Source organism: Paenibacillus sp. 01T442 (assembly GCF_056398345.1).
Genome location: NZ_JBFTPF010000001.1, coordinates 115,343 through 173,013 on the forward strand (window position 1 = coordinate 115,343; position 57,671 = coordinate 173,013).

Annotated in this window: 51 protein-coding genes and 1 pseudogene (2 of these 52 running past the window's edge); 40 read left to right on the top strand and 12 right to left on the bottom strand. The window is 44.0% G+C overall.

Going from position 1 to position 57,671, the window contains the following annotated elements; genetic code table 11:
• The 8 genes from AC1DLM_RS00540 to AC1DLM_RS00575 form a co-directional block, all read left to right on the top strand.
• Window positions 1–261 carry the 3' end of a carbohydrate ABC transporter permease gene (locus AC1DLM_RS00540; protein WP_441987564.1) on the top strand. The gene continues 621 nt to the left of window position 1, outside the view, so 261 of the gene's 882 nt are visible here — the last part of the coding sequence; its start codon lies off the left edge, out of view; its stop codon occupies window positions 259–261.
• A 59-nt stretch (window positions 262–320) separates the two neighbouring features.
• Window positions 321–1,838 (top strand): extracellular solute-binding protein, encoded by a 1,518-nt coding sequence (locus AC1DLM_RS00545; RefSeq protein WP_477568747.1) that lies wholly within the window; start codon window positions 321–323, stop codon window positions 1,836–1,838.
• Window positions 1,839–1,879: 41 nt separating this feature from the next.
• The gene (locus AC1DLM_RS00550) at window positions 1,880–3,346 is read left to right on the top strand and encodes an aldehyde dehydrogenase family protein (protein WP_477568748.1); all 1,467 of its coding nucleotides are present in this window, start codon (window positions 1,880–1,882) and stop codon (window positions 3,344–3,346) included.
• Window positions 3,347–3,379: 33 nt separating this feature from the next.
• Entirely contained in the window at window positions 3,380–4,291 is a 912-nt protein-coding gene (locus AC1DLM_RS00555; RefSeq protein ID WP_441987567.1) for a dihydrodipicolinate synthase family protein, read from the top strand.
• On the top strand, window positions 4,288–5,457 hold the full coding sequence (locus AC1DLM_RS00560; RefSeq protein WP_441987568.1) for a mandelate racemase/muconate lactonizing enzyme family protein: 1,170 nt from the start codon (window positions 4,288–4,290) through the stop codon (window positions 5,455–5,457). The genes AC1DLM_RS00555 and AC1DLM_RS00560 overlap by 4 nt, the downstream gene beginning before the upstream one ends.
• Window positions 5,458–5,546: 89 nt before the next feature.
• Window positions 5,547–7,766, top strand: coding sequence for a helix-turn-helix domain-containing protein (locus tag AC1DLM_RS00565; protein WP_477568749.1), 2,220 nt, complete (start codon window positions 5,547–5,549; stop codon window positions 7,764–7,766).
• Between the two features lie 33 nt (window positions 7,767–7,799).
• On the top strand, window positions 7,800–8,906 hold the full coding sequence (locus tag AC1DLM_RS00570; protein WP_441987570.1) for a glycoside hydrolase family 88/105 protein: 1,107 nt from the start codon (window positions 7,800–7,802) through the stop codon (window positions 8,904–8,906).
• Window positions 8,907–8,928: 22 nt separating this feature from the next.
• Window positions 8,929–9,900: a bile acid:sodium symporter family protein gene (locus AC1DLM_RS00575; protein WP_441987571.1), complete on the top strand. Its 972-nt coding sequence runs from the start codon at window positions 8,929–8,931 to the stop codon at window positions 9,898–9,900.
• Window positions 9,901–10,005: 105 nt separating this feature from the next.
• Here the strand turns inward: AC1DLM_RS00575 and AC1DLM_RS00580 are convergent, their stop codons facing one another.
• Both AC1DLM_RS00580 and AC1DLM_RS00585 read right to left on the bottom strand, forming a co-directional pair.
• On the bottom strand, window positions 10,006–10,722 hold the full coding sequence (locus AC1DLM_RS00580) for a response regulator (protein WP_441987834.1): 717 nt from the start codon (window positions 10,720–10,722) through the stop codon (window positions 10,006–10,008).
• Window positions 10,694–12,328, bottom strand: a complete 1,635-nt coding sequence (locus AC1DLM_RS00585; protein ID WP_441987572.1) for an ATP-binding protein — start codon at window positions 12,326–12,328, stop codon at window positions 10,694–10,696. The genes AC1DLM_RS00580 and AC1DLM_RS00585 overlap by 29 nt, the downstream gene beginning before the upstream one ends.
• Before the next feature lie 251 nt (window positions 12,329–12,579).
• Here AC1DLM_RS00585 and AC1DLM_RS00590 point away from each other — a divergent pair, with 251 nt between their 5' ends.
• The 5 genes from AC1DLM_RS00590 (at window position 12,580) to AC1DLM_RS00610 (ending at window position 17,383) form a co-directional block, all read left to right on the top strand.
• Window positions 12,580–13,602 carry a Bug family tripartite tricarboxylate transporter substrate binding protein gene (locus tag AC1DLM_RS00590; RefSeq protein WP_441987573.1) on the top strand — a complete coding sequence of 341 codons (1,023 nt, stop codon included), beginning with the start codon at window positions 12,580–12,582 and terminating at the stop codon, window positions 13,600–13,602.
• A 67-nt stretch (window positions 13,603–13,669) separates the two neighbouring features.
• Complete coding sequence (locus AC1DLM_RS00595) at window positions 13,670–14,131, top strand: tripartite tricarboxylate transporter TctB family protein (protein ID WP_171628560.1); 462 nt, start codon at window positions 13,670–13,672, stop codon at window positions 14,129–14,131.
• A gap of 1 nt (window position 14,132) precedes the next feature.
• Window positions 14,133–15,659 (top strand): tripartite tricarboxylate transporter permease, encoded by a 1,527-nt coding sequence (locus tag AC1DLM_RS00600; protein WP_441987574.1) that lies wholly within the window; start codon window positions 14,133–14,135, stop codon window positions 15,657–15,659.
• Window positions 15,660–15,664: 5 nt separating this feature from the next.
• The gene (locus tag AC1DLM_RS00605) at window positions 15,665–17,092 is read left to right on the top strand and encodes an NAD-dependent malic enzyme (protein ID WP_477568750.1); all 1,428 of its coding nucleotides are present in this window, start codon (window positions 15,665–15,667) and stop codon (window positions 17,090–17,092) included.
• 48 nt (window positions 17,093–17,140) lie between these two features.
• The gene (locus AC1DLM_RS00610) at window positions 17,141–17,383 is read left to right on the top strand and encodes an HPr family phosphocarrier protein (RefSeq protein ID WP_477568751.1); all 243 of its coding nucleotides are present in this window, start codon (window positions 17,141–17,143) and stop codon (window positions 17,381–17,383) included.
• 79 nt (window positions 17,384–17,462) lie between these two features.
• Here AC1DLM_RS00610 and AC1DLM_RS00615 read toward each other — a convergent pair whose 3' ends face one another.
• On the bottom strand, window positions 17,463–18,677 hold the full coding sequence (locus tag AC1DLM_RS00615; protein ID WP_477568752.1) for a COG4705 family protein: 1,215 nt from the start codon (window positions 18,675–18,677) through the stop codon (window positions 17,463–17,465).
• Window positions 18,678–18,843: 166 nt separating this feature from the next.
• Between AC1DLM_RS00615 and AC1DLM_RS00620 the strand changes: the two are divergent.
• Window positions 18,844–19,035, top strand: a pseudogene (locus AC1DLM_RS00620) (undecaprenyl-diphosphatase); the annotation flags it as partial.
• Between the two features lie 145 nt (window positions 19,036–19,180).
• Here AC1DLM_RS00620 and AC1DLM_RS00625 read toward each other — a convergent pair.
• A complete protein-coding gene (locus tag AC1DLM_RS00625; protein WP_441987578.1) occupies window positions 19,181–20,521 on the bottom strand; it encodes a sugar phosphate nucleotidyltransferase in 1,341 nt (446 codons plus the stop codon).
• A gap of 39 nt (window positions 20,522–20,560) precedes the next feature.
• On the bottom strand, window positions 20,561–21,397 hold the full coding sequence (locus AC1DLM_RS00630) for a glycosyltransferase (RefSeq protein WP_477568753.1): 837 nt from the start codon (window positions 21,395–21,397) through the stop codon (window positions 20,561–20,563).
• 1,003 nt (window positions 21,398–22,400) lie between these two features.
• Here AC1DLM_RS00630 and AC1DLM_RS00635 point away from each other — a divergent pair.
• From AC1DLM_RS00635 to AC1DLM_RS00650, 4 genes are all read left to right on the top strand, one after another.
• A complete protein-coding gene (locus AC1DLM_RS00635) occupies window positions 22,401–23,093 on the top strand; it encodes a response regulator transcription factor (RefSeq protein WP_441987580.1) in 693 nt (230 codons plus the stop codon).
• Window positions 23,071–24,378: a sensor histidine kinase gene (locus tag AC1DLM_RS00640; protein WP_441987835.1), complete on the top strand. Its 1,308-nt coding sequence runs from the start codon at window positions 23,071–23,073 to the stop codon at window positions 24,376–24,378. The genes AC1DLM_RS00635 and AC1DLM_RS00640 overlap by 23 nt, the downstream gene beginning before the upstream one ends.
• A gap of 138 nt (window positions 24,379–24,516) precedes the next feature.
• Window positions 24,517–24,939, top strand: coding sequence for an LPXTG cell wall anchor domain-containing protein (locus AC1DLM_RS00645; RefSeq protein ID WP_441987581.1), 423 nt, complete (start codon window positions 24,517–24,519; stop codon window positions 24,937–24,939).
• 1 nt (window position 24,940) lies between these two features.
• A complete protein-coding gene (locus tag AC1DLM_RS00650; protein ID WP_441987582.1) occupies window positions 24,941–25,606 on the top strand; it encodes a PspA/IM30 family protein in 666 nt (221 codons plus the stop codon).
• 539 nt (window positions 25,607–26,145) lie between these two features.
• Here the strand turns inward: AC1DLM_RS00650 and AC1DLM_RS00655 are convergent.
• Window positions 26,146–26,403, bottom strand: coding sequence for a YheC/YheD family protein (locus tag AC1DLM_RS00655; protein ID WP_441987836.1), 258 nt, complete (start codon window positions 26,401–26,403; stop codon window positions 26,146–26,148).
• A gap of 52 nt (window positions 26,404–26,455) precedes the next feature.
• On the opposite strand from AC1DLM_RS00655, the gene AC1DLM_RS00660 reads away from it, so the two are divergent.
• On the top strand, window positions 26,456–27,766 hold the full coding sequence (locus tag AC1DLM_RS00660) for a bifunctional DedA family/phosphatase PAP2 family protein (RefSeq protein WP_477568754.1): 1,311 nt from the start codon (window positions 26,456–26,458) through the stop codon (window positions 27,764–27,766).
• Between the two features lie 417 nt (window positions 27,767–28,183).
• Complete coding sequence (locus tag AC1DLM_RS00665; RefSeq protein WP_477568755.1) at window positions 28,184–28,951, top strand: YheC/YheD family protein; 768 nt, start codon at window positions 28,184–28,186, stop codon at window positions 28,949–28,951.
• A 94-nt stretch (window positions 28,952–29,045) separates the two neighbouring features.
• On the opposite strand, the gene AC1DLM_RS00670 is transcribed toward AC1DLM_RS00665, so the two are convergent.
• Window positions 29,046–29,807: a YheC/YheD family protein gene (locus AC1DLM_RS00670; protein WP_477568756.1), complete on the bottom strand. Its 762-nt coding sequence runs from the start codon at window positions 29,805–29,807 to the stop codon at window positions 29,046–29,048.
• A gap of 220 nt (window positions 29,808–30,027) precedes the next feature.
• On the opposite strand from AC1DLM_RS00670, the gene AC1DLM_RS00675 reads away from it, so the two are divergent.
• The 5 genes from AC1DLM_RS00675 (at window position 30,028) to AC1DLM_RS00695 (ending at window position 34,691) form a co-directional block, all read left to right on the top strand.
• Window positions 30,028–30,951, top strand: a complete 924-nt coding sequence (locus tag AC1DLM_RS00675; protein ID WP_441987586.1) for a hypothetical protein — start codon at window positions 30,028–30,030, stop codon at window positions 30,949–30,951.
• A 79-nt stretch (window positions 30,952–31,030) separates the two neighbouring features.
• Entirely contained in the window at window positions 31,031–31,774 is a 744-nt protein-coding gene (locus AC1DLM_RS00680) for an ABC transporter ATP-binding protein (protein ID WP_441987587.1), read from the top strand.
• Window positions 31,767–32,513 carry an ABC transporter permease gene (locus AC1DLM_RS00685; RefSeq protein WP_441987588.1) on the top strand — a complete coding sequence of 249 codons (747 nt, stop codon included), beginning with the start codon at window positions 31,767–31,769 and terminating at the stop codon, window positions 32,511–32,513. The genes AC1DLM_RS00680 and AC1DLM_RS00685 overlap by 8 nt, the downstream gene beginning before the upstream one ends.
• Window positions 32,514–32,529: 16 nt before the next feature.
• Window positions 32,530–34,008: a sensor histidine kinase gene (locus AC1DLM_RS00690; protein WP_477568757.1), complete on the top strand. Its 1,479-nt coding sequence runs from the start codon at window positions 32,530–32,532 to the stop codon at window positions 34,006–34,008.
• Entirely contained in the window at window positions 34,005–34,691 is a 687-nt protein-coding gene (locus AC1DLM_RS00695) for a response regulator transcription factor (protein ID WP_477568758.1), read from the top strand. The genes AC1DLM_RS00690 and AC1DLM_RS00695 overlap by 4 nt, the downstream gene beginning before the upstream one ends.
• 131 nt (window positions 34,692–34,822) lie before the next feature.
• Here AC1DLM_RS00695 and AC1DLM_RS00700 read toward each other — a convergent pair whose 3' ends face one another.
• Window positions 34,823–35,341: a C40 family peptidase gene (locus AC1DLM_RS00700; RefSeq protein WP_441987591.1), complete on the bottom strand. Its 519-nt coding sequence runs from the start codon at window positions 35,339–35,341 to the stop codon at window positions 34,823–34,825.
• A 317-nt stretch (window positions 35,342–35,658) separates the two neighbouring features.
• Here AC1DLM_RS00700 and AC1DLM_RS00705 point away from each other — a divergent pair, with 317 nt between their 5' ends.
• Window positions 35,659–36,732, top strand: a complete 1,074-nt coding sequence (locus AC1DLM_RS00705) for a YheC/YheD family endospore coat-associated protein (RefSeq protein ID WP_477568759.1) — start codon at window positions 35,659–35,661, stop codon at window positions 36,730–36,732.
• A 9-nt stretch (window positions 36,733–36,741) separates the two neighbouring features.
• Here the strand turns inward: AC1DLM_RS00705 and AC1DLM_RS00710 are convergent, their stop codons facing one another.
• Window positions 36,742–38,085 (bottom strand): sensor histidine kinase, encoded by a 1,344-nt coding sequence (locus AC1DLM_RS00710; protein WP_477568760.1) that lies wholly within the window; start codon window positions 38,083–38,085, stop codon window positions 36,742–36,744.
• 3 nt (window positions 38,086–38,088) lie between these two features.
• Window positions 38,089–38,787, bottom strand: coding sequence for a response regulator transcription factor (locus AC1DLM_RS00715; RefSeq protein WP_477568761.1), 699 nt, complete (start codon window positions 38,785–38,787; stop codon window positions 38,089–38,091).
• 166 nt (window positions 38,788–38,953) lie between these two features.
• Here AC1DLM_RS00715 and AC1DLM_RS00720 point away from each other — a divergent pair, with 166 nt between their 5' ends.
• Together AC1DLM_RS00720 and AC1DLM_RS00725 are read left to right on the top strand one after the other, a co-directional pair.
• A complete protein-coding gene (locus tag AC1DLM_RS00720; RefSeq protein ID WP_477568762.1) occupies window positions 38,954–39,874 on the top strand; it encodes an ABC transporter ATP-binding protein in 921 nt (306 codons plus the stop codon).
• Window positions 39,867–40,814, top strand: coding sequence for an ABC transporter permease (locus tag AC1DLM_RS00725; protein ID WP_171628577.1), 948 nt, complete (start codon window positions 39,867–39,869; stop codon window positions 40,812–40,814). Before AC1DLM_RS00720 ends, AC1DLM_RS00725 begins: the two co-directional genes overlap by 8 nt.
• Before the next feature lie 80 nt (window positions 40,815–40,894).
• On the opposite strand, the gene AC1DLM_RS00730 is transcribed toward AC1DLM_RS00725, so the two are convergent.
• Window positions 40,895–41,560 carry a phosphatase PAP2 family protein gene (locus AC1DLM_RS00730; RefSeq protein WP_477568763.1) on the bottom strand — a complete coding sequence of 222 codons (666 nt, stop codon included), beginning with the start codon at window positions 41,558–41,560 and terminating at the stop codon, window positions 40,895–40,897.
• A 115-nt stretch (window positions 41,561–41,675) separates the two neighbouring features.
• Between AC1DLM_RS00730 and AC1DLM_RS00735 the strand changes: the two genes are divergently transcribed.
• From AC1DLM_RS00735 to AC1DLM_RS00755, 5 genes are all read left to right on the top strand, one after another.
• Entirely contained in the window at window positions 41,676–42,473 is a 798-nt protein-coding gene (locus AC1DLM_RS00735) for a COG4705 family protein (RefSeq protein ID WP_477568764.1), read from the top strand.
• A 104-nt stretch (window positions 42,474–42,577) separates the two neighbouring features.
• Window positions 42,578–43,252 (top strand): response regulator transcription factor, encoded by a 675-nt coding sequence (locus tag AC1DLM_RS00740; protein ID WP_441987598.1) that lies wholly within the window; start codon window positions 42,578–42,580, stop codon window positions 43,250–43,252.
• The gene (locus tag AC1DLM_RS00745) at window positions 43,249–44,673 is read left to right on the top strand and encodes a HAMP domain-containing sensor histidine kinase (protein WP_477568765.1); all 1,425 of its coding nucleotides are present in this window, start codon (window positions 43,249–43,251) and stop codon (window positions 44,671–44,673) included. The genes AC1DLM_RS00740 and AC1DLM_RS00745 overlap by 4 nt, the downstream gene beginning before the upstream one ends.
• A gap of 94 nt (window positions 44,674–44,767) precedes the next feature.
• On the top strand, window positions 44,768–45,886 hold the full coding sequence (locus AC1DLM_RS00750; RefSeq protein ID WP_441987600.1) for an MGDG synthase family glycosyltransferase: 1,119 nt from the start codon (window positions 44,768–44,770) through the stop codon (window positions 45,884–45,886).
• A 21-nt stretch (window positions 45,887–45,907) separates the two neighbouring features.
• Window positions 45,908–46,684 carry a polysaccharide deacetylase family protein gene (locus AC1DLM_RS00755; protein ID WP_441987601.1) on the top strand — a complete coding sequence of 259 codons (777 nt, stop codon included), beginning with the start codon at window positions 45,908–45,910 and terminating at the stop codon, window positions 46,682–46,684.
• 90 nt (window positions 46,685–46,774) lie between these two features.
• Here the strand turns inward: AC1DLM_RS00755 and AC1DLM_RS00760 are convergent, their stop codons facing one another.
• Entirely contained in the window at window positions 46,775–47,728 is a 954-nt protein-coding gene (locus AC1DLM_RS00760; protein WP_441987602.1) for a substrate-binding domain-containing protein, read from the bottom strand.
• A gap of 208 nt (window positions 47,729–47,936) precedes the next feature.
• Here AC1DLM_RS00760 and modA point away from each other — a divergent pair, with 208 nt between their 5' ends.
• The 7 genes from modA to AC1DLM_RS00795 form a co-directional block, all read left to right on the top strand.
• On the top strand, window positions 47,937–48,788 hold the full coding sequence (modA, locus tag AC1DLM_RS00765) for a molybdate ABC transporter substrate-binding protein (protein WP_441987603.1): 852 nt from the start codon (window positions 47,937–47,939) through the stop codon (window positions 48,786–48,788).
• A 2-nt stretch (window positions 48,789–48,790) separates the two neighbouring features.
• Entirely contained in the window at window positions 48,791–49,462 is a 672-nt protein-coding gene (modB, locus tag AC1DLM_RS00770) for a molybdate ABC transporter permease subunit (protein WP_441987604.1), read from the top strand.
• Window positions 49,463–49,605: 143 nt separating this feature from the next.
• On the top strand, window positions 49,606–52,608 hold the full coding sequence (locus AC1DLM_RS00775) for a chondroitinase family polysaccharide lyase (RefSeq protein WP_477568766.1): 3,003 nt from the start codon (window positions 49,606–49,608) through the stop codon (window positions 52,606–52,608).
• A 43-nt stretch (window positions 52,609–52,651) separates the two neighbouring features.
• Window positions 52,652–54,880, top strand: a complete 2,229-nt coding sequence (locus tag AC1DLM_RS00780; protein ID WP_477568767.1) for a helix-turn-helix domain-containing protein — start codon at window positions 52,652–52,654, stop codon at window positions 54,878–54,880.
• 239 nt (window positions 54,881–55,119) lie between these two features.
• Window positions 55,120–56,031 (top strand): ABC transporter permease, encoded by a 912-nt coding sequence (locus AC1DLM_RS00785; RefSeq protein WP_441987607.1) that lies wholly within the window; start codon window positions 55,120–55,122, stop codon window positions 56,029–56,031.
• Window positions 56,032–56,043: 12 nt separating this feature from the next.
• Complete coding sequence (locus AC1DLM_RS00790) at window positions 56,044–56,928, top strand: carbohydrate ABC transporter permease (protein ID WP_441987608.1); 885 nt, start codon at window positions 56,044–56,046, stop codon at window positions 56,926–56,928.
• A gap of 60 nt (window positions 56,929–56,988) precedes the next feature.
• Window positions 56,989–57,671 carry the beginning of a type 2 periplasmic-binding domain-containing protein gene (locus AC1DLM_RS00795; protein WP_477568768.1) on the top strand. It continues 934 nt past the right edge of the window, so 683 of the gene's 1,617 nt are visible here — the first part of the coding sequence; its start codon is at window positions 56,989–56,991; its stop codon lies off the right edge, out of view.

The window sequence follows — 57,671 nt, forward strand, 5'->3', positions numbered from 1 at the left end:
CATTGGAATACGTTCTTCCATGCCGTCATTTATATCAACGATTCTGAGAAATGGCCCGTACAGGTTGTGCTTAGGCAAATTGTGCTCATGTCTCAAGATAAAATTGGCGATTCGACCTCACAGTCCGATCCGACGGATTATTTGCCTCAAACGATTCGGATGGCTTCGATTGTCGTCGCGACAATACCGATAGTTCTCGTCTATCCATTCTTACAGAAGCATTTCGCGAAAGGCGTTTTATTAGGTTCGGTAAAGGGATAACCTATAAGGGTTCATCTTTGCATATGTACCATATTATTCATAATCATGGAGGGGTAAGAATGATGAAAAAAAGGTATATGGCTTTACTTTGCTCCATCGCGTTGACAACAGGTACACTTGCAGGTTGTGGAAACAGCACAGATCCGAAGAAAGAAGAAAAAACGGTGGATAACACACCACTAGAGGTAACCATTGCTACGCCGCAGGTAGGGGAAGCGCCTAAAAAGGGCAGCGATATTGAGCTTGCGATAGAGAAATATACGAATGCCAAAATTGATATTCAATGGATTCCAGATGCTGCTTTTGAAGACAAGAAGAACATCATGATTGCTTCTAGCGAAATGCCGAAAGCTTTTAAAGTAAAAGCTAACGCTTCGACCCTAAATGCCATCCAGTCCGGTCTATTCTGGGAAATTGGCCCTTTATTGAAGGATTACAAAAATTTATCCGAGCTTAGTCCGATGTACTACGACAACATTAAAGTGGATGGTAAATTGTACGGGCTGCCGTTATACCGAGACATTGGACGTGCAGGAATTATTTATCGTAAAGACTGGTTTAGTGGGCTCGGCTTAAAGCCTCCGGTTACACTAGACGATTGGTACAACATGGCGAAAACAGTGGCAGAAAAAGATCCTGATAAGAATGGTCAAGCAGATACTTACGGCTTCTTCTTGGATAAAAACTATAACGATCCAGTGCTTAGCAGCAGTTTTTTAACTCGTCTATCGGTTCCGAATGGCGCACCTAATAAATGGGGGGTTGAAAATGGTAAAGTCGTAGCTGAATTTATGACGAAGCCATACATGGACTCCTTGAAGTTATTGAAACGTTTGTATACTGAGAAATTAATTAATCAGGATTTCTCCATTGTGCAAACGGCAGATTCTGATAACAAATGGAATGCGGGTAAAGTCGGTATCCGTGTTAATACCGTAGCAACAGCTGCTGCACTTTCTGCTGATAATGTTTCGAAATCAACGCCAAGCGCGGTTGTGGATGTCGTGCCCTTTGAAGGTCCATCAGGACTTAAAGTTCCGGCTGAGTCTGGAAACAACGGTTTCTTCCTATTCCCTAAATCAAGCGTGAAGACGGAAGCGGAACTGAAGCGCCTATTAGGCTTCTTCGATAAGCTGCTAGATGCTGAAATGTCAACGCTGCTGACAAGAGGGGTTGAAGGCAAACACTTTACCAAAACAGAGGATGGCAAGGGTCAAATTAAAGATTTGACACTGTTCAACCTTGAGGTTAAACCGTACCGTGATAGCTTGCCGTCATTTGAAACAGCAGGAAAAGGACTTCCGTTGAAGCAAAACGAGCTGCAGGCAAAAGGTTCGAAGATCGCTCAGGATAATCTGAAAAGCGTCGTTCCGAATGTGGCCCAGACATTTAATTCGAAGACCTACGCTGAAAAAGGCGTTGAGCTCGATAACATGATTCGTGATGCCCAAACCAAATACATTATGGGTAAAATCGACGATGCTGGCTGGCAGGCCGAGCTCGATAAATGGATGAAAGCAGGCGGCGAGAAGGTCATTGCTGAGTACACGGCAGAATACGCTAAGCAGAAAAAATAGAGTGGTCCATAAATATCGAGTCTGAGAGACGGAGTGAGTACATGCATACAAATGTAAATGTCATCGAAAAAACCGCTTATATCAATGGCTGCTGGGTAGAACCCGGCAGCCGCCCTTCTAAGGATCATTACAGTCCCCTAAATACGGAGTTGTTAGTAGGACGAAGCCTTCAATTGAGCAAGGAAGACGTTGACTTAGCCGTAGTGAGTGCTAAGCAAGCGCTTCCAACATGGTCTAGCTTGTCAGGTACACAAAGAGCAGCGTATTTGTTTAAGGCCGCACAGAAGATAGAGGATCATCTCGAGGAATTGGCACAACTTCTTACAGCTGAGATGGGAAAACCGATCGGCGAGGCAAGAGGTGAAGTCAATCGCGCTGTCGTACTGTTCCGGTATTACGCAGGTGAGGGACTACGCAGCATTGGTGAGGTATTGCCTTCCACAGACGGAGTATCCCACTTATACACGACGAGGGTACCGCTTGGCGTCGTAGGTCTGATCACACCTTGGAATTTTCCTGTCGCCATTCCTGTATGGAAGATGGCTCCAGCTTTAATATTCGGTAATACCGTTGTATGGAAGCCTGCAGAGCATTCTACCATTACAGCAGCCAAGCTCATGCAGCTCTTGGAAGAGAGCGGCTTCCCGCAAGGCGTAATCCAGTTAGTCAGCGGCTCTGGCTCTGTTGTCGGACAACGTATTCTAGATCATCCTGATGTGACGGGAATCTCATTCACGGGCTCAGATGCTGTCGGCAAGCAAGTTTCGCAAGCCGCATCGTCCCGTCATGCGAAATATCAATTGGAGATGGGCGGGAAGAACGCGACCATTGTGCTTGCGGACGCCGATCTGGAGAAAGCGGCTGATGTCATCATTAGCGCTGCCATGCGATCTGCAGGTCAGAAGTGTACGGCGACTAGCCGTGTTATCGTCGAGAAATCCGTGAAGGAACAATTGACCTCCTTATTGATCGAGCGAGCGAACCGGATTAAGCTGTCTAATCCGCAGGAAAATGACTGCTATCTTGGACCTGTTGTGTCCAAACGCCAATACGAGTCGATTCTGGCATTTATCCAAATTKGTATTGAAGAAGGAGCTCAAGTACTTGCTGGAGGGAAAGCGAAGACGGATGGCGAGTTTGCCAAAGGGTACTATATTGAGCCTACGATTCTAGATCATGTTGACCCGCAATCGACGCTCGCACAAGAGGAGATTTTCGGACCTGTCTTAGTGATTAACGAGGTTGATCATCTTGATCATGCGATCGATCTGGCTAATAGCGTTCGTTACGGATTAGCAGCTGCTATTTTTACACAAAATCAAAAGCATGTTCATCACTTTGTGAATCGTATTGAGGCAGGCCTGATTAAGGTGAACGGTGAAACCGCTGGTGTGGAACCTCAGGCCCCTTTCGGCGGGATGAAGCTATCCAGCTCCTATTCTCGTGAACAAGGACGTGCAGCAATTGAGTTTTTCACACAGGTCAAAACCGTCGTGATTACACCATAGTCGTGGGAACGATACGAAAGGAAGAGAACTCAGATGGATTATGCTGCATTCAGTAAAAGGCTGGAAACGATTTCAGCTATTAATATTACACCTTTTGATGAAGAGACACGCCAGATTGATTGGGGAGGATTGGAAGCGAATATCGAGTTCTTGCTGGCGAATGGTACCGAAGTGATTGTGCCCTGCGGAAACACGGGCGAATTCTATGCGTTAACGCTGGAAGAAGCCAAGGAAGTAACCAAACGGGTCGTTGAAATCGTAAATCATCGTGCTATTGTTATGGCTGGCATCGGATATTCCGTTGAAACGGCGGTAGAGCTTGGTAAGCATGCCCAGCAGGTGGGAGCGGATTGCGTGATGATCCATCAGCCTATTCATCCTTATATTACGACGCCTGGCACGGTGTCCTATTACCGTAATGTGATTAAAAGCTTGGATATTCCGTCCATCCTTTATTTGAAAGATGCTCATGTTTCGGACGATATCTTGTTAAGCTTAGCGCCGTTGGATAAATGCGTGGGCGTGAAGTATGCGATCAACGATCTTCCGCGTTTTACCGCAACGGTGCGCAAGATCAGCGCAGCGTACAACATTGCCTGGATCTGCGGCACTGCTGAGAAGTGGGCACCTTACTTCTACAATGCAGGCGCAAGGGGATTTACATCGGGCTTAATCAATGTCAATCCCGGTATTTCACAGGGGATGCTGCAAGCATTGCGCGATCAAGACTGGCCTACCGTATGGAAGCTGTGGGAAGATGTTCTGCCTTTCGAGAACCTGCGTGCCAAATATAATGCCGGTAACAATGTGGTCGCTGTGAAGGAAGCGATGGAACAATTGGGACTTCGTGCAGGTGTTACGCGCGAACCTGTTGATCCTTTGAATGAAGCGGATAAGAAGGAAGTAACGAACTTACTAAGCGCATGGGGGCTGCTAACAACATGAAAATTTCAGATCTTAGACTTACGGTTATCGCAATGCCGCGTAATACAGGGTTTGTCTGCAAGCATGTCATCGTGGAGATTGATGCGGATAACGGATTAACAGGTATTGGTGAAATGTCGGACTTTTCTCATCTTCCTCATTATTCATTAGATATTCAGGACATGGCCGTGGTGCTCAAGTCCATCCTATTAGGCCAGAGTCCATTTGATATTTCACTGCTCAATAGGGAACTGCTCAGCAATTTTCCAGAAACGATGTTTTATTATGAAAAGGGTAACTTTATCCGTAACGGGATTGATGCGGCCTTACACGATCTTTGCGCGAAATCGCTTGGTATTTCCGTAGCTGAATTTATTGGCGGCAGAATCAAGGAGAAAATTAAAGTCTGCTATCCGATCTTCAGACATCGCTTTATGGAAGAAGTTGAAGAAAATCTGGCGATTGTCCGCGAGAGACTGAGTAAAGGCTTTGATACTTTCCGACTTTATGTTGGCAAAAACCTGGATGCTGATGAAGCATTTCTGGATGGCGTGAAAAAGGAATTTGGATCGAAAGTGACGATTAAATCGCTGGATTTCAGCCATTTGCTGGACTGGAAATCGGCGTTGAAGGCCACGAAGCGATTGTCGCAATATGATTTCCAGATGGTGGAGAGCCCAGCCGTTCAGAATGATTTCGAGGGGCTTCATCATTACCGAATGAACACGGAATACCCAGTAAGTGAGCATGTATGGAGCTTCCGTCAGCAGTCCGAAATGATAAAGCACGATTCGGTCGATATTTTTAATATTTCACCTATTTTTATCGGTGGAATTACCGCTGCTAGGAAAGCGGCTGCTGCTGCGGAAGTCGCTGGCAAATCCTGCTTGATCGGCACGACGCAGGAGCTGTCTGTAGGTACAGCGGCTATGGCACATCTGGGAAGCTCGCTTGTGAATTTGAACTATACATCAGATCCGACTGGACCTGAATTGTATATTGGCGATATTGTTAAAAGTCCAGTTCAATACGAGAACGGATATCTTCTTGTTCCGGGACGTGACTTGCCTGGTCTAGGCATGGAGCTTGACTGGGATCAAATCAACAAATACCGCGTGGACGATCTAAGCTGGGGGAACGTATCCGTTCATCAGCTTCAGGACCGTACCTCGCAAACCAAGAAGTAAGCATGCAAGCAGCCGTCCGCACAGTAACACCGGACGGCTGGTTTTGATATAATAAGGGTCATTGACACGAAAGTAAACAGAAGTGAGGAATGACATTGCCCACCTATTTATATCGCATGATCCTATTCGCTATGTTGCTGGTTGCCATTCCAGTCACGACAATCGGAATGATTTCCTATCATATTTCCTCTCAGGATATAGAGAAAAAGGTTAAAGAAAGCAATTCCCAAATTTTGCTGCAGAACCAGATGAGAATTGAGCAAATATTGAAAAATGTAGAAATGGGTGCCGTGCAATATTTAAATTCTCCGCTTGTAACAGACAACCTCTACAATGCGTTGACACAGGATGATTTCCAAACGATTACAAGCCTTGCCAAGGGTTTATATAACTTGCACTCTTTATCGGGCGTAGCTGACACGCACCTCATTAACCTGGAACAGGACTGGATGATCAGCAATTTAGGCTTCACCCATACGGCGGATTATTCCGATAAAAAGCTTTTGCAAGATTACGCAAAAAATCCTAAAAATTTATTCTGGTTAGCAGACGAATACGGGATTCGGATGGTTGTAAAGCTCCCAATGATTGCTCCGTCGGCAGCTCCGAAGGCATTACTGATCATAGAAATGTCGAAGACGGAATTGGAAAAAGGGTTAGCGCAAACGAAGCAGTTGGGCGACATCTATGTACTGAACCGCGATCACATCCCATTCTTAAGTAACGCGGGAGCAGACTACATTTCTGATTCGATCCTGGAGCCTTTGGAAACAGTGACAGATACAAACGGTTATTATGAAGGCAAAAAAACGGCTGTAAATTACAGAGTATCGTCCAATAGTTGGATCTATGCTTCCGTTGTTTCCATTGATCAAGTGACGATGGAATCCAAGAAGATTGCACTCGTTACAATAAATGTCTGCTTGATCGTCTTCCTTGTAATTGCATCTGCCGCATTCTATGTGAGCAGACGGATGTATTCTCCGATCCGACGTTTATTTCAGACGATGGAGCAGTACGGTGGCGAAACGACTGAGTCTCGCAGGAAAGATGAATTTGCTTATATCGAGGATAGATTTAATGCGTTATTCCGGACACGGAAGCAGTTTCAACAGCAGCTTCAAGGTCAAACGGGACAGATGAAAGAGTTCTTCCTGTTGAAACTGTTCATGGGACAGGTGACGGAGAGCGAATTTGCATTCAAGTGTGAAACCTACGGCTTTGCGGAAAAAGGGAAGCCCATGGGTGTGATTGCGCTGCAGATCGATTCCCTTCAGGATACGAGATACATGGAAAGCGATAAGGAATTGCTGTTATTTGCTATCCATAACATCGTCAGTGAGCTTCTGCCAGCTAATCGTTTGCTTGGGTCCTTATTGTTGGATCAGTCTCAGGTATCCCTGCTTACTGGGGATGTCGAAGATCTGCAGGAACTGCAATTGAGTTTTCACCAGGCGGCCGAGGAAATTAAAGATAAGGTTCACGAGCTTCTTCAGCTGAAAGTCAGCATCGGGATCAGCCGCGTATTTTCCCGATACACGGATGCCATGAATGCGCATGCAGAGGCTTTGGAAGCGCTGAAGCGAAGGATTCGTCTGGGGAGTGATATCATCATTCATTATGATGATATTGAAACGGTTCATGAGAATAGCAAGCATCTCGCAGCATCGCTGAATTATTTGGAAGATTATTTCGTAAACGCATTAAAAACGGGTGATTCCACATCTACGTTTGAACATTTTGATAAATACGTTGCGTTGATCATGGAAAGAGAGATCCGGTTTAACGATTTTCAATTCGTGATGATTGAACTGATTACTGAGATTCATGGCTTAGTCCAGCAGCAAGGCGGTAAATTGGAAGGCTTAATTGATACGAAATCCGTGCTCCATTCTTTTATGAAGTTGAACACGGTACAAGATATTACGTCTTGGTTTAAGACGGAATTGCTGCCGCCAGCACTCGCCTTCTTCAAAGGACGGGCAGATTCGCAATATATCAACCTCGCGCATCAAATGCTTACAATGATTCATGAAGGATTCGAGCAGGATATCACACTTGAATCGTGTGCTGCGCAGCTCAAATATCATCCTGTTTATGTCAGTCGTGTTTTTAAGAAAGAGATCGGTGTTACTTTTATTGATTATTTAACCAACTATCGGGTTAACATGGCGAAGAAATGGTTGAAAGAGACGGATATGAAGATTTCGGAAATTGCGGAGAGGCTGAATTATGCCAATTCTACGGGTTTTATCCGGACTTTTCGAAAGCTGACAGGCATGACACCTGGCCAATATCGGGACACCTAAGTTAACCATGTTAACCATTCGGGAGAGGATCATATGACATATCAATTGCTGGATCAACTTAGAGATCACTATATGGAAAGTGAAGGAACATGGTTTGCTTTGCGATGGCACTATATTGAGAACTGTATTCTCAAATCGTATATGGACAGCTATAAGCAATCGGGAAAAGAAGACTATTACCAGTTCGTCAAAAGCTTCGTCGACCGTCTATATGATGAGAATGGCACAATCCCGGCTATTGATGTGCGTTATTATAGTATGGATCAAATTAGACCAGCGACCATTCTTTTTGACTTATACAAAAGAGAGAGCGATGCCAAATATAAGCATGTGCTTGATTTGATCTATGAGCAATTGAAAACCTATCCAAGAACAGCATCAGGAAGCTTTTGGCACAAAGAAAATTATCCAAACCAAATTTGGCTGGATGGACTTTACATGGGACAACCATTCTTGGTTCGTTACATCAAGGAATTTGAGGAAAAGAAGGACTATTCCGATACCATAAATCAATTTTTAAACGTAAAAAAGTTTATTTTCAATGATGAGAATCGCCTATACTACCATGCTTACGACGAAAGTAGAGAGATGTTTTGGTGCGACAAAACGACGGGCATGTCTCCGAATGTCTGGGGGCGTGCTGTGGGCTGGTTGGTGATGGCCTTGGTGGACGTGCTTGAACTTCTGGAGGATGAACAGGTGGACAGCGAGCCTCTGAAAGTGATGTTGCAGGAAACGCTAGACGGTATGTTGCCTTACCAGCATAGCGGGGGGATGTGGTATCAGATCGTTGATATGGGGGACCGACCTGGGAATTACTTGGAATCTAGCGGAACCTTGATGATGGCTTATGCGATGTTGAAAGGTTCGCGCCTTGGCTATCTTGCTAGCGAATACGCCGAGCGCGGGAAGTCTGCCTTTGACGGTACTGTCCGGCAATATCTCCGTGAGGAGAATGGAGAAGTGCTGCTTGGTGGCATCTGTAGAAGTGCAGGACTTGGCACAAATCCTGATACGGGCAAGGTTCGTGATGGGACCTTTAAGTACTACACCGAGAACGAAATCATCGTGAGTAATAATGGACATGGCGTTGCACCGCTGATTATGGCGTATACCGAGGTTAAGCTTTCAGAGCTTTAAAGTCATGTTAGGAGAGAAACCAATGCTGAATAAATTAAACAAGAGCCTGGAGAAATGGCTTCCGCTGATTACTCCTACAAGTGTTATTCTAGGAATTATTTTGACAGTATGGTTAAAGTCCTTTACTTACTTAGTACCGTGGATCTTCGGCTTTATGACATTTACAGGCAGCTTAAGTATGAACTTTAAGGATTTAAAAAGAGTCTTAATTCAGCCGTTCCCGATTTTCGTCTCGCTGTTTGCTCTGCATGTGTTGATGCCTGCTATTGCATGGTTCATTGGCAATGTGTTTTTTCATGATGATGTTTATCTGAGAACGGGACTAATTCTAATGGTCGTCATTCCTACTGGTGTTGTAAGTTTCATGTGGGTTTCCATTTTTAAGGGGAATATTGCGCTGACGTTGTCGGTTATTTTGATTGATACACTATTATCGCCGTTTCTAGTGCCCCTTACGATGGATGCGTTTCTCGGCGTACAAGTGAAGATGGATGTGTTTGGGATGATGAAAGGCCTTTTCTTGATGATCGTCCTTCCGTCCTTATTGGGTATGCTGCTAAATCAACTTTCGCAAGGCAAGGTGAAGGAGAAATGGGGGCGCCCCTTATCGCCCTTCTCCAAAATAGGGTTAGCCTTCACTATTGCGATTAACAGCGCTGTGGTGGCACCTTATTTCACAAAAATTGACAGTAAATTGGTCCTGACAGCTTGTGTGATTGTCGTTATGGCTTCATCTGGCTATCTCATTGGTTGGCTGATCGCCAGATGGCTAAAGTGGGACAGCGATATCATGGTTACCATGGTGTTTAATACCGGGATGAGAAATAATAGCGCTGGTGCCGTTCTGGCCATTTCATTTTTCCCCCCACCTGTCGCAATGCCTGTTATTATGTGTATGCTTTTTCAACAACTGCTCGCTTCCTTGTTCGGGCAATTATTATGCAAAGCCCCCGATTCGATAAAACGGAAGCCTGTCTCACAAAAAGCGATATAAGGGGAAGGATTCCGGTAATTTGCCAGATTGATGCTATAGGAACTGAATCGGTCGATCTAACCTGCACATCTTGTGCAGGTTTTTTTGGGGAACCAGGAGATCACATCACGACTCCCGTTTGCGATACACTCTCTCGGGGCGACCCACGACGCCATATGTCAGATCGGCGAAAACTTCGCCAGAGGAGACCAGATGCTCCAAATATCGGCGTCCAGTTGAACGACTGACGCCTATTTCTTTGGCGATTTGATCCGCAGTCATCCCGTCTGCCGCGGTAGAAATCGCCTGAACAATTTTGACTAGCGTTAATTTGTCGATGCCTTTAGGGAGGTACGCAATCTCAGTGCGGGAATCCTTTTTACTCGTTCCCAAAATGAGGCGATCGACATCGCTTTGATTAATAGAGCCTGTATGATGAAGCCGATTCAACTCACTGTGAAAGTCTAGATAACGCAGGAGTGTTTCCTGCAGCCGGTTGAAAACAAGCGGTTTCATAATATAATCGAAAGCTCCGCTGCGAACGGCTTCCCGTATAGCCTCGACTTCTTTGGCAGCCGTGATCATAATGACATCGGTATCTCGGAAATGTTGACGAATATAGGAGAGCAACTCCAAGCCATTGGAGCCAGGAATGTAAATATCCAGCAGAACTAAATTTGGGCGTAAAATGTCTAGCTGTTCCTTGGCTTGAATATCGTCTGTCGCGATACCGACAACGTGAAAGCCGTCTACTTTTTCAATAAACCTTCGGTTAATTTCGGCGATTTTCACATCATCTTCGATGATCAAAACTTCAATGTTCCGTTGTTGGTATTCCATCAGAGGTTGAACTCCTTTCTGTGGACATCGGATGTTTCGGTATGGCGACGGTGAAGAGTGTGCCGCATTCCGGGTTTTTATGGAAAGTGATATACCCGTTAAGCTTATGGACAGCGTGTTGGACTAAGGCTAAGCCGATACCGCGATGTTCACCTGCTTTGGTTGAGAATCCCTTCTCAAATACGGCATTGCCTAACTCGTCGGGAATACCGATGCCGCAGTCCTCGCATTCGATAATCAAATCCTCGCCAAGATCGGTTAAAAATAATTTTACATACGGCGTTTGCTGTACCTCAACGGCAAGAACCGCTTCCATGGCATTGTCAATCAGGTTGCCGATGATGGTGACGAGTAAATTTCGATCAATTTCCGCAGGGATATCTCGAAATGAGCTTTCACGGTCAATTTCAAAGGTTAGCTTTAGCTCCTGCGCATGATTGAATTTGCCAATCAACAGCCCCCCGATCATGGGATCTGGAATTTCGGTCATGATGAACTGCACCCAGTTCTGATGCACGTCTGATTCCTTGGAGATGAGATCGACAGCTTCTTGATACGATTCCAGTTGGATGAGTCCAGAGATGACATACAACTTGTTGGAGAACTCATGTGTCTGAGCGCGCAGTGCTTCAGCGAAGCGTTTCACCTGAGACAGCTCCTCGGCCAACCGGTAGAGCTCGGATTTACTTCGAAAGCTTGAAACCGCACCAGTGACACCGTGTTTCCGGCTCACAATCGGCACGCGATTGACGATGACATCATGATCGCCGATCAGCATTTCATGGTCAAATTCGGCTTCGCCCGTACGTACCACTTCATGTAATCGCGTGTTCGGGATCACATCTTCAATGTGTCTGCCTGTGATTTTCGCACTCAGGGGCAGTTGCATAAGCTGCAAGGCATAGCGATTGGCCATTGTGATGATGCCATCTCGGTTTACCGCGATAATTCCCTCACGGATGGTTTGTAGAATGGCCTGTTTCTCGGTATACAGCTCACCGATTTCCTTAGGTTCAAGTCCATGTATGGAGCTTCGAACATTACGTGCGATTAGGACGGAACCAATCAGGCCAACGACAAGGACGATGAGGGAAATGAGCTCGATTCGCGACTGATACGTGTAGGTAATCGAATTGATATCTTTTGTAAGAAATCCGACGGACACAATGCCGATGACATTTCCTTGATCATCAAATAAGGGCGCTTTACCGCGAAGTGAAGGGCCGAGTGAGCCGATGGCTTTGGAGATGATCGATTGCCCTGCAAGCACAGGACCGTTGTCCCCGCCGACCATTTCTTTCCCAATTCGTTCAGGGAGCGGGTGTGAGTAGCGAATGCCTTCGCGGTTCCCTACAACGATATACTCGGCATCGATTTGATCTCGGATCTTCTCGGCGAGAGGCTGGATGATCTTGGACGGATCCGAAGTTTGAAAAGCCATACGAATATCCGACATATTTGCAACGGTTTCAGCCACCTTTAAAGCACGAGTTCCGATTTGATCTTCTAATGCTGTGGTCATCATGTAATAAAATATACTGCCTAAACTGATGATGACGATGGAAAGGAACGAACAAATAATGAGGATAAGCTTGGTCTGAAGCTTCATTTTCCACGCAAGCCTCCCCTTCTTGTTTCATTTAAAAGAATGTATGTGTTTGGTATTGTAACATAAAGCGTTCTCATTTTGATGGTTATAGGGTCTCCAGATCCGTGAACAATATGAACAAAATGGTCAAAACGCTGTTATTACAACTAATCGCCATAAACTTCCCAATAGGCACAAGAGGGTGTTATTCTGAAAACGCTTTAAAGAAAGCGGATACATGACAACTATTAATCAAATATGGAGGGGTTCATTTGATAAAACAACTTTTTTCAGCATCTTGGAAAGTAACGGCCATTAGTGTACTTGCAGTAAGTTTGGCAGCTTGCGGTAATAGCACAGCTAAACCAGCTTCGAAATCCAATTATCCAGACAAAGCATTAAGCATTATCGCGCCATCTGGCGCTGGCGGCGGTTGGGATATGACAGCGCGTACGATCGCTAAAGTATTAACGGAAACGAAAGCGGTCGATAAGCCCGTTTCAGTTGAAAATAAACCAGGCGGCGGCGGTACGGTATTTATGGCGGAATACGCGACCAAAGATATCAAAGATAACTACAAACTGTTCGTCAGTTCGCCTCCAATTCTCATTAATCATTTGAAAAAAGAAGGAAACACGCCTTACGGATACAATGATACGACGCCGCTAGCACAATTGACCAAAGATTATGGCGCTGTCGCGGTAGCGGCCAATTCGAAATACAAAGATCTGAAGTCACTGCTTGATGATATGAAAGCAGATCCTACGAAGCTAACGGTTGCTGGCGGTTCGGCACCCGGTTCCATGGATCACTTGGTATCGATTCTACCCGCGTTCAAATATGGGATTGACCCGAAAAAGGTGAAATACGTGTCCTATGACGGTGGCGGCGAAGCCGTAACTGCCTTGCTTGGCGGTAATGCGGATGTCTTAGGTACAGATGCTTCTTCCTTAGACCAATATGTGAAAGCCGGAAAAATCCGCATACTTGCTGTTGCAGCACCTGCCCGTCTTGGTGGCAGCCTGAAAGATGTTCCGACAATGAAGGAACAAGGCGTTGATGCCGAATTCCTGATTTGGCGTGGTTTCTTCGGACCGAAGGACATGTCAGCGGACGCCAAAAAATACTGGGAAGATACGATTAAGAAAATGGTAGATTCCGATGCTTGGAAAAAAGAAATGCAAGCGAACAGCTGGCAAACGGATTATAAGAAGGCGGATGATTTCAAAGCCTTCTTGAGCCAGCAAGAAACGCAACTTAAAGACATGCTGACAGCGCTTGGTATGCAGAAATAAAACCTAACGAGACAAGGGAGAAGAGGACCTCTTCTCCCTTGCCCTTAGTAGGGTAGGAGGCAGAGAAATGAATACAACGTTTGATCGATATGCAGGCATCGTCTTTTTCGCCATTGGCCTTGCCTTTGTGATCGGTTCCTTAGGTATTTCAACAAGTGCTTACGGCAGTAATGTAGGTGCTAATATTTTTCCGATGATTTTGGGTTCGTTCTTGTCTTTGATGAGTTTGCGYCTTATTTATGAGACGTTCCGTAAGCAGCGTGCTGAGAAGGGCAAAGAAAATTTGGATTACAAACGATTTCTCATTATTTTCATCGCGGCTGTGTTATATGCCTATTTCCTTGAAGATATCGGGTTCGTGATCTCCACGTTCCTGTTCCTAATGATTGGATTTCAAACGATGCAAAAAGGTAGAGTATGGGTTTCCTTGCTGATCGCAGCTTGCTTCTCATATGGCGTGTATTACTTATATGTGAATCTGCTGGATGGATCGCTTCCCGGATTTCCAACATGGTTAGGGGGGGCATAAGATGAGCACGTTGGATTATGTGTTGAACGGTTTGGGCACGGCGATGCAGTGGCATAATGTTATTTTTGTATTTTTAGGCGTTTTGATTGGTACGGTAGTTGGCGTTCTTCCTGGGATTGGTCCGATGAGCGGTGTAGCTCTCTTGATCCCGATCACGGCAACAATGACAGCTGGTTTAGGTCCAGAAGAGGCCGCTACGAGTTCCATCATTTTGCTGGCAGGCGTGTATTATGGGGCGATGTACGGAGGCTCGACGACGTCGATTCTGTTGAACACACCAGGAGAATCGTCTTCAGTCGTCACAACACTCGATGGCTATCAAATGGCCAAACAGGGAAGAGCCGGAGCAGCGCTCGCGATTTCAGCAATCGGTTCCTTCGCTGCTGGCATTATTTCGTTGATCGGTCTTATCTTCTTGGCCCGTCCTTTATCGGCAGTCGCGATCAAGTTCGGTCCTGCGGAATATTTCTCCTTGATGGTGCTTGGCTTGCTCGCAATCAGCGGACTGGCTGGGAAATCGATGGTGAAGGCGCTCATGATGACGGCATTTGGTCTGTTGTTAGCAACGATCGGCATCGATAACGTGTCAGGCGTGGAGCGATTCACATTCGGTATTCCTGAGCTATATCAAGGCTTGGAATTCCTGACTGTGGCCGTGGGTACATTTGCTGTCGGTGAAGTATTCAAAACCATCCTTCAGCGTGAAGGAAACGATGGCGAGATTGCTAAGATCAATCGCATTCTGCCGACAAAACAAGATATGAAAGACAGCGCGGCACCGATTGCGCGTGGTTCTGTGCTGGGCTTTTTCATCGGCTTACTGCCTGGCGCTGGTGCTATTCTTGCTTCTTTCTTCGCTTATATCGTGGAGAAGAAGATTAGTAAAAATCCAGAGAAATTCGGTAAGGGAGCCATTGAAGGAGTGGCTTCACCAGAAGCTGCGAATAACGCTGCATCGGGTGGCGCGATGATTCCGCTATTGACATTGGGGATCCCATCCTCAGGAACGACGGCTATTCTGATGGGTGCTTTCATTATGTACAACGTCCAGCCAGGTCCATTGCTATTCCAAGATCACCCACAGTTAGCATGGGGTGTTATTGCAAGTATGTTCGTCGGCAATCTCATGCTGCTGATTCTTAATATGCCGCTGGTCAAAGTGTTTGCCAAAGTCATTGAAACACCTGCTAAGTATTTAATTCCGTTAATTATCGTCTTTTCAGTATTCGGCGTGTATGCCGTACAGTATTCAACGTTTGATTTAATGCTCATTATGGGCTGTGGTCTTGTGGGATACTACTTGTCTAAAAACGACTATCCACTAGCACCACTCGTGCTTGGTCTTATTTTGGGGCCAATGATGGAAAACAACATGCGTAGAGCACTTACCATTTCAAATGGTGATTTCATGATCTTCCTGCAAAAACCGGTTTCACTTGTATTTCTCATCATCGGTCTGATCTGGATTACCATTCCACTAATAATGAAGCTTAGAGGTAAAAATGTACTTGTGAATGAGGAAGGGTAACCAATATGAAAAATACGATGGCTGGCAAAAGTATTATTTTACGTCTGGAATTGTTAACTGAGCAAATCCATTTCGGTCAATTAATTACGTTAATTACCGAAAACGGCGGGGATGTAATCGCGATTGACGTTATTCAAACCGGTGCGAATTGGACGGTTCGAGACATTACCGTATCCGCTTCCGAACAGTCCCAACTGGACAGTATTGTCGCTAGGATGAAGGATCTCGCTGGTGTACGACTCGTTCACGTGTCGGATCGCACATTCCTGCTTCATCTCGGCGGCAAAATCGAGATGAAGCCCAAATCACCGATCCAAAACAGGGACGATTTGTCCCGTGTGTACACGCCGGATGTAGCCAGGGTCTGTATGGCTATCCATGAAGATGAGACTAACGCCTATAAGCTGACGATCAAGCGAAATACGGTCGCTGTTGTATCCGATGGCAGCGCCGTGCTCGGTCTTGGGAACATCGGCCCCTATGCGGCGATGCCTGTCATGGAAGGCAAGGCGATGTTGTTCAAGCAGTTTGCTGATGTCGATGCCTTTCCAATTTGTTTAAGCACGCAAAGTACCGAAGAAATTATCGCAACCATCAAGCATTTGGCACCAGGCTTCGGTGGTATTAATCTGGAGGATATCTCCTCTCCACGATGCTTTGAAATTGAGTCGAGGCTGCGTGAGGAACTGGACATCCCTGTGTTTCACGATGATCAGCACGGTACGGCCGTTGTGTTGTATGCAGGGCTCATCAATGCGTTGAAAGTAGTCGGCAAGCAGATTAGTGAAGCTAAAGTTGTCGTCTGCGGTATTGGCGCAGCGGGAATGGCTTGCTCCAACATTTTACTGGCTGCAGGCGTGAAGGAACTGATCGGGGTTGACCGAGAAGGTGCGTTGGTGCGTACGAAAGAGTACGCCAACCCGCATTGGACGGAATACGCGGAGCGGACGAACCATAACCTCCGGTCGGGCTCCCTGCATGACGTCATCGAAGGAGCAGACGTGTTCATCGGCCTCTCAGCAGGAGGCTTGCTGAAGCGGGGGGATGTTGAGCGGATGGCGGCTAAGCCCGTGGTGTTCGTGATGGCGAACCCAACGCCTGAAATTCATCCCGATGAAATCGAAGATATCGTAGGTGTCGTTGCAACGGGGCGTTCGGATTTCCCGAATCAGATTAACAATGTGCTGTGCTTTCCAGGTATATTCCGTGCAGCCTTGGACTGCCAAGCCTCTACAATCAATGAAGAAATGAAGCTGGCCGCTTCCGCCGCGATTGCGTCGGTGGTCACACCGCAGGAATTGAACAAGTTATATATTATTCCAAGTGTGTTTAATCAGGAAGTGGTTAGACGGATTCGTGAAGCCGTCATCCGTGCGGCTATTCAAACAGGGACAGCCAGGCGGATACCGCGTGAGTTCCGACAGGCGGAATAGTCCTACCGAAACGGATGCCAACGATGGAACTAAAGTGGAGGGATTCGTATGGGGGGCTTGGAAACAAAGGCCATTGTAGAAATCAATCAAGCGGCGAACCAGTTTCAATCCAGTATCGTCATTCAGGTGGGTACGAGATTTATTGATGTGAAAAGCATTCTGGGTCTGAGCGTTACGCTATTCAACAATCAAGCGTATAAGCTTGATATTCATGGACCTGATGAAAAGGATGCCATTGAGGTCATGAAGAGGATTTTTGACAAACATGGTCTTAATTTAAATTTTAAATGAAGACAGAAAAGAAGCGAAGGGCCAATTGCCTTTCGTTTCTTTTCTGTCTCAAAGTAAGTGTGTTAAACTTTCGAATGTATTAGTTAAGTACGGATACCAGTGCTTCAAGTGACGCTTTACACGCATTAGCATCTGGATGAACAGCCCGTACTTGTCTTAATACTTTATCGATGGCACTGTCAACCGTATTCCATTTCGTTTTATTTATTGACTTAAGCCGGGCCGCAGCTTTGTCCCAAGCGGTCTCCAAATCAGTCACGCGTGTCTTTGCGGCTGAAGGATTTCCTGCTTGAACAAGACTTAATGTATCTTCCGTAATTTTACGGAAATTCGAAATGTCATCTTGTGGGAAAGCTTGCGTGACGGAGCTAGAGGAAGACCCCTGCGGTAAGGCATCTTGGAGACTATTATGCCGTAAATAATAGCCTGTACCTGCCGCGATCACTAGCACAGCTACTACCACGACAACTTGCCACAGAACGGTGGATCGTTTGGGTTCCGTTGCTGTCTTGGCTGATGTTGATAGCGTTGGTATCAAATCTCGCTTCGTGACAGAAAGGTAAATGACCAATAGCAGAATCGCCACAATGAATATTGCGCTTGTTACCGTTGCACCTAAGCCTAACCCGCCATTATCTTGTGTTTGGGAAAGGAAATCCCCGATTGAAGCACCCAATGGACGCGTCATGATATAAGCAATCCAGAAGGCTAGCACAGCATCAAGCCCCATTCGCCACGCGACAGTCATGACGGCAATCACCGCACAAACGATGGCGCCTGTTACGACATAACCAAGTCCCAAGCTTTCAGCCATGAGGTCTCCAGCTGCCGTCCCCAGTGCAAATGTGAACAAGATGGTTAACCAATAAAAGGCTTCCCTTCGCTTCGTAAATATGGAGTGAATCGAGAGTGTTTTCTCGTTGGCGTACCAGAAAACAAAGGTCAATACTAAGGCTACACTGAAAACGATCGTGCTTACCTCAAGAGGGATCCCCAAGTTGTCTGTTAAATTATCCGTAACAAGTGTGCCAAAGATGCTGATCAAGAATACCGTTAACCAATAGATGCCCGGTATATATTTCTTGGACTTAAACTGAACATACATGGCTGCAAGCAACAAGACGCCAGTTACAATGGAGGTACCCGTTAATCCAAAATTGAGATTTACGTTGAGGAAATCAGCAGCAGTTTCCCCGACTGTGGTACATAAGATTTTTATGATCCAAAAATAAATGGTGACCTCTGGGACTTTACTTAACATCCGTTTTAYTTCATTCGATTGAATCGGTTTCATCCTCAATCCCCTTTTCAAGATTTTTTAAACCCCTAGACTTACTTAGTCTACTTGCTCCAGATGAGAAGAGAATGAGAAATCGTTTATTCATGCAGCTGCAGCTTTTGCGGTAGCTGCCTCTATTTGGCTTTAGCGCCGAAAAGAAGGACGGGCTTGGTTTGTTCTTGCCGCGCTCATCGAATTTTCCCGGATTTGGTCTGGGATTCACTATCCATTAGATATTATTGGAGGCGCGATTTCTGGGACTGTCGTCGGAATCTTCATTAATAAGACTATGCGTCTGCAAGTGCTGAAAAAGGTTTCGGAGTCCGTAATCCGTCTCTATGAATCCATTGAACATAAGGAATGTAAGCCTTAGCAACATAGACAAGCCAGGACAGAGAATGCTCAGTCCTGGCTTGTCTTATATGCCATATCTCTTACTAAATTCAGAAAAACTTAATAATTAGTCCGTAATGGTAAATTGAAATTTGTAGCCTCTTGTGAAAATCAGCTAGATCTTTCTACCAGTTTATAGTAAAACGAGTGGTATCTTCTTGTACAAGTTCATCACCTAACAAGACTTCCATCAACTCAAGATTGGTAACTGCCTTGATTCCATGTTTAATGCCTGCTGGAATCTGTAAAGCTTCGCCTGCCACAAGCCTATACAGTTTGTCCTCCATAAGGATTTCCGCGCTACCTGACAAAACCGTCACGATTTCTTGGCGTTTGAGATGCAGGTGATAGCTCGTAGAGGTTCCTTTGTTGAGACACACTTTCTTGATCATTGTTTCAATGCCATTATCATTTTTCCAATAATTCAGTACTTGATAGGAACCCCATCTTTTTTCTCCATACATCGGTAACTGAGGCACTTGAGCGAGTAAATCCTTGATTTGATTAGCTTTATCTTTATTAGCGATCAAAATTCCGTCAGAACTTGCAGCAACAATGATATCGGGAACGCTAATAATTTCAATGGGATAGGGAAGTTCGTTGACGAGATGGGAACTCACGGAATCATCTGATATCCGTCCCGATCCGATAACTCTATTTTCAAAATGACTGCTAAGCGAGGTCCAACTTCCCAAATCAGTCCATTGACCTTCATAGCCCATGACAACAACAGGCTGTATGTGCTCAACGACTTCTCGATCAAAGCTTAGATTTGCATGTTTTTCGTAATTTGCTAACCAAGACTCAACTTTGACAGGATGTCCATTGTCTTTCAAATACGTCAACATGAATGCCAAGTTGAATGCAAATACACCGCAGTTCCACATAGCGTGTTGCTCAATTAATTGACTGGCAGCAAGTATATTAGGCTTTTCAATGAACTGGCGCACGAAAGCATATTCATCATTCTCCTTTGGGAGAACTGGAACAATATATCCGAACTGATCAGAGGGTTGATTTGGCTTCGTACCAAGGAGAGCAAGATCTGCTTTAGAATGTGAAAGGACTACAGGAAAGGAGTGGAGTAGCCGAAAAAAATCGGTATCAACATAAGTATCTACTGGAAGAATACAAATGGTTTCATTCGGATCCACTTGCATGATCTCATGATGATAACATACAGCTAAAGCGACTGCTGTAAATGTTCCTCTTTTATAAGGTTCTTCTATGATCGGAATGTGTTCACCAACATAGTTACGCGTAATTTCAACTTGACTTTGATGAGTGACAATACATGTGGATTGTAGTAGGCCCACCTCATCCAATTGTCTGCATATTCGCCCAATCATCGATTCGCTGGCACCATTTTCGGCTTTCAAAAGTTTAAGAAACACCTTGGAGCGAATCTCGTTGGATAAAGGCCATAGCCTTTTTCCCGAGCCCCCGCACAATAGTACTATACGCATGCCAATTTCTCCTTCCCTGGGGAACATCACCCTGCATTCTTAATTCTTAGATTGCATTACAATTTCAACAGCACGCTTCAGTAACTTTCCCGCTCGATCCCATGATAATTGAAACATATCTCTTCTGCCTTGGAGTCCTTTTGCTTTACAAAGTCCTGGATTCTCATAAGCTTTCCTCATGATCTTCTTCAAGCTGTGTAGGTCCGGTTCCGCCCATAGTTGTCCTTTTTGCGCAAAAAGATGGCTGAACTTTCTTGAGATGGCATGCCGACTTTTCATGCTGATTGATGGGCTCCTCAACTTAAAAGGAACTAGAAACGAGTTGGAGGGTGTAAGGAAGTCCATTTGCCCGCCCCAACCTGTTGCGATAACCGGCACACCGCTCGCCAACGCTTCTAGAAAAGGTAGTCCGACACCCTCGCCACGAGTGGGGAGAACGAAGGCATTACCGAGCGTATACAAACCCTTCAGCTGGCTTTCATTGAGTCGCCTGCCAATGATGACAACAGGGGCTGTATCTTTGCGGATACCAAGCCTTTTTTTATATGTCGATATCTGACGCTTAATMCATTGCTCATTCTCATAAGCTGCATATCCATTCGTTTTGATTACAAGAATAACGTTGTCCTTTGATGAAAATTCCTCCCAGTAAGCCCTCAGCAAGCCTTCTGGATTTTTACGATGCTGGAAGCCAAAGACAGACACGAATGTAAATTTTCCCGCCGCACGAGGCAAGGTCAACTTCTTATTGTTCGGATGAAACTCCCTAATGTCTACACCATGAGGAACATTAAAAATCGGTATTTTTACACCGCTATTCTTTAATGCCCTTTTATTATGTTGTGAAGGTACACAAACCGCATCAAATTTGTTCATATGGGGACGCCATCTCTTGGGGATCCTGCTTGTTTCCCAAACGGTATTCAAAATAATTCGACCATAAAGACTTCGCTCTTTCTTCCATTGAATATGACTAGGAATATGATGATAAATAAGTGCTTTTCGTCTTTTTACCGTTATGCCATGTCTTAAAGTACCAACTCCAACAGTAACACCCTGGCGCTTTAGTGATCGGACATACGCTCTGCTTGCACGACCAAGCCCGCTTCTTTTGTGTATAGGTCCTTTCCAGACAACAGAATAGGGCTTCATATTGACATCAGCTTGTTGGATTTCAGATAGCCTTTACGATTGTGAACCGTATTTTCATGAACGAATCTACACTGCTTTTTTGAACAAATCACCAGAATTCGTTGGACTAACACTTCAATTTGGTTTGTCATTCGCTCATCTCCATATAATCAAATGTATTTATTATGATATGTCGAGAGAAAGAAATGGTATGGAGTAATTAGTATTAATTTGTACTCATAATTTAAGTGGATTGGAGAAAGGAATTGATAGAATACATCGTTACTCAAGACTTTTGTATGGATACTCAGTTCTACTGTTAATCTTCCAGGGTTCAATCGGTAACGAAGAGTCATAAGTGGTGATACAATACGATAATCAAGTCATGTTACATATAACCTTTTCAGAGCGGACATACTACTTTTCGACGGTGAAAACAGCGAGGTGTCGTGTCCCAGAACATTCAAAGATAAAACACCAGGGAAGTTGTTTTTGAATCCATATTGAAGCGAGGCGATGTGCCGTGAGCTCATTAATGTAGTCTTGTACTGCAATTAGTGTGATGAGGTAGAGACCGAGCAAAGTAAGGTTCAAGGCAAGAGTACCATCAATTTATTCACCGTCGAAGAGGACTCCGAAAGGAGTTCTTTTCTTGTTTTAATTTTTTAAATACCAACTGCAATAAGGAGTTGAACAGCACGCGGCTCCATGTGCTAATTTATCATTATTTCTTAGGGACGTGAATGAAGTGAATATCCTACTTGCAGAAGATGATCTAAAGCTTGGAAAGCTGGTGAAATATGTCCTTGAAAAAAAAGGCGGGTACCAAGTTGATTGGGTAGAAAATGGAGAAGATGCTTTGGTTTATGCAGAAGGATCCATGTATGATGTCCTAATTGTTGATTGGATGATGCCCAGAATGGACGGCATTGCTGTTTGCAAGAAACTGAGGTCCGGAAATTATGGTAGAGCTATTCTGTTGTTAACGGCAAAAGATGCACTTCAAGATAAGATTGTTGGTTTGGATGCCGGAGCAGACGATTACATAACGAAACCTTTTGAGATGGATGAATTACTCGCGCGTCTTCGCTCCTTGACACGGCGCAATTTTGCTCCTATTCAAACGGATGTTGTGACATTCGGAGCATTTTCATTAAATCGGAGTTCCCATCAATTATTTCAAAATAATGAAGAGATTATCCTCAGTCAGAGGGAGTATCAACTGCTTGATTTATTTCTTCAAAATAGTGGCTACGTTTTGACGCGGGAAGTTATTTTAGATCGTATATGGGGAGTTGGCAGTGACGTATCCTATAAAAATGTGGATGTTACAGTAAAGATGCTACGCGATAAATTGGAATCAGAGTTTGAACAGCCGTTGATTCACAGCATCAGGGGGGTTGGTTATCGATTTGAAAATGAAATATCTGAAAAAGGCTGATGTATTTGTTCAAACTGAGCGAAAATTAACCTTTACCTACACCTGGCTAATCATTCTATTCTTGGTGCTATTCTCGATCATAGTTTCTGTCTTCTTTGGTGCCATGGCATACCGAGAGAATCGTCAATTGATTCGAACTACGATGTATGCGACGGAAAATGGCAGCCCACTGATTCCCGATCTAGCTAGTTCAGATCATGAGGATTTATACTTTTACTATCTGGTGAATAGCAATGGGAAAGTGGCTGGGGGCAGTGAAGTTTTTCCGCCGAACAATAGCATTAATCTAGAAACGATTGAAGAATGGCGACCAAATAAGGAGGAGTTTCGCTTAAAATGGCTGTCTGTTCCTCATAATCATCGTGAGGGTAAAACGTTAATGGATAGGGACAGGCTGCTATTTGTTGGGGCACGTCCAGCGATTCTGCAAGACGGCCAGAAAGGTATGATTTACGTTGCTAAAGATGTGACTTTTTATTTGGATGTATTTCAAAATCTTCTAATCGTGTTTCTTTGTATTCTTGTGATCTTTTTTATCGCAGCGGTATGGTTAAGCTTGACCATGTCCAAGAAGGCGATGATTCCCATTCAGCGGTCATATCGGCAGCAGCAGCAATTTCTTGCGGATGCCTCACACGAACTTCGAACTCCGTTAAGTATTATGAACACCTCACTGGATGTCATAGAGCTAGAAAACGGGAAGGATTTCACTTCGTATACGAAAGAAGTCATCGTGGATATGAAAGAAGAAGTAGGACGGATGAGCCGTATGGTTCAGCATTTGCTGTTATTAGCGCGTTCTGATTCTGGATCTGTCGAATTTGAGATTGTTGTTTTTGACTTAGTCCCTAGGATGCGCCAGTGGGTACAAGCCTTTGAAGCAATTGCCAACCAGAAGGGAATTGTTTTGAACGCGCATTTGCCGAATGAGTTGTCCGTTATAGGTGATATTGAGCGCATTAAGCAGCTGGTATATATTCTTTTGGATAATGCGATCAAATACACACCTAAGAATGGGAACGTTGTTGTAGCCGTCGATCAACAATCTAAACAATGGAGCTTAGCTATCCAAGATACAGGTGTTGGCATACCTATAGAGGAAAGGCAGCGGATATTCGACCGGTTCTATCGAGTAGAGAAGCATCGCTCTCGGGATGAAGGTAGCGCGGGACTTGGATTATCAATTGCAAAGTGGATTGTGGAAGCACATCACGGCTCAATTGAAGTTGAGAGTGTTGTCAATCAGGGAAGTACCTTTACAGTGAAGTTCACATACCTTGAATAAGCGGTGCCCTTACTCTTGATATCAAAGAGGAGGGCATTTTGTTTTTCATTTACCGTACTTTTACTTTTCAAAGTTATAGTTACTTATGTGAAGAACATGAACAAGATCAACTACGAAACGAAAGGATGGATGTAGAGAATGAAACCACGTAAGACTTGGATAAAAAAAGTGTTTCTTATCGTTGTGATTGCCGGAGTAATCGGAACCGGTGTAGGTGTGGCAGCAAAGATGGACAGGCCTGACTTTAAGGAGGCCTTCAACCATGATAAACAAATTGCCCAGCAATATATTCCGAAAGGTAACGATAAGGCGTTGGCAGGTAAAGGTGAACAACATGAGAAAGGCATGCGAGAAAGTGGCCATGAGCATCATGATGGAATGGAAGCTGGCATGGCGATAGGCGGAACCGTCCTAGCAGCTGGACTGTTGTTCTGGATTATTAGAAGAAGAAAGAGAAATGGCGGAATGCTCAAAACGAATAGTACGCATGCCATAATCAACACATCAGATTTCTTGGATCAATGGGAAAACAAACAAATCAATTCAAAGGAGACAAACTAATATGGGTATCTTAAGAAGAGTGAAAGAGTTGTTTTTAGCGGAGACGAACGGACTGTTAGATAAGTGTGAACAACCTCTCAATATGGTGAATCAATATATGCGCGAATTCGATCTAGAACTTGCGAAAGGACAAAAAGCATTAGCGAATCAGTTGTTCATAGAAAGAAGACAAGCCGCGCTAATCGCTGAGACCGAAAATCAAATTGAAAAAAGAGACCGCCAATCTAGGCTTGCTGTAAAACAAGGCGAAGAGCACATTGCAAAGCTGGCCATTCAGGAGAAGCTGCTGCAAGAGAAAAAACTGGCCACTTACCAATCACAATATGCAACGATCCAAGAGCAGACGAAGGTGCTTGAGGAAAGAATCGCTCAATTGCTTGTTCAATCTGAAGAATTCAACCATCGTCGTTTATTGTTAGCGTCACGAGCAAATGTGGCTAGCTCCTTGAAGGAGATGTCTCAAACCGTCGTTTCCTTCCAAACCGAGAATGTATCTAAAGGCTTTGCACGCGCAGAAGAGAAAGTCATGTTGATTGAAGCAGAATTGGAAGCTATGCAGCGGTTTCAATCGCCTGTCAACCGGTCCGCACCGCAATATTTGGATCCAGGCCTCAAAGACAATATTGAAAAAGCTTTGGAGGAATTAAAGCTGCAAACAGAAGATTAACTATGTAAAGATTCAGGAATTAATAAGACTATGATTAATTTCGTAGGAATAAGTTGGCTGCTAAAAGGCAAGCGAAGACGTATCTCAAATTGGGCGTGAGTTTGGTAGATATCCATAGGCTGGACACTTTGAAAAGTGATCAGCCTATGGATATTTTTTTAATGGGTTAACTTGCTTTCATGCACGCATCCTGCTTCAAAAAGGTTCATCTATGCATTGCGCAAACGGAGATACTCCTCATAGTTTTTGATGATAGGTAATGAATCTGACACACCGCCAGCTGCATATTTCATGGCATGCGAAGTATTAAAAAGGACTACGGAATCGGAGAGACGCAGCCAGCCGCATCACAAAGGGCCAATAAGCCTGCCCAAGAACCTCATTCTGTCCATTGTGGAACAAAGCGGCGGCACAGCGATCGCTTTATCCAAGCAACAAATTGCTGAAGCTGGTCAAACCTTAGGCTCGCAAGGTATTTCCTCATCGCCTGAAGGCTCGGCGGAGCTTCTTTGGTCATTGTTTTGGCAACAAATTCTAAGTCATAATGGACCAGTAAGGTACCACCGCATACACATTTCATGTCTTGAGTTCAAGCGTGGGGCTAGGTTGACTTCAATGATCCAAACGCGTCCTTTCGTATCGAGAGCCATATCGAAGCCAAACGTATTTACCCATCGATAGGAAGGACCTAGTTTAGCCGCGCCATGTAAGGCAACTTGATCTAACTTCCTAAGCAGTTCAGAAGTTTTCAGAGTAGGAAGATTGGATAGCTCGATCGCTTTATTTTCTTTTAAGATGGGTTATTTTGCATGGAATACGTTCAGAATACAAGGGGAAGGAGCGGTTCATTTGGGATTTTTAACAAATTGGTTAGAGCAATATGGCTATTGGGTGCTCTTTTTTGCCCTATTACTTGAAATGCTGGCTTTGCCGTTTCCCGGTCAAGTCTTGATGAGCTATGCAGGCCTACTTATCTTTCAGGGGAAGCTAGATTGGATCGTTGCCATATTGACAGCTGGTGCTGGTGTATCCACCGGGGTGACGCTATCCTACTGGATTGGGTTTCATTTAGGCACACCATTTTTTAATAAATACGGCGCTCGCTTTCATGTTGGACCTGACAGGCTTTCCCAAATATCTAATTGGTTTCAAAAGTATGGCAATAAATTGTTGATTGTAGCCTGCTTTATTCCTGGCGTTCGGCATTTTACTGGATACTTTGCTGGGATCACGCGGATCCCTTTCCGGATTTATGCTTGCTATACCTATACTGGAGCTTTCATCTGGGTGACAGTATTTATATCGCTCGGCAAGGTATTAGGTCCACAGTGGGAGCAATACCACCATACGCTTAATCGATACCTGATTTATGTAGGGATTATTGCGGCCCTCATTTTTCTGCTCGTATATGTCTATCGGAGAAATAAGATTCGATTTATTGAACTGCTGACAAGCAGCCTTCAGAAGGGGATATCTCATTTTCATTCGATGGGGAAAGTAAAGTTTATTGTCATTGCTGCTTTTACAGTGTTTGCTGCCTGCCTATCCCTCATGATTGGCATGATTCAGGAGTACTTAGAGAATGAATTCAGGCTTTTTGATGAAGTCGTTAGCTTTATTATTCATGAGGCGTTTGACCCAAGCTGGGGGGACTGGATGAATCGATTTGCTCTGCTGGGATCTTATTATGTGTTCACGCCATTAATTGGGMTAACCATAATTTTGATAGTATGGAAGGGCAAGGATCGCATGCTTGAATTGATGTGTTTTGCCTTCGTTATTATGGGAGGAGAAGCGCTGGATGAGGGATTGCGTGTGTTATTTCAGCATGTTGGACCTTCCACAGGTAGTCATGAATTTCCCTATACATTTCCTAGTGAGCAAACCTTAATTTCCTTGACGGTATGCGGCTTCGCAGCTTACTTACTAGTCAGACATAAAKGGAATCTAAACATTCGCATAACAGTGACCTTGGTAGTAATTACGCTATGTTTGCTAGTCGGGATCAGTCGTATCTTCTTTTATGTCCAGTATCCAAGTGATGTTGTCGCGGGTTATGTATTTGGTGGTATATGGCTCAGCTTGAACGTGATCCTTCTGGAGACTCTTCGTATGCTGCGCAGAAATATAATTAGAGAATTTAACCATAGTAATCTATGAAACTCGCCCTCACATCTATGAATCAAAAGAATAAGATATATTAACTCATTTGAAAGGAGTTGATATATGATGCTTTTTGTTAACCAGTTTTATGGCATAGTTTATAGAAACGCCAATGGAACAATCACCGTTTTTAATGCGCGCGTCGTGGCAAAAGGGTTAAACAGAATAAGAATTAAATTCATGAATGAAAGAGGTTTTATCGTGTTTAGATTTCTTTTTCTTCGTCAAATTCTTAGATTTGTCTTAATCTAAAGAATACGCAGACATTGACTATACGAAATGAAGCTGGAAGATGGACGTTTATAACGACCATCTTCTTTTTTGTGTTTTTCCAGGGTTCAAACCCCTTCCTTTAAGAATATAAAGAAGTAATTGAGATTTAAAAGTGGAGATTGAGATAGGGGAGAGGATAGCATGCCTGGTAAGTTAGGTTTGCACTTATTTTATTCAAAGGATCCGCAGATCCGAGCTTACTTACCGCCGACATCGGTATTGAATCGGGGTTCTTTTTATCGTTTAATGAGACGGTATCAATCCGTTTTCATAAAACCGAATATGTCTCACATGGGCAAAGGTATAATAAAAGTTTGGTCTACGAAAAAAGAGTTTAGGTTTGTTAAAGTAAAAKGGGATGTCCGATCCTTTAGGAACCTTGAGTCCACGTATAACGCCATACAAAAGCAAACATCCACAGGCCTATATATCATCCAGAGAACGATTGATTTAGCAATACTCAATACGAGACCTTTTGATATCAGAGTCATGATGATGCGAAACGCACAGAATCAGTGGCAGTATGCAGGAATGTTAGCCAAAGTTGCTGGGCGATCTAGTGTGATTACGAACGTAAATAGGGGAGGGGGATATGCAACTTCGATTGGGAATGCGTTAGACATATCACTTCGTTTATCCCCTATTCAGAAACAAAGAATTATTCATGAACTAATTCGTTTAAGCCATCGTATATGTAATCGATTTAATAAATACAAATATTCTTCTCAAATTGGCATCGATTTTGGTATTGATCAACATCACAAACTATGGATCATTGAAGTCAATTTTGACTATCCATCTCATGAGTTGTTTAACAAACTCAAAGATAAAACGATGTATCGAAAAATTAAAAGCGTAAGAAATACTTATTTGAAAGCTCTCCGAGCTGGAAAGATTAGTAGAAAGTGAAAGGGGAGCTAAAGAGGTGGTTTGCTAGCTTCGATTCTCCTCCAAAGCAAAAAAACTCCAATCCCATGTTTAAGATGGATTGGAGTTTTTGGGTTTACTTCCGTCGCAGACGTAAGAACCGACCGTTTGCTCGCGCGTAATGCAGAGCTTTGAAGAACATCCTTTTATCCTGTAGTTGGTTGAAAATAAAGGGATCCGGTGATGTATTAACTTCTAGTACCCATGGTTTCAATTTTTTATCGATGCCAATGTCGATACCAATCTCTTTGAATCTCGGATAACTCGTCTGATAGTGCTTAGCAATTCGATATCCTAAATTTCGCAGGCTATGGATATAATCCTTTTTCTTCTGTCCATTTACATAGGAACTAAGCAGCAATTCTAAGGGTAACGGTTTCCCGCTATTATGAAAGTTCGTCACTATTTTTTTGGGATGCGCCACTCGACCGATATAACCAGTAGTCTCCCAAGTTTTCATCTGGTTTTTTTGCACCATAATACGTATATCGAATATTCGCTTGTGATGGGTTAGCAGATGAATGCCTTGTTGAACGAGGTAAGATCGGTTTAACTTGGCTTTGTTCAGAGCAGCGAATAAGCTTTGAAACGTTCCAAATGATTTAGCAACTTTACCGGCTTTTAAGTGGTATTTATCACTTTTCACCACTCGAATAATGCCATTCCCAGCAGTACCATGGTCGGGCTTCACATAAACCATCTTATGTTTGATTAACATCTGAAGCAGGTTGGTTTGACTGTAGGTTCTTGTTTCCGGAACAAATTTGCGCAGTTCTTTATGGCGTAATAGAACTTTCGTTTTTACCCATTTACTTCCTACTGTTCTTGCACGATTCATTGTCAACACAGCACCTTTACTTGGGAATTGGCTTGGATCATACCCATTATCATATTCAAATAAAGTGGAGTGACTTGGAGTGGAGTCTAAAAGGAAATTATTTTTTTTGGCTAGCAAACCTCAGAGTTAAGAAAGATTTAAGAAACGGTTCATAAGCACTTCATTTCTCTTGTCTATCCTTTAGGTGTAAGCCCATCATACCAACTATTAGGAGGATAACATGAAAAAGAAGTGGATTTTGTTAGGCAGCGCTGTTGGCATTAGCTCTATTGTCATGGTAACAACGGGATTTAGTGCATTAGCAAGTACATCGGGTTATGACGCTTATAAGTCAGCACTTAAGAATACGAAAACGATCCAAAACGTAGCGGTTCAAGCGGCAGCTTCCTTGCAAGACAATGGCAAAGTGCTTGCAAATGCAAGCGGCAATTTCAAGCTTAGCTTGGATTCAGAAACGGCAAGCGGTACTGCAAAAGTGACAGCCAATGGGACAGACCAGTCGCTCAGCTTCTATAAGCAAAGTAATCAAACCGTACTTAAGACTGATGCAAGCGATGTGTACTTCGTAAATCAAGAAATGGAGAAGCGACACAAACAGGAGAAATCTGTGAACGAAACGGAGATTCCTCAACAAGTTGAAACCGTGATTGATGCACTTGTTGGGAATTTGAAGGATTTTGTAACTGTTGACACGAAAGCTGATGGATCCAAGGATATCTCGGTTCAACTGACGAATGCTCAAATCCCTACGGTTGTTAATGCCCTAGCACCAATCGCTTTGAAAGAAGCAACCAAGGATGAACACGATGGCGAAAAAGAAGCGAATGGCACGGATGCGAACGAATTACCTTTCAATGAAGATTTCTTGAAAAATGCTGCGCCGCAGTTGACACAAGATATTAAACTTGAAAGTGTATCCATTAAAGCAACCGTTAATGCTGCGAATTATATCTCCCATCAAGAAGCGGATCTAACGGTTTCTGGTAAAGATGATAGCGGTGTTGCACATCAAGTTACGCTTCATTTGCAAGCAGATCTATCCGATTACAACAATACAACACCGGATACAATTGATCTTACGGGCAAAACCATGCAAACGGTGAAGCATGATAGACATGGAAAAGAGCATGACGCGAACGATTAATCGCAATTAGTCATGTCATCAAGCAGATAGGTTAGGATTCTAGCCTATCTGCTTATCTCATAAAGAAAGGGGAAGCCTGATGAATACGATTTTAGAGACATCCCATTTAAGTAAGGTATATCAGAATGATCGCGGAATTCGAGATATGAATCTCCAGTTGCATGAAGGGGATGTTTATGGTTTACTTGGGCCCAATGGCGCTGGTAAAACGACGTTTCTTAAGCTAATTACGGGACTTATTCGCCCTGATCAAGGGACGATTTCTATGTTTAATACCAATCTTGCCGATAATTTCGCACAAGGGATGCAGCAAGTTGGCAGTATGATTGAATCTGCTGATTTCCATGAATTCCTAAGTGCCTGGCAATATTTAGAGCTTGTTGCACGCTTCTACCCCAAAGTCACACGCGCTCGCATGGAAGAAGTGTTGGAAAGAGTTGGCCTGTTCAAGGTTCGCAAAGAGAAAATTAAAGGCTTCTCAACGGGCATGAAGCAGAAGTTAGCACTTGCCGCAGCCATTCTTCCAGAGCCGAAGTTAGTCATTTTGGATGAACCAACCAATGGTTTGGATATTGAAGGCACGGTAATGTTCCGTAAGTTAATTAATCAACTTTCCTCTGAGAAGGGGACGTCATTTCTCATTTCGAGCCATATGATTCATGAGTTGGAGCAGTTGTGTAATCGCGTTGGGATTGTCGTAGAAGGACAGTTGAAAAAAGAAGGGTACGTGTCTGACTTATTGCAAAGCAATCAATCCTTAGAACAATTCTATATTGATGAACTGCAGTTGTCGGAGGAAAAGGAGGGGCTCGATTGTGCATAGTTGGCGCGCTGGTTACTTAAACGAACTTTACTTAATGTTCTATCGAAAGAAAATTGTGCTGTTTGTCGTTCTTTCAGCTTTACTGCCGATCTTGCTTGCCCTTTCGCTCCATGCCTTACAGCCTATTCTAGGGCTTATTGCCGTGAGCCAGACTTTCCCGATACAAATGCTGAGCATTTATACAAGCTTGTGGATTCCGCTGTTTATTTTCACCATGGTAGGCGATTTGTTCCCGAATGAAATCGCGGCTAAAACATTAAAACTTGCCTTACTTCGCCCGAATTCACGCTATCAAGTCTATGGCACGAAAATCGCTGCGCTAGGCTCAGGTATAGCAGGCATACTGATTATTCTTGGCATCGTGACCTTCATTTGCAACCTGTTTACGGGGACATCAGCTGGTTTCACAGATACCTTCCACATCTTCATTGCTTATCTAGCAGCGTTCGTTTCGATGTTTGCCTTGTCAGCCGTATTTATTTTTGTAGCACAGTTTTTTAAAAGCGCAAGCAGCTTTATGGTCTTCTCCATCGTCTTGTACGCGGCAGCGAAAATAGCGCCATTCCTATTAAGCTCTGTATCTGCTTTCTCACCATTTTCCTATACAGACTGGCATGTGTTATGGTTAAGTCAGACCGTTCCATCAGGTCGATTAGTGACCTCACTTTTGTTCTTACTCTCTAGTTGGTTATTATTTTTGGCAATAGGTTACTATAAATTCGATAAAAAAGAAGTCTAATGCGGGGAAACCAAACATGTCCATTCGGCTGAGATTATTGCTATCCTATGCGGCCATGCTGCTCGTTCCACTCGTGATGATGATCATTACGGCTGCATTACTCGTTCTTGTTTTCCGCGGTGATTTCCAGGGCATTCGTGATCAACTGCGAACAGGGGTCGGACTCTTTGAGGATCAGAATGTGGAGCATACGTTTAAAGAATTGAAGCGAACTTCGGAGAAAAATCCGAATATCCTGACAGATTTGAGCTACTTGGCAGAACTTGATCAAGATCTTCAAACCAATCAGGCAAACTTAATTGTTCGCAAGGGCAATACGCTGATCTATGTATCCCCGACTTTAAAAAGCTCGGATATTCTCTTGCAATTGCCTGAATTTAAGCACCCGGGTCGTCCGGAGCATGAAGATGCTAAGCGTTATGGCAAGGAATTGTTGGAAGTCAATTCATTTGATTTTCTGGATAATGGGCAGCAGCCCAGCAGTATGTTTATTATCACCACAGTTAGCCCTCTCGTTAACTTTACCCAAAAGTTTTTTCCGATCCTATTTCTAATGTTGTTTATTATTCTGATTCTCACTCATACGCTTCTAACGATTTATGTCTCAAGAAGTATTGTCCAGCCGCTTCGTAAGCTAAAAAATGCCATGAAACGGATTCAAGCTGGAGATCTTGATTTTCAAGTACACATCACGAATAAAGATGAAATCGGGCAACTAAGCATTGCTTTTGAACAAATGCGGAAACAATTGAAGGAATCGATCCAAACCCAGATTCAATATGAAGAAAATAGGAAAGAGCTGATTTCTAACRTCTCGCATGACATTCGTACACCACTTACGGCCATTAGGGGCTATGTGGATGGTTTAGGCGACGGGATTGCGGATACACCAGATAAAAAGCAGAAATATATTGAAATTATTTCGGCCAAAGCGGAAGAGATGGATCATTTAATTGATGAATTATTTTTATATTCCAAATTGGATTTGAAGCGTGTACCTTTTAACTTTGAAATCGTAGATTTCGCCTCATTTTTATTGGACTGGTCAGATGAATTGGATTTTGAACTTGGTAAAAAAGGCGTTCATTATAAGTCGGAAATCACTCTGCAGGAACAGGTTCTGGTCTCACTGGATCGGGATAAAATTAAACGCGTTTTCGCTAATATTTTGGATAATTCGTTGAAATATTTGAACAAATCGGAGAAATACATTACTTTGCATGCGAAAATAACAGGGGAATACGTCATGATTGAAATCACGGATAACGGAATTGGCGTTGACGCTGAAGCATTGCCTCATATTTTTGATCGGTTCTATCGGGCAGACCCGTCTCGTAACAGTCAACAAGGTGGAAGCGGACTTGGGCTCGCGATTTCGAAGCAAATGATTGAAGGCCATGGAGGAACTATTGGGGCGCGCAGTGTGAAGGATGAAGGAACTTGTATTTCCATAAAATTGCCGCTTAGAAGGCTCAAAGATGGTGGATCAGCATGAAACAAATTCTAATTGTCGAAGATGAGGAACTTATTGCGCAACTCGAGAAGGATTATTTAGAAGTGAGTGGCTACAAGGTCGATATCGCGAYGGATGGGGAGAGAGGCCTGCAGCTGGGGCTAACCGGGGAGTATGACCTCATCATACTTGACGTGATGCTGCCACTGACTAACGGGTTCGAAGTCTGTAAGCAAATCCGTGAAAAGCATCAAATTCCTATCCTGATGGTTACCGCCAAAAAAGAAGATATCGATATGATTCGTGGTCTTGGACTAGGTGCGGATGACTATATTACCAAGCCATTTAAGCCTGTAGAGTTGGTCGCTAGGGTCAAAGCGCATTTATCAAGATACGATCGTTTAATAGGGACGAAGGAATATAAGGATGAGATCCGCATTCATGGACTGCTCATTGATAACGGATCGCGCCGCGTATTCGTTCACGAGCAAGAAATCAATCTAACGACCAAGGAATTCGACTTGCTGTATTTCCTTGCGATGAATCCGAATCGGGTGTTTAGTAAGGATCACCTTTTTGAACGTATCTGGGGCATGGATGCCGTGGGGGATTCCCAAACCGTGACGGTCCATATTCGCAAAATAAGAGAGAAGATTGAAATCGAACCGTCCAACTCGCAGTATATAGAAACCGTATGGGGAGCTGGCTATCGTTTTCGCGTTTAGTGTATCTTAGAGCATATTCTTATCATTCCCGGAAAGTGTAGAGATCATGAAGCGAAGAATCTACTATGATGTATGGCATAGAGACCTCCCTCACTAATGAAGTGAAGGAGGTCTTGTTATTTAGGTTATCGTTATTTAATTACGCGGCGAGCCGTCTTGTAATGCGTGCTCCACCAACCAGCGTTCATATCCGTAATCGTTACACCCGGGCTGCCGTACGTATGCATAACCTTGCCATTCCCGATATAAATACCGACGTGATGAATTGGGGAATAGAAGAAGACTAGATCTCCTGGTTGTAGTTGATTTCTCGGTACATAAGTACCTACTTGTGACTGCTCTTTAGAAGAACGTGGCAACGTAATTCCATACTGACCATAGACATATTGCGTAAAGGAAGAACAGTCAAATGTACGTGTAGTTCCTTTCTGAGAGCCGAACTTATAAGGTACACCAAGGTATCTTTTACCCAAGCTAATGATGCTGTTAGCCTTGGTAGAGGCGGAAGTTGATGCCGTAGATACCGTATTAGATGTAGCTGCGTGAGCTGCATGTGGGACAGCCATGACAGTCATAGAAGCAAATAAGGAAACACTAAGTGTAATTCCTAATAGCGACTTTCTCAGGCGATTCGTTTTCATAGTATTCATGATTGGATATCCTCCTTAAGGATCGTGTATTAGGCGTTCACTTGGCCTGGGATAACCTTAACACACTTATAACCTCCTAAGGATTTCTAACTAGCGCTGTAATAGAGGGCTCACAGGGCTAGAGAAAGGTTTATTAGAAAACGATGAGAGTTTACTGAGCATAAAATCATTGACATCACAAAAAAGGCCCACAAACCTAGTTCATGTATCCCGTTTATGATAACATTCTAATCTAACTTCGTAGGTAGCTACCGTGATGGCTGAAATCGCAGGGTCATATACTGTACCATAGTTCATATCTGAATGGTGGTGCACCTATGCTTGATACGGTTGGTATCTTAGTAGATCGGCAAACATTCAAAGGAATCCCAAGCAGAAGAACGGGGAATGAGCGGCTTGCTCTCTATAATAAAGCGGCAAAGCAGCTTGGCTTAAGACTCTTTTACATGTCGTTAGATCATTTAGGGAGTAGATCAGCATCTGGGTTTATTTATCGTAAAAAGACATACAAGCTGGAACGCCGTCCTATTCCTGAAGTAACACATAACCGCGTCATTACTTTTTCGTCCAAGGAGAATGGGAAGCTCAAGCAATTATCGCAAGCCAGCTTTGTATTCAATCGACAAAATCGATATGACAAGTATAGGATTTATAAACTGATCTATCAGAATCCAATGTTACGAGCTTATTTGCCTGTATCAATGCCATTTACACAAGCTCAGCTGCAATCGGCAATGAAGAATTATTCCTCTTTATATATCAAGCCTACGAATAGCAGTGTGGGCGAAGGGATTATGAAACTTAAAAAGCATAAGAGCGGGAAATGGCTGTTTTACTGGAAAAAAGGGTCACCCAAGTTGCTATCTAGTAAAAAAGCTGTCTCTACGATCACGAGGTATGTGGGGAAGATGAGATATATGATTCAAGAAGCCATTCCTGTAGCAACCTACGAGGGAAGACCCTATGATTTGCGCGTAACTGTACAACGCGGCAGCACGGGGAGTTGGCAACTCATCGGAATGATTGGCAGGATTGCTGCGACAGGACGACATGTAACGAATGTGGCCAAAGGTGGAAAGGTAAAAAAGGTCGAGGAGTTGTTCCGAGCGAGCGGGTTTGAGCCCGAACAGATGAAGGCTGCTATCCGTGAAGCATCACTGCAGATTATGACTTATTTGAGCGGGAAATTGCCTCAATTGGCGGACGTCGGTCTAGATATCGGAGTAGATCGGCAAGGCGCTATTAAATTAATAGAAATCAACGGGCGAGATCAGCGCTATTCCTTCCAAAAGGCAAAGATGAGATCAACCTTTTATCGGACCTATGAAACGCCAATGAAATATGCGAAGTATGTATTGAATCAAAAGAATCAAAAACCCTCTAACTCGTAGAGGGTTTCTTCATGGGAGGGAAATGATAACTTCAGTTCCGCAATTCCGTTCGCTATTCAATTGGATGGTCCCACCATGCAAGGTTATGATCGATTTGGCTATGGCTAGGCCTAAGCCAGATCCACCTGTTTGCCGGCTCCTAGATCGGTCTACACGATAAAATCGGTCGAAAATGAAAGGTAAAACTTCGGAAGGAATACCGATGCCATCATCGACAATTCGGATACAGACATGTGATTCCTGATGTTCGAGGTATATGTCTATACGTTGATTCGCATATTTCAAAGCATTATCCAAGGTAATTAGCAGTACTTGTTTGATCTGTAAACGATCCGCTTCTATGAATAGACTTTTATCAGCCGGGAAAAGCAGGATCTTCTTACTTGAGAGTGGCTGCAGAAGCTGAATAGTCTCTGTATAAAGTGAGATGAGATCAAAGTTACAATAGATGAGCTTCGATTCATGTTCCAATTCGGCTAATTCGAGCAGTTGATACGTAACATGCTTCATTCGGTTGCTCTCTGCATGCACAGCCTCAAGAGCTTCTCGATGAAGCTCCATATTTTCAAAGCCCCATCTCTGAATAAGGGAGGTATAGCCTTCAATAATCGTAAGCGAGGTCTTAAATTCATGAGAGACATCGGAAATAAACTGCCGCTGTTTCCGCATGCTAGTCTCAATTCGTTCCATCATATGATTAAATGTCTCTGACAGTTGGTAAAGCTCATCATTTGACTTGGGATTTAAGGGCAATTTTCTAAACTCCAGACTGGATTCAATCTCTTTCATAATTTTTATCATGCGAGAAAGGGGTAAGAAAAGCAGTCTAGACAATAAGAAGCTTCCTGAAAGTGATAGAAGTATCGCGCCTAATGCAACATAACCAATGATTAGAATTAAGCGATATAAGCTTTGCTCTAACTCAGTTGGCGTTGAAATGATCTCCAAGGTTCCGATAATCTCTGTTCCATTGCGAATAGGTTCTCGAACAATCATGACTTTTTCTTGGTGATACGTATCTAAATAAGCCTCTTGGATATCCGCGTGTTGAGGAGGTATAGCCAATAATTCAAAACGGTTTGAAGCTTGGTTTTTTATCACAGATGTCTTGTCTATGGCGCGAATCATTGTGTGATTCGGGAGATAGGAATTCAGAAGCAGGTTATTCTCCTCGAATAGCAAGTCTATAGAAGATATGTTTTTGAAGATTTCATTTGCGGCATGTTGTAAGAGTTCGGTTTCCTCGTCTTTTTCGAACTGTGCGTAAAAATAGTAAATAACAAATATGAGGGGTAATAAGATTCCGATTAACCAAATGAAGGACAGCAGAGCGGCTTTTGTTTTTATTTTCATAGGTTACATATCCAAAATATAACCAACGCCGCGAATGGTTCGGATCGGTGGGAAAGAAGTATGCAGTTTTTTGCGGACATAACGGATATAGACATCCACCAGATTGGAATTCCCCAGAAAAGCATATCCCCACACATCATTCATGATTTGCTCCCGGCTGAGAACTTCATTCGGATGCTCGATCAAATAGATAAGAAGCTCGAACTCTTTGGGTGTTWAATCGATCTTAACGCCGTTTACTAATACTTCTCGTGTCCTAAGGTTCACGTTGGTTCCTTGAAGCGAATACCTGTATGCATCACTTTTATTATAGTCTTTATAAGGTTCACGCGGCCGTTTATGATGGCGTATGCAAGCACGAATACGCGCTAATAGCTCCTCCATGTGGAAGGGTTTAGTTACATAGTCCTGCCCGCCAAGATCAAGGCCATTCACAATATCGGCAGGCGTACCGCAAGCAGTTAGTATAATGATAGGTGTTTCTGTATTCACTTTACGGAAGGAAGTAATGAATTCAAAACCATTCATGCCAGGTAACATAATATCAAGAAGAATAAGACTCCAATCGTCATGCAATGATTTCTTTAAACCATCAGACCCCTCATTGGCAACCTCAACTGAATATCCGGCATGTAGGAGTTCTAACTGTAGAAGCCTTGCTATTCGCTCTTCATCTTCGATGACGAGTATTTTGCATGTCATGGGATACCACTCTTTTCTACCTATCGCTATAAACGCATTGACCATGCATTTTATGCTTCGGAAAGGTGGTAGGTTCGTTTTCTTTTTCTCATAAGATTCTCATGATTCATCTTTATAGTAAGGGCAGTAGAACTGCGTGTGAGTATGAAAAGGGAGGCTTGTTGTCATGGCAAAACCTATTCTTCAAATCTTAAATTTGACGAAGCGAATCGGGAATAAAACGATCATCGATAAATTAAATATTAATGTGCCTAGAGGCGAAATATTTGGGTTTCTGGGGCCAAATGGGGCTGGAAAGACAACGACCATTCGGATGATGGTTGGCCTAATGAGCATCACGGATGGGGATATTCTCATTGATGGGGATAGCATTACAAGGAATTTTAATAACGCGATCCTCAAAGTAGGGGCGATCGTTGAAAACCCTGAAATGTACAAGTATTTAAGCGGATATAAGAATTTGATCCATTTTGCCCGAATGGTGCCCGGTGTGACCAAGGAACGAATCGAAGAAGTCATTCGATTGGTTGGCTTAGAAAATCGCATCCAAGATAAAGTTAGAACCTATTCGTTAGGTATGAGACAACGGTTAGGTGTTGCACAAGCGCTTTTGCATAAACCATCCCTGCTCATTCTAGACGAACCAACCAATGGCCTGGATCCCGCGGGGATTAGAGAGTTAAGGGATTACTTGTACACCTTAACACGAGAAGAAGGAATTTCTGTTCTTGTGTCTAGCCACTTACTTTCCGAAATGGAGCTTATGTGTGATCGTGTAGCGATAATCCAAAATGGCAAATTAGTTGAGGTGCAGTCCATAAAAGATTTAATGAATGAGGGACTCCTCAGCTCGGTAACTTTCGAAGTAGACAACTTAGATGCAGCTGTACAATCACTTACTGATTTCCCAGAGGCACAGGCCAAGAAAGCGGAGGACGGATTAGTCTGCTGGCTAGAAAGAGAGCAAATTGCCTTGGTGGCTGAACGTTTAATGAAAGCTGGTATCAAGCTCTATGGGATTAAAAAGAACTCCCCTACGTTGGAAGATAAATTTTTGAAAATGACAGGCGGTGAGTCCATTGGTTAATCTGCTCTTAAATGAAAATATGAAGATATACCAACGTTTGCGTACGTGGTTATTAATCATTGGTCTCGTACTCACGACGGTATGCTTCTTGATTGCCCAACAATACAGTGTGAAGCCTACCCAAGTGGCTGATGCGAACTGGAAAGTCAATATGCAGCAACAGATTCAAAATGATACTGTGCAATTAACTAATATGAACAGAGGACCTGAATGGAAAACACGTGTTACTTCGCGTATCAATGTGAATCAGTATCATATTGATCATAATATTCCGCCTACGGAAGAAACACTTTGGGGGAACATGCTTAATGCTTCAAGTCTTATGATTGTGGTCACCTTGATGACGGTTATTATTGCAGCCGATAGTGTAGCAGGAGAATTCACCGATGGTACGATCAAACTTCTACTTATACGGCCCTCATCTCGCTCCAAAATTCTTCTGTCCAAATATATATCTGCATTTACTTTCTCGATTTTGTTATTTGTTATTTTGTTCGCTACAGCCTTCTTAGTGTCAGGCCTCTTGCATGGATTTAAAGATATAAGTGCTCCGTATGTCTACGCATCAAGCGATACGATTGCTCATGAAACCAGCATTGTGAAACATGCCATTAGTACCTATTTATATCAATGTATTCAAATGGTGTTGGTTGTCACGTTGGCCTTTATGATTTCTACGATTTCACGCAGCAGTTCGATCGCTATCGCGCTTTCTATCGGTATTATGTTTGCGGGGACGAGCATCGTTGGATTCTTGAGCCAATATAACTGGGCGAAATATTACTTATTTGAAAATACGGATCTAACACAATATTTGAATGGTGCTCCCAATATAGCAGGAATGACACTCGCTTTCTCGGTCAAAGTTATTATCGGCTACTTTATTATTTTCAATGTTTGCTCATGGCTTGTATTTAGGAAAAAAGATGTAACTGCATAACGAAGCTATGGGATTTTGGTATTTTCATTGGCATGCTTCTAGAAAGTGCCTGTATTCCAATTCCAAGCGAAGTCATTATATTATTTGGCGGTTGATGTACGAACTCTTTTAGCGCGATTTTCCATATACCACTGGAAGATCCAAATACTGAAGGTAAACCAGAAGCCGCTGGCAAAATAAGCGCCAACAACGTCACTCGGATAATGGACGCCGAGATAAATTCGGCTAATACCAATCATAAGTATCATGAGAATACTGATCAAAATGACGATCGTTCGGCCTCGTCTTGTAGGGACATGTCGCCACAGTAGAAAAGCAAGTGCAGCATACAGCGCAAAAGCTTCCATGGAATGACCGCTGGGAAAGCTGTATCCCGTTTCTTGAATGAGCCTGTGAAGAGAAGGGCGCTCTCTTTGAAAAATCATTTTCAAAATCAAATTTAAGATGGCCGTCCCCGCCACAAGGATTAGAAATAGAACTAACTCTTGTCTGTGATGCAGGAATTTGAAGAAGAGGAATAGGCAGACTATTGAAATGACGACAACCACTGGCGTAGAACCGATGAACGTAAAAATTTTCATGACGGAAGTCAGCCAGGGTCTTTCCAGGCCTTGAATCGAAGAGATCACGCTGCTGTCGAATTGTGCAATCGACTGCCCTTTTAACAGGGAAGCCACCACGGCAAAGCAAAGAACAGAAATAATGCTTAGAATAAGGAAAATAGTGACTTTTAATTTTGAGTTCATTGCCAAGTAAGCTCCAATTCTCTGATAAGTAAGATAAGGATAGTATAGCAAATTCAAGACGTTAATATGTCGCCACATAATATTTCGGAACTTCAAGGGTAAGGAGAGATCAATAATGAGTAATTCTACATCACCTACAATTAATCACATTAAACAATTGGCTGCCAAGGTTCCTGAAATTACACTCTACTTTTGGATCACCAAATTGCTGACAACCGGCATGGGAGAAGTCGCTTCTGACTACCTATTTGAGCATCTAAATCCGCTGATTTCAGCTCCGCTTAGTGTTCTTATATTCGTAGCAGCTATGATCTTACAGTTCAAAGTGCGCAAATATGTGCCAGGGGTTTACTGGCTAGTCGTCATCATGGTTAGCATCTTTGGCACAATGGCCGCGGACGTTGTGCGAGTAGGACTGGGCATTCCCTATATCGTTTCGACCATCTTCTTTATAGCGGCGCTAGCTGCTATACTCATCACTTGGTTTTACAAGGAAAAAACGTTATCGGTGCATAGTATTTTCACACGTCGCCGTGAGATTTTCTATTGGCTAACTGTTCTAACGACATTTGCTCTTGGTACTTCTGCAGGAGATATGACCGCGACGAGCATGCACTTGGGATACTTCACGTCCGGGCTGCTATTTACAGGTATGCTTATCATTCCAGTTGTGGGGTATTTCATGTTTGGGATGAAAGAAATTTTCGCATTTTGGTTCGCGTATATCTTGACGCGCCCGGTGGGTGCTTCGTTTGCTGACTGGTTATCGGCCTCGCAAAGTAATGGAGGAATGGGGTTTGGCAGCGGTGCGGTTAGTTTGGTATTAACCATCTTTATTGTTATCCTCGTTGTGTTCCGTGGAGGTTCTCCTGCACAGTCACAAGATACACATGCAGATATCAAAGTTGCATAAAATCAATCTAACCACCTGCCGATTGGCAGGTTTTGTATTTTCATTGTTTTCTCATATACTTCACTTATAGTAAGGAGAATAGTACGTGAAGGGAGATGCCGCTAATGAAGCGCATTTTATTAATAGAAGATGAAAAAAATCTTGTCCGATTCATCCAATTGGAACTCGAACACGAAGCTTTCATGGTGAAAGCTGCTTACGATGGGAAAACGGGCTTAGAACTTGCCCTTCAAGAAGATTGGGATCTGATACTTCTAGATATCATGCTGCCTCAAATGAACGGAATTGAGGTCTGTCGTCGAATCCGCGCTGCCCAAAAGACCCCAATCCTCATGCTTACAGCGAGAGATAGTATTGAGGATCGTGTTTCTGGTTTAGACAGCGGTGCGGATGATTATATTCCGAAGCCTTTTGCCATTGAAGAGTTGTTAGCACGTATCAGGGCTATCTTTCGCCGCATGGAGCTTGAGGGAAATGTGCAGCATGCACAGCTTACTTTTCAACATATAATGGTGGATTTGGATGCGAGGTTGGTTTATAAAGATAAGCAGCTCGTTGAACTGACGAAGCGGGAGTTTGATTTATTAGTCATGTTTATGAAGAATCATCATCTAGTTCTTACGCGAGATATGCTGCTGGACCAAGTATGGGGATTTGATTCCCTGGTGGAAACGAATGTGGTTGATGTGTATGTGAGATACTTACGCAACAAATTAGATCTAGATGGCGAAAATAGCTGTATTCAAACTGTTCGGGGAATAGGATATGTGATGCGATGAGAGGACGCTTAACGAGGTTAATTCAAAGTCTTCCTATCAAATGGAAGCTCATGCTGGGAGCTGCTTTGCTGATCTTTCTGCTATTTGCCTCCTATAATTTTGCGCAATATTTAGTACTGAAACAGTGGATGATGAAACAAGAGGAAGATAAAATCCAAGTCAATATGGTACAGCTCCAAGACTATTTCCAGGATAAATTAGCTGCAACTAGCGACTTTCCCATTGCGGACAGCCAACTTTATATCGAGAAAATGTCGGGGAAAAACCAATTGGTGCGTATCCTCGACAAAGAGGGTAAGCCGCTAGTAGCCGTTGCGAATCATTTTGTAACGAACTGGGTTGTACCCAAGTCAGTGGTTATTCCAGAGCTTTACGACACGACGACGCACAAAGAAGATCATATTCTCATATACCGCAGTCCGTTAGTCGCGGGGAGTTTCGTTGGAACCATAGAGCTGGCGAGTAACTTGGAAACTTTCGATCACTTCAGTGACACCTTGTTATGGGTAATGTTGATCGGTGGTATTTTGGCGGTGTTTATCAGCGTGATCAGTGGTTTAGCGATTTCTAGGCAGTTTATGCGGCCGATACGAGCACTGGCGTCAACGATTCGCAGCGTCAAAGAGAAAGGACTTTMCGAACGTGTTACCGATATTCAAAATGGTGACGAGTTATCTAGCTTAGCCAAGCTATTTAATGAATTGATGAATCAACTTGAGTTTTCTTTTCTTCAGCAAAAACAATTTGTAGAAGATGCCTCACATGAGCTAAGAACACCGATTACGATCGTGGAAGGCCATTTGTCTCTATTGAATCGATGGGGGAAATCAGACCCTGCTGTTCTTGATGAATCCTTGGAGGCTTCACTTCAAGAAGTTAGGCGGTTGAAAAAGTTGGTACAAGAGCTGCTAACCTTAACGAAAGTAGAAGCCAACTTAATAAGCGATAGCATCACGCCAATCCAATTGGAGCCGCTCATTCAGGAGACGTTGAAACGCTTTGAAGTCATGCATGCTGAATTCGAATTTATTGCGAACACGGAAACCATTAGAAACGTTATGCTACTGATGAATCCGTTGCATGTGGAGCAAATGCTGATGATCATTCTGGATAACGCAGTCAAATACACGAGTTTGACGAAACGGATTGTTATTGAAGGAATCCGCCTGAAAAATGAGGTGCAAATCAGTGTACAAGATCATGGCATTGGGATTCCGGAGGCTGATTTACCATTCGTATTTGATCGTTTCTACAGGGTCGATAAAGCGAGAAATCGTGAGATTGCCGGCACGGGACTTGGTCTCGCGATAGCAAAGCAACTCGTTCTCAATTATCAGGGAAGCCTGGCGATATCGAGTGTGGAAGGTGAAGGAACACGTGTACAACTGACTTTCCCTCTCCACCAGATAGTGGATGCTTAGTTTCTCATTTTCCTCTCATGTTCATCAAGTAAAGTTTAGACGCAATAAGGAGTTTCTCCTGAAATGTTGATGATGAAAGGTGGTTTCCATTTGCATGAACGCTAATCCTCGTGTATTAATTCTTACGGCTAGCTACGGGAATGGTCATCTACAGGCTTCCAAGGCCTTGTATCAGCAATTCATAGAGCAAGGAATAGAGCATGTAAAAATCGTTAACCTCATGAAAGAGGGGCATCCGTTCATCAATTTAATTACGACTACATTGATTAACACCAGTGTTAGAAGCTCACGCTTTGGTCTTGATTATTATGGCTGGTGCTATTACTTAACTCGTGAAACGAAGCAGACCGCGCTCTTTCAGAAATCGATGACCTATTTAGGTCAAAAGAAATTAAAAGAGCTCATTCAGGAAGAGCAACCTGATGTGGTCGTTAATACATTCCCCTTTGGGGCGGCTCCTGAAGTGTGCAGCTCCATGGGGATTCAGAACTTCACCGTACTTACGGATTATGCTTTGCATGCGAGTTGGCTGCATCCGAGTGTCGATAAATACTATGTGGCTACAGAGGAATTAAAGCAGCAGATTGTTTTTCATGGCGTTAATAAGGAACGCGTAGAGGTAAGTGGCATTCCAATTCGTCAAGAATTTGCTATGGAAAGTTCAATAGCTCGAAGTCGCAAAGGAAATCTCATTCTCATCATGGCAACCGATAACAGCGTAAATGGCTATATGGAGGACATGATTAGCGCCTTAGCCATGTTTGCTCAATTTCGTTTGGTTGTCATTTGTGGTCACAATGAGAAGTTACGTCAAAGACTACTTGAAATATTTGCAACGAACCCTCGTATTCGCATATTAGGATATGTCGACAACGTGCACGAATGGATGTCACAAGCTGCCTGTATCATAACGAAAGCGGGAGGATTGACAATCACCGAGGCCATTGTCCTTCGCTTGCCACTTTTCATTTATAAGCCGCATGCAGGACAGGAAAAAGAGAATGCTTTATACCTCTCGAGTCGGGGAATGGCCTCGATTTCGAATAGCCTAGAGGAATTAGTCTCGAATATGGATTATTTATTCCGACGTCCAAGCCTATATGAAGAGGTAAGAAAACGTATGGCAGACATGCAACGAAGTCAAGCAGCTGCTCATATCGTCAGTGATATTACACATAGATTGGCTAGGGAAGCGATCCCATTGTCGATCTAGAAGTTACGTAGGAGGGCCCAGATGAGGATACATGTACACAACAGCCATTATGGATCGCATATCATATGGACGATACTTATCGGACTTCTAGTCTATACAATTATACCGACAGCCATTGTTCGATTAGGTGGTTTTAGCGCTTATCGTAAAGGGAAGGGAGTGACTGGGATTGCGCTGACGTTTGATGATGGGCCAGATCCGGCATTCACACCTCAACTTTTAGATATATTAAAATTACATGGTATTCAAGCGACTTTTTTTATACTTGGTGCTAAAGCAGCGAAGTATCCGGAAATCATCAGAAGGATGCATGCAGAAGGGCATTTGATAGGCATTCATAATTATAGGCATTGGACCAATGCTGTACTGACCCCGAAAAAGGTAAGAAAGCAATTGCAAGATACCGTAAACGTGATCGACAACATATTGGGAATCAAACCAATCTACTATCGACCGCCGTGGGGGATTATTAACATATTTGATTTTCTGCACATGAAACAATTTCGACTCGTATTATGGTCCTTAATGGTTGGCGACTGGCGATGCAGCGGGGGAACAGATAGGATCAAGAAAAAGCTGTTTGCGAGGCTGCAAAATAACGACATCATCGTGCTGCACGATAGTGGACAGACATTAGGGGCGAATCCATATGCACCGATGTACATGTTGGAAGCATTGAAGGAATTCGTAGAAGAATGCAGAAATCAAGGTATTCCTTTTATGCGAATTGATCAAAGAATGCAGTTGGATGATCAAACGACGATTCACCCAATAGATCTATCTAGTCTAAAAGCTTGAATATCCCTACAACATACGAAAATAAAATAACGGCAGACTAGACCTAGTAAAGGCCATAGACTGCCGTTTTTAGTTTTTTTAGAAGCTAAGTTAAGTCTCGAATAAAATGCGTCCTGTCTGCGATAAATCATAGCCTTGGATAGGACGCAGCTCTTTATGGAAGGATTCCGATTGCAAGATTTGCTTGACACGTTCAATCCATGCAAGATTTTGTGGTTTTTTTAGCATGACAAGATCATAACGCTCTTGAATAAGCGGAATGAATTCAACGCCATTAACCATAGAGGCTGCTTTCTCTATCCCCACACCGAAATCAGCTTCACCTGTAGCAACTTTACCAGCCACGCCTAAGTGATTAGATTCCTCCTGCTCATAACCATGTAGCTGTTGTTGTGGAATTCCATGAAGTCGGAGTTGTTCATCTAGCAGAACACGTGCACCAGAGCCTTTTTCGCGATTAACCAATCGAAGCCCAGGCTTTTTAAGATCAGCCCAACCATGTAATTGTTTAGGATTTCCCGGTTGAACGTATAGACCGGCCGATCGTGACAAGAGATTCACAACAATGTACGAAGAACCAATCAGTAATTTTCGGATAAAAGGAAGGTTATACTCACCAGTGTCTCCATCCAGCAGATGCGTGCTGACAATATCGGATTCGCCCTTGTACATGGAGATTAGACTGTCCATACTACCAACATACGAACGAAGTGGTCTGTAATGAGATATGTTTTTTTCGATATGTTTGGCTAAAATGTCCAAGCTAACATCTTGTCCAGTTATCACAAGAGAGCGACTGGAAGATGAAACGGCTTGGAAAGAAGGATGAGTAACGGGTTCGACATACTCACTTTTAATCGTAGAAACCATACCATCTTTTGCACGTGTTTTATAGGCTTCAAGATCCGATGCATCCACGCGCATCTGCTTGCCAACACGGTAAGCGGGTAGATCGCCTTTTTTTATTAAATCATAAACGGTTAGTTTGGATATTTTCAAAAGTTTAGAAATTTCTTCCGTTGTATAGGACATGTCAGCTGTCATTGTAAACCTCCATAAGCTTGTCTTCTATAAAAGTAGCGTAGATTTACTCCTGCATCCGTACGGAACCACCATCATCTATCATAAGCTGATAAATAGGGTATTTCAATCCTGTTGTTTACTAATTAATTCTGGTTTTATATAATTATGAGTAATTATATAATTCTATTTATAATCAAATAGATATAAATTTAACCTTGGAGGGGACATAATGTTAAGTTTAAGAAGGTTTAGTTATGTTTTATATTGTTTTGTTGTCGCAACCATGATCATCACAGGTTGCTCCAGTCAAAAGGAACAACCCGCAGTAAGTACAACACCAACACAGGCAACTGTGGCACCTACAGCAACACCAGTGCCGACCGAGAAAGTAGAGCTGACTATATCGGCAGCTGCAAGCTTAACGGATGCATTTAAAGAAATTCAAACCAACTATGAGACCAAAAACAAACAAATTAAACTCAACTTTAACTTTGGAGCTTCAGGGGCGCTGCAACAGCAAATCGAACAAGGGGCACCTGCGGACTTATATTTCTCGGCAGCAACCAAAAATATGAAGACCCTAATCGACAAGCAATTGATCGAACCAACACAACAAAAAAACTTGTTAATCAATGAACTAGTCGTCGTAGTTCCAGCAGATGGTAAAGTAGCCATTCAAAAAGCAGAAGACTTAACCCATGAAAATATCAAACATTTGGCAGTAGGAGAACCTCAGACCGTTCCGGCTGGCAGCTACGCTAAAGAGGCTTTGACTAACGCGAAACTGTGGGACACGCTTCAAGCCAAAATCGTACAGGGCAAAGATGTACGCCAAGTACTTACCTATGTAGAGTCTGGGAATGCGGAAGCAGGTTTTGTTTATAAAACGGATGCGATGACTTCCAAAAGTGTCAAAGTAGCATTCAGTGTTGATCCAAAATCGTACACACCGATTGAATACCCTGCTGGTATTGTAAAAGCAACAAAACACAGCAAAGAAACGGCTGACTTTTATGGTTATCTCCAAACGAAAGAAGCACAAGATGTATTCATCAAATACGGATTTTCTATTCCTAAATGAGGATGGAACAGATGAATTGGACAGAATTTGTTTCACCGATCCTACTTTCGTTAAAGGTATCCGTTGTATCCAGCATCTTCGTTCTGTTCATAGGGGGAATAGCAGCTTGGGGAATGTCGCGGCGTAAGTTTCGTGGGAAAACGTTGCTTGAAACGGCCATTCTTCTGCCACTAGTGCTCCCTCCGACAGTTGTAGGCTTTATCTTATTAGTCCTATTGGGCAAAAAGAGTTGGATTGGATACCTAATGGAGAGATTTTTCGATCAGTCTATTATCTTTACATGGGGGGCTGCTGTGATCGCATCGATCGTGGTGGCTTTTCCATTAGTTTATCAAACGATGAAAACAGGGTTTTCACTAGTCAGCAAAGATTTGGAGGACTCGGGGAGATCCATCGGTGCAAATGAGTGGCAAGTTCTACGCTACATAACCTTGCCTTTGGCGTGGCGTTCTGTCACGGCAGCTTACATTCTTGGATTTGCTAGAGGCCTGGGAGAATTCGGTGCCACACTTATGATTGCGGGCAACATCCCTCACAAAACCCAAACTTTGCCTACCGCCATCTATATCGCTGTTGAATCTGGTAATCAAACTCTTGCCTGGTGCTGGGCAGCAACTATCATATTCATCTCATTCGGACTCATGTTTATCGCAAACCACAGGGCTAGGAGTTAATAAAGTTGGATTTGCCTCGGCTCTGTGTTCAGATTTCGCATATGCGTGGAAGGAAACCGCCGATTTACACGCGGGTGGGCACTGTTCTACACTTTCTTATGAATCACTTTGACAGAGTAGGTGTAGAAGAGGGGGAAAGACGAATGACTATTTTCAGTTTTGAAAGCGGTATCCCAGCTTGTTTTGCCTGTGACAGGCATTCTCGCTTGTCCATTACGAATCAGTACTACAAGGATGGCAACTACAGCTTGCAGTGGGATTATACAGAAAATTCATCCGTGATCGTCACGGAATCGATAGGGTATCGCCCGTTTCAGGAAGGAACGAAGGATCAGGCGCGCGACTCGTTTACGATCTGGATCTATAACGCTTCTCCAGTAGAGGGGGAACTTGTATTCGAGTTCGGGCGCGGTGGGCAAGCGGTGGACTGCTCCTTTCAATTTGGGTTGAATTTCAGTGGTTGGCGAACCGCTTGGGTTGCTTATGAACGGGATATGACGGGGATCMCTCACCCAGAAATGGATACGGTTACAATTCGGATGCCAATGGGCGTACAGCCAGGAACGTTGTTCATCGATCAGATGATGTTGAACACGCCGATCGATCCTAGGTTCCATACAAGGGATTTCCAGGTGCCGTTGGTAAACCTTCGCGCCGATGTATCTGCAAACGCACATTGGCTTGCGTTATATGCATTTGAACAGTTGACTCCGAAGCATGCGATCCCATCAGCGGTCATGCAGGAAGAGAAAGAGGCTTTTGAGCTGATGAACGAGCGATTCGAGGCGCTCTTCTTCAAGGAAAGGAGTGCGTTGAAGGATGAGATCACGTTGCTTCAGCAGCGTTTCGCCGAATATGGGATCGCGCGCAAAGGTGGAATTCTCACAGGCCGTCCAATCGAGCTGTTCTTTGATCATTATCCGCCTCTGTTAAAGGAGGAGCTGAAACGCCTTTCCAACGGTGTACCGCTAAGTAAGATTACTCAGTTCCTGCTGGAAACGGCGGTCTGTTTCCGGTCTTGCGAGGAGGCGGAACAGCGAGCTGATCTGCAGGCAATGTTTATAACAGTACTGGACTACATGGAGGATCAAGGCTGGACGTACGGCAGCTCGCAAGGAACCGTCCATCATTTTGGCTATAACTTCCGTGATTATTATCCTGCCGTTTTTCTTATGAGAGCTGAGCTTCAAGAGGCGGGAATCCTGGAGCGTACACAGCGGACGATGCGCTGGTTCAGCGGCGTGGGCCGCACACATACGCCTCTTGCAGAAGTAGAAGGCAACATCGACATCTACAACACGACACTGCACGGGATGCTCGCTTCCTTGCTTATCATGGACGACACACCTGAAAAAGTACGGGACCTGAAAGCGTTCCGCGATTGGCTCTCCCAGTCGTTATTGCCTGCTCCAGGTCTGCGTGCAGCGTATAAAATCGACGGGTCTGCCTATCATCACGTGAATCATTACCCTGCCTATGCAGTAGGCGGGTTTCAAGGCGTGACACCGTTGATGTACGTATTGAATGGTACCCCGTTCCGTGTAAGCCAAGAAGCACATGAGACGATACGAAAAGCCCTCCTTTCTATGCGGCTGTACAGCAACAAGCGGGAATGGCTGATCTCCTTATCTGCACGACATCCTACAGGTAAGTGGGCACTCGATCCGGAGCCTTTTGCTTTTCTAGCTGAGAGCGGCACGCCTGATGGTTGCAGCGAGGTAGATACAGAAGTCGCAGCAGCCTACCTGCGGCTGCTAGACCCAGGTGAGCGAACGGAAGCGGCACATCGCTTTAAAGAAGCGGGTATTGTACAGGAACCAGAACCGAACGGTAACTGGACGATGAACTACGCCGCGCTGGCCATTCATCGGCGAGGTTCCTGGCTTGCCGGCATGCGCGGACACAGCCGCTATTTGTGGGCGAACGAAACGTATGTGAACGCGAATCTGTACGGCCGTTACATTTCCCACGGTCATCTCCAGATTATGGGCCGTGGTGAGCCAGTCAATCATCAAGATAGCGGCTATCAGCAGGATGGTTGGGATTGGAATAGATGGCCGGGGACGACCACCGTGCATAAGCCGCTAGAGGAGCTGCGCGCTAACGTTTGCAATGTAGATACATTCAGCGGCTTTGAGGAAATGCTCCTTTCGGATGAGACCTTTGCAGGCGGACTTCATTTGGAAGGGCACAACGGGATGTTTGCCATGAAGCTGCATGAGCATCCCAAATATGAGGGAAGTCATCGAGCGCGCAAGTCGGCGTTTTTCTTCGATAATCGCATTATTTGCTTGGGTTCTGGCATCGAAAACGATAATGAAGCCTGTGTGACAGAAACGACGCTGTTTCAGAATCAATTGCCTATCATGGAAGATCCGCTCTGGGTTGACGAAGCGGCGCCGATTTATGATTTCCCTTATTTCCAAAAAAAGCAATTAGACAATCCCGCATGGATATTGGACAATAAAGGAAACGGGTATTATGTGCCAGCCGGACAGACGGTTTCTGTCTCGAAAGTAACACAGCATTCCAAGCATCAATCAACAGATGTTGATACACAAGGCGATTTTGCTGCAGCATGGCTGGATCATGGGACTTCACCGAATGAGGGCAGCTACGAATACGCGATCCTGGTTGATACGGATTGCGGACAGGTTCAGCGCTTTTATGAGCAGATGGCGCATTCGGATACAGCCCCTTATAAGGTGCTGCGTCGGGATCGATCAGCACATGTGGTGTTCGATGCAGAGAGCTGTACAACTGCATACGCGCTGTTCGAAGCGGACGATTGTCTGGGGATCGGTTACGTGACGGCAGTTGATACGCCTGCGATGGTCATGATCCGCGAGGAAGGCGGAACATTGACGATGAGTGCGGTCGACCCGGATCTTCGTTTATATGAAGGAATCGAAACGGATCAATACGATAGAAGCGGGATTCAGAAAGAAGTTAGTGTATATTCACGCAAGTGGGTGCATGCAGAAAGCATAGCCCATGCCATGCGAATTACGCTAAAAGGACAGTGGATGCTTTCATCACCTGATCAGGGAATTCAAGTTTTGGCAGGTGAGGGGGATTGCAGTATCGTTGAGCTAATCTGCCAAGATGGAATGCCAAAGGAACTTGTCTTGGTTCCAATCGTGTAATCATTTAGAAACGGTCAAACAAAATCGAGATGGGGGCGAAAAGATGAAAACGGCGATTAACCAACTACCGGTCTTTTATCGTTATCTTTTTTCCTACATGGCGCTATTTTTGCTTCCGCTGCTTGTATTAGGGGTGACTGGCTACTATCAACTGGTTCATATCGTTGGCGGCGATGTAGAAAGGAACAATCAGGCGCTTCTTAATGAATTGCAGGATGGGATGGATCAGAAGATGATCCTGTTGAATCGGATTGCAGGTCAATTAGAAGGCGTATCTGAGTTATCTCCATATGTGCTGACTCATGATTACTTCAACGTTTACCAAGGTAAGAAAGTGCTGGAAAGCAAGGTTGTAGATGAGAGCATCCGAGAGATTGCTCTGTATATTCGGGGGACCGATTTTCTGCTTTCATCGACAAGTATTTATAAGGTCAATGCATTCATTGGTGAATTTTATCAGTATAAGCAGTGGACCTCCGTGCAGTTTAATGATGACATGAATCTTTTGACAGCCCCTCGGCTCAGGCCAGCGGAGGACGTTAAAATCTCAGGAATTCCCGATCAGCGGCTTGTTAGCTACATCGTTCCGATTCCGATTAACAGTCTACACCCTTACGGTACGGTACTTTTCATATTAAAAGAAAACGAGCTGCTCAAGAGTTTGCCGGTACCGGATGGCAACGCTATTGTGTTCGACCAATATGGGCGTGTCATAGCGGCTCAAACGCCTACTGACTACTTGCAAGATCCCGGTTTCTTCGGCCAAATCGTGAACGGCAATGCCAAATCTCAGGATATTACGATTCAGCATATTACCTATGCAGCCTCTTACAAGAAATCGGACAAAAGTGGGTTTACTTACGTCACGATGCTTCCTAAATCTACCTTGGTGGCGCCGATTAACCGAGCCATTTGGCAGTGGGGGACCTGGATGGCTGTCATTTTCCTTGCAGGCTGTGTGCTCGTCTATGTGCTCATGATCTTTAATTATAATCCGGTTAAAAGGCTAGCTGCGCTTGTGGAGACGATTCGGGGTCAGTCACTCCGCAGAGCGAACGTCTTTGAAATGATCGGTAACGTCATTCATGATATGGCTGATTCGAACCGAAGTCTAGGGCTGAAGCTGGAAGCCAATCGTTCAGCTGTTATGGAGCACCTGCTTGCCAGTTTATTGAAAGGCGAGTTCGCTTCAGTCGAAGCTTTAAATGTACAGGGGCAAGAGATTGGATTCCTGCTTCCTTACCCAGAAACCGCTGTGTTAATGTTGGAATTTCCTGCTTCTTTTGTACCAATGAAAGGCAGGTTGCATGAAGAGGTGGAAGCCTGGTTCGGCGGGCAAATTGTCGGGTACCGCAAAGAAAGTCTCGAAGATCACCGGATGCTGTTTATTGTATCATCAGGCTGTTCGCCGGAATCTTGGAGGGAGTGGCTGAATCAGATGCATGAGCATCTGACAGCCGTGTTCCAAGCTCCCATCACGATGGGAGTTGGCAACCGATATGCGGAGTTGGTGCAAGCGGGCCGTTCTTATCTGGAGGCTTCAACAGCGATCGATTATAAACTGATCAAAGGCAATCAGCGGGTCATTTTCTTCGATGAACTGCTCGTGCACGACCATGCCGACMTATTAAGCCCCAGAAGAGTGCTGGAGGATTTGGAAATCGTGCTGCAACACGGAAACGCTGGCCGAGTCGCCGAAACCGTCCATCAAATTGGCACGCGGATGAAACAGAGTGGACTTACGCTGTTTGTGGCTAGAGAGCTCTGTTACGATATGATTCGTAAGTTTATTGCCTACGCGGATAAACGCAATTCAGGCGGGGCAACCGCCAGCTTTCCCGACGTGCTGACGCTGACGGAGTATATGACATTGGATGAAATCGTGGATCTTCTGACGACCGCCTGTGCGACCTTCTGTGATTTGCTTGAATCGAAGAAGCCGGCGAATCCATCCGCATTGATCCAGCAAATCACGCAGTACATTTCACGGCACTGTGGGGAATATGATTTTTCTGTGCAGAGGATCGCCGAGCATTTCTCGTTATCTTTATCGTATTTGAGCAGATATTTCAAGGAACAGACGGGCAGGACCATCATGGACTATATGAACGAGGTCCGAATCGATCATGCCAAACGACTACTTAAGGCAGAGGATTTCTCCGTCAAAGATATTGTTCAGCAAATTGGCTATAGTGATGTCTCTAGCTTTATTCGCAAGTTTAAACAGACCGTTGGTGTCACACCGGGTGAGTATCGGAAACAGCATCGATGATGGTATGATCTTGGGGCGCCTCTTCTTAGAAGAGGCGTTTTTTACTATTTCGTATTGAAATCGACATATAGACAAGTTAAAAATGACTTATTATTGGCCGAATTAGGCCAATAGCAAGAATGGCATAGTCCATGTAGCGATCTCACTTATATACGGACGGTCTAAAAGGGTGGTACAAATGAGGCATGAAGAATGAATATTACCAAATGGTCAACAGCTAGCGGAGGTGAATGAACAACATGACACAACAACAAATTTTTAAGCGTATCATCCGTAACTATGATTTATATTTACTGCTTTTGCCTACGCTGGCCTATTTCATTATTTTCCACTATCTCCCGATGTACGGGCTCCAAATTGCTTTCAAAAATTTCAACCCGGTAAAAGGCATCATGGGAAGCGCGTGGGTAGGATTCGATAACTTCGAGCGATTTTTTGAATCGTACCAGCTTGTTACCATTATCAGAAATACGCTAGGCATTTCTATTTATGAATTGCTTGTCGCATTTCCGGCGCCGATCATTCTCGCACTGATGATCAATCAGTTAACGAGTGAAAGATTCAAACGTTTTGTGCAAACGGTTACGTATGCGCCCCATTTCATTTCTACCGTTGTCGTAGTCGGTATCGTATATCTACTGCTATCACCTAAAACAGGTGCGGTCAACAGCTTAATCGGGATATTTGGCATCAAGCCAATCTTCTTTATGGGGAGTGCTGAATGGTTTAAAACTGTTTTCGTATTCTCAGGCGTATGGCAAAGCGTTGGTTGGGGGACGATTATTTACTTGGCAGCCTTAACTGCCGTCAACCCAGATCTACATGAAGCGGCAACCGTTGACGGTGCATCCAAGCTGCAGCGTATCTACCACGTGGATATTCCATCCATCATGCCGACGGTTATCATTATGCTAATCATGAATATGGGCCATATGATGAGCGTTGGATTCGAGAAAGTGTATCTGATGCAAAATCAGCTCAACATTGACTCGTCGGAGACTATTCAGACGTATGTCTATAAAGCCGGACTTGTACAGGGGCAGTACAGCTACTCCGCAGCCATAGGGCTGTTCAATACCGTGATTAACTTCATTCTGCTGATCAGCGTGAACAAAATCGCAAAATCGTTAAAACAAACTAGCTTGTGGTAAGGGGGAGAACCGATGAAACTGGCGAGAACAAGAGCGGATCTCCTGTTTGATATCTGCAACTATACGCTCATCTCTATTCTGGTGTTGTTAGTTTTGTATCCGCTTTATTTTGTGTTGACCGCGTCTGTTACGGATCCTGATCTGGTATATTCCGGGAAGCTGCTATTCTTTCCTGAACATATAACCTGGGACGGTTACAAACGGTTGCTTGCCGAGTCCTCCATCTGGATGGGCTTCAGTAATTCGCTCTGGTATACACTCACGGGAACGGCGATTAACGTCGTGCTCACGATCACGGCAGGGTACGTGCTGTCCCGCTCGGATCTAATTGGTAGAAATGTGTTTATGTTCTTGCTTGTATTTACGATGTTCTTTGGCGGCGGACTTATTCCMAGTTATTTGCTTGTCAAAGAGCTGCACATGCTGGATACGACTTGGGCGATGATCATTCCGAATGCGGTTTCGGTCTTTAATGTGATTATTGTAAGGACATTTTTTCAAACCAACATACCGGGGGAATTGCTCGAGTCAGCTCAGATGGACGGGTGTTCTAATCTCAAATTTTTCTGGAAAATTGCTATTCCACTTGCACTGCCGATCGTAGCGGTGATCGTTCTCTTCTACGCCGTAGGACATTGGAATTCGTACTTCCAAGCACTCATTTATTTGAAAAGCAACGCCAAGCAGCCGCTGCAAATCATACTACGTAATATCTTGATTATGAATGAGGGCTCCGATATGCAGGGTATGCTCGATGGTTCGCAGGAGCAGCAGAAACGGATGGAGTTGATGAAATACGGTATTATTATCATATCCAGCTTGCCCGTTATGATTTTGTACCCGTTCCTGCAGCGGTATTTCGTCAAAGGCACATTGGTCGGTTCCGTCAAAGGGTAATCGCGTTTTCTTCGCTTACTATAGGCAGGTTCATTTCTTAATCAGAAAGGGGAAAAAAAGATGAAAAACAAATGGTCAAAAGCTTCACTAGGATTAGTGTTAGGCATGTCAGTTGCACTTGTAGGCTGCAGTTCAGACAAAGGCACACCAGAGGTGAGCGGCAAGTCGGAAGGAACTGTACCGTCCAATATGAACGTGAGCGGCTTCCCGATCGCCAAAGAGAAGCTGACGCTCAATATTGCGGGGTTTAAACCGCCTTCAGGCAAGGATTTGAACGACTATAAGCTATTCCAGGATATAGAGGCTACGACAAACCTTCATATCAATTGGAATTTGACCCCGGGCAGCAGTTGGACAGAGAAGAAGAACCTCTTGTTCGCCGGCGGCGAGCTGCCTGACGCTTTCTATGCGCACGGTATTCTCAGCGAAGACACGGATATTGTGAAGTACGGTTCTCAGGGTATTCTCATTCCGCTTGAGGATTTGATCGAGAAATATGCTCCTAATATGAAGAAACTACTGCAAGATAATCCGACCTATAAAAAGCAATTAACCGCGCCGGATGGGCACATCTATTCGTTGCCTACGATCGACGAAAGCTATTCGCGGACGAAATCGACGATGTTTATCAATAAAAAGTGGCTTGACCAGTTAAAGCTGCCAATGCCGACAACGACCGACGAGCTTTATAAAACGCTAAAAGCTTTTAAAGTGAACGATTTAGGCGGTAACAGCAAGAAGGA

Excerpts from the sequence above, each read along its gene's own strand:
- AC1DLM_RS00735 (WP_477568764.1), top strand. The coding sequence starts at position 41,676 with ATGAGTAATTCTACATCACCTACAATTAATCACATTAAACAATTGGCT.
- AC1DLM_RS00555 (WP_441987567.1), top strand. The coding sequence starts at position 3,380 with ATGGATTATGCTGCATTCAGTAAAAGGCTGGAAACGATTTCAGCTATT.
- AC1DLM_RS00710 (WP_477568760.1), bottom strand. The coding sequence starts at position 38,085 with ATGAAAATAAAAACAAAAGCCGCTCTGCTGTCCTTCATTTGGTTAATC.
- AC1DLM_RS00720 (WP_477568762.1), top strand. The coding sequence starts at position 38,954 with ATGGCAAAACCTATTCTTCAAATCTTAAATTTGACGAAGCGAATCGGG.
- AC1DLM_RS00545 (WP_477568747.1), top strand. The coding sequence starts at position 321 with ATGATGAAAAAAAGGTATATGGCTTTACTTTGCTCCATCGCGTTGACA.
- AC1DLM_RS00605 (WP_477568750.1), top strand. The coding sequence starts at position 15,665 with ATGAAAAATACGATGGCTGGCAAAAGTATTATTTTACGTCTGGAATTG.
- AC1DLM_RS00585 (WP_441987572.1), bottom strand. The coding sequence starts at position 12,328 with ATGAAGCTTCAGACCAAGCTTATCCTCATTATTTGTTCGTTCCTTTCC.
- AC1DLM_RS00610 (WP_477568751.1), top strand. The coding sequence starts at position 17,141 with ATGGGGGGCTTGGAAACAAAGGCCATTGTAGAAATCAATCAAGCGGCG.
- AC1DLM_RS00700 (WP_441987591.1), bottom strand. The coding sequence starts at position 35,341 with ATGAATACTATGAAAACGAATCGCCTGAGAAAGTCGCTATTAGGAATT.
- AC1DLM_RS00750 (WP_441987600.1), top strand. The coding sequence starts at position 44,768 with ATGAACGCTAATCCTCGTGTATTAATTCTTACGGCTAGCTACGGGAAT.
- AC1DLM_RS00705 (WP_477568759.1), top strand. The coding sequence starts at position 35,659 with ATGCTTGATACGGTTGGTATCTTAGTAGATCGGCAAACATTCAAAGGA.
- AC1DLM_RS00565 (WP_477568749.1), top strand. The coding sequence starts at position 5,547 with ATGACATTGCCCACCTATTTATATCGCATGATCCTATTCGCTATGTTG.
- AC1DLM_RS00560 (WP_441987568.1), top strand. The coding sequence starts at position 4,288 with ATGAAAATTTCAGATCTTAGACTTACGGTTATCGCAATGCCGCGTAAT.
- modB (WP_441987604.1), top strand. The coding sequence starts at position 48,791 with ATGGAACAGATGAATTGGACAGAATTTGTTTCACCGATCCTACTTTCG.
- AC1DLM_RS00640 (WP_441987835.1), top strand. The coding sequence starts at position 23,071 with ATGAAATATCTGAAAAAGGCTGATGTATTTGTTCAAACTGAGCGAAAA.
- AC1DLM_RS00730 (WP_477568763.1), bottom strand. The coding sequence starts at position 41,560 with ATGAACTCAAAATTAAAAGTCACTATTTTCCTTATTCTAAGCATTATT.
- AC1DLM_RS00570 (WP_441987570.1), top strand. The coding sequence starts at position 7,800 with ATGACATATCAATTGCTGGATCAACTTAGAGATCACTATATGGAAAGT.
- AC1DLM_RS00645 (WP_441987581.1), top strand. The coding sequence starts at position 24,517 with ATGAAACCACGTAAGACTTGGATAAAAAAAGTGTTTCTTATCGTTGTG.
- AC1DLM_RS00675 (WP_441987586.1), top strand. The coding sequence starts at position 30,028 with ATGAAAAAGAAGTGGATTTTGTTAGGCAGCGCTGTTGGCATTAGCTCT.
- AC1DLM_RS00785 (WP_441987607.1), top strand. The coding sequence starts at position 55,120 with ATGACACAACAACAAATTTTTAAGCGTATCATCCGTAACTATGATTTA.
- AC1DLM_RS00680 (WP_441987587.1), top strand. The coding sequence starts at position 31,031 with ATGAATACGATTTTAGAGACATCCCATTTAAGTAAGGTATATCAGAAT.
- AC1DLM_RS00760 (WP_441987602.1), bottom strand. The coding sequence starts at position 47,728 with ATGACAGCTGACATGTCCTATACAACGGAAGAAATTTCTAAACTTTTG.
- AC1DLM_RS00755 (WP_441987601.1), top strand. The coding sequence starts at position 45,908 with ATGAGGATACATGTACACAACAGCCATTATGGATCGCATATCATATGG.
- AC1DLM_RS00740 (WP_441987598.1), top strand. The coding sequence starts at position 42,578 with ATGAAGCGCATTTTATTAATAGAAGATGAAAAAAATCTTGTCCGATTC.
- AC1DLM_RS00600 (WP_441987574.1), top strand. The coding sequence starts at position 14,133 with ATGAGCACGTTGGATTATGTGTTGAACGGTTTGGGCACGGCGATGCAG.
- AC1DLM_RS00625 (WP_441987578.1), bottom strand. The coding sequence starts at position 20,521 with ATGCGTATAGTACTATTGTGCGGGGGCTCGGGAAAAAGGCTATGGCCT.
- AC1DLM_RS00650 (WP_441987582.1), top strand. The coding sequence starts at position 24,941 with ATGGGTATCTTAAGAAGAGTGAAAGAGTTGTTTTTAGCGGAGACGAAC.
- AC1DLM_RS00670 (WP_477568756.1), bottom strand. The coding sequence starts at position 29,807 with ATGAATCGTGCAAGAACAGTAGGAAGTAAATGGGTAAAAACGAAAGTT.
- AC1DLM_RS00575 (WP_441987571.1), top strand. The coding sequence starts at position 8,929 with ATGCTGAATAAATTAAACAAGAGCCTGGAGAAATGGCTTCCGCTGATT.
- modA (WP_441987603.1), top strand. The coding sequence starts at position 47,937 with ATGTTAAGTTTAAGAAGGTTTAGTTATGTTTTATATTGTTTTGTTGTC.